This window comes from Puia sp. P3 (assembly GCF_050632245.1).
Lineage (GTDB): Bacteria > Bacteroidota > Bacteroidia > Chitinophagales > Chitinophagaceae > Puia.
In genome coordinates, this window is the sequence record NZ_CP192583.1 from 6019814 (window position 1) to 6074438 (window position 54625).

The 54625-nt window shown below is 55.3% G+C and carries 55 protein-coding genes, 1 tRNA gene and 9 pseudogenes (2 of these 65 cut by a window edge); 33 read left to right on the forward strand and 32 right to left on the reverse strand.

Annotated features, from left to right (window positions below; translation table 11 throughout):
• A protein-coding gene (locus tag ACQ86N_RS38005) for an FtsX-like permease family protein (RefSeq protein ID WP_431211571.1) crosses the window boundary here: on the forward strand, positions 1-1369 show its 3' portion. Its footprint begins 281 nt before the window's first position; the window shows 1369 of its 1650 coding nt (coding positions 282-1650); its start codon lies off the left edge, out of view; its stop codon occupies positions 1367-1369.
• Positions 1370-1438: 69 nt separating this feature from the next.
• Here ACQ86N_RS38005 and ACQ86N_RS38010 read toward each other — a convergent pair whose 3' ends face one another.
• On the reverse strand, positions 1439-1816 hold the full coding sequence (locus ACQ86N_RS38010; RefSeq protein WP_431211572.1) for a hypothetical protein: 378 nt from the start codon (positions 1814-1816) through the stop codon (positions 1439-1441).
• 118 nt (positions 1817-1934) lie between these two features.
• Here ACQ86N_RS38010 and ACQ86N_RS38015 point away from each other — a divergent pair, with 118 nt between their 5' ends.
• The 3 genes from ACQ86N_RS38015 to ACQ86N_RS38025 all read left to right on the forward strand — a co-directional run bounded on the left by ACQ86N_RS38015 (position 1935) and on the right by ACQ86N_RS38025 (position 4031).
• Positions 1935-2507, forward strand: coding sequence for a Crp/Fnr family transcriptional regulator (locus tag ACQ86N_RS38015; RefSeq protein WP_431211573.1), 573 nt, complete (start codon positions 1935-1937; stop codon positions 2505-2507).
• Positions 2508-2667: 160 nt separating this feature from the next.
• Complete coding sequence (locus ACQ86N_RS38020) at positions 2668-3432, forward strand: helix-turn-helix domain-containing protein (protein ID WP_431211574.1); 765 nt, start codon at positions 2668-2670, stop codon at positions 3430-3432.
• 44 nt (positions 3433-3476) lie between these two features.
• Complete coding sequence (locus ACQ86N_RS38025) at positions 3477-4031, forward strand: cupin domain-containing protein (RefSeq protein WP_431211575.1); 555 nt, start codon at positions 3477-3479, stop codon at positions 4029-4031.
• 688 nt (positions 4032-4719) lie between these two features.
• On the opposite strand, the gene ACQ86N_RS38030 is transcribed toward ACQ86N_RS38025, so the two are convergent.
• Both ACQ86N_RS38030 and ACQ86N_RS38035 read right to left on the reverse strand, forming a co-directional pair.
• Positions 4720-5337 (reverse strand): hypothetical protein, encoded by a 618-nt coding sequence (locus ACQ86N_RS38030; protein WP_431211576.1) that lies wholly within the window; start codon positions 5335-5337, stop codon positions 4720-4722.
• Positions 5338-5405: 68 nt separating this feature from the next.
• Positions 5406-6419 carry a carboxypeptidase regulatory-like domain-containing protein gene (locus ACQ86N_RS38035; protein ID WP_431211577.1) on the reverse strand — a complete coding sequence of 338 codons (1014 nt, stop codon included), beginning with the start codon at positions 6417-6419 and terminating at the stop codon, positions 5406-5408.
• Between the two features lie 367 nt (positions 6420-6786).
• Here ACQ86N_RS38035 and ACQ86N_RS38040 point away from each other — a divergent pair, with 367 nt between their 5' ends.
• The gene (locus tag ACQ86N_RS38040) at positions 6787-7836 is read left to right on the forward strand and encodes a sensor histidine kinase (protein ID WP_431211578.1); all 1050 of its coding nucleotides are present in this window, start codon (positions 6787-6789) and stop codon (positions 7834-7836) included.
• Between the two features lie 50 nt (positions 7837-7886).
• The gene (locus ACQ86N_RS38045) at positions 7887-8645 is read left to right on the forward strand and encodes a LytR/AlgR family response regulator transcription factor (protein WP_431211579.1); all 759 of its coding nucleotides are present in this window, start codon (positions 7887-7889) and stop codon (positions 8643-8645) included.
• A gap of 33 nt (positions 8646-8678) precedes the next feature.
• On the opposite strand, the gene ACQ86N_RS38050 is transcribed toward ACQ86N_RS38045, so the two are convergent.
• From ACQ86N_RS38050 to ACQ86N_RS38090, 9 genes and pseudogenes are all read right to left on the reverse strand, one after another.
• The gene (locus tag ACQ86N_RS38050) at positions 8679-8873 is read right to left on the reverse strand and encodes a hypothetical protein (RefSeq protein ID WP_431211580.1); all 195 of its coding nucleotides are present in this window, start codon (positions 8871-8873) and stop codon (positions 8679-8681) included.
• A 66-nt stretch (positions 8874-8939) separates the two neighbouring features.
• Positions 8940-9371 carry an RrF2 family transcriptional regulator gene (locus tag ACQ86N_RS38055; RefSeq protein ID WP_431211581.1) on the reverse strand — a complete coding sequence of 144 codons (432 nt, stop codon included), beginning with the start codon at positions 9369-9371 and terminating at the stop codon, positions 8940-8942.
• A 186-nt stretch (positions 9372-9557) separates the two neighbouring features.
• Positions 9558-11777, reverse strand: a complete 2220-nt coding sequence (locus ACQ86N_RS38060) for a glycosyl hydrolase family 28-related protein (protein ID WP_431211582.1) — start codon at positions 11775-11777, stop codon at positions 9558-9560.
• Between the two features lie 21 nt (positions 11778-11798).
• Positions 11799-12101 carry a hypothetical protein gene (locus tag ACQ86N_RS38065; protein WP_431211583.1) on the reverse strand — a complete coding sequence of 101 codons (303 nt, stop codon included), beginning with the start codon at positions 12099-12101 and terminating at the stop codon, positions 11799-11801.
• Between the two features lie 89 nt (positions 12102-12190).
• Positions 12191-12463 (reverse strand): annotated as a pseudogene (locus ACQ86N_RS38070) (glycosyl hydrolase family 28-related protein); the annotation flags it as partial.
• Between the two features lie 163 nt (positions 12464-12626).
• Positions 12627-12770, reverse strand: a complete 144-nt coding sequence (locus ACQ86N_RS38075; RefSeq protein WP_431211584.1) for a hypothetical protein — start codon at positions 12768-12770, stop codon at positions 12627-12629.
• A 292-nt stretch (positions 12771-13062) separates the two neighbouring features.
• Positions 13063-13277, reverse strand: a pseudogene (locus ACQ86N_RS38080) (glycoside hydrolase domain-containing protein); the annotation flags it as partial.
• A gap of 34 nt (positions 13278-13311) precedes the next feature.
• A pseudogene (locus ACQ86N_RS38085) lies at positions 13312-14801 on the reverse strand (GH92 family glycosyl hydrolase); the annotation flags it as partial.
• A 67-nt stretch (positions 14802-14868) separates the two neighbouring features.
• Positions 14869-15192, reverse strand: a pseudogene (locus ACQ86N_RS38090) (glycoside hydrolase family 92 protein); the annotation flags it as partial.
• 137 nt (positions 15193-15329) lie between these two features.
• On the opposite strand from ACQ86N_RS38090, the gene ACQ86N_RS38095 reads away from it, so the two are divergent.
• Positions 15330-15797, forward strand: coding sequence for a M48 family metalloprotease (locus ACQ86N_RS38095; RefSeq protein WP_431211585.1), 468 nt, complete (start codon positions 15330-15332; stop codon positions 15795-15797).
• A gap of 153 nt (positions 15798-15950) precedes the next feature.
• Positions 15951-16247, forward strand: coding sequence for a M48 family metalloprotease (locus tag ACQ86N_RS38100; protein WP_431211586.1), 297 nt, complete (start codon positions 15951-15953; stop codon positions 16245-16247).
• Here the strand turns inward: ACQ86N_RS38100 and ACQ86N_RS38105 are convergent.
• Together ACQ86N_RS38105 and ACQ86N_RS38110 are read right to left on the reverse strand one after the other, a co-directional pair.
• On the reverse strand, positions 16211-16897 hold the full coding sequence (locus tag ACQ86N_RS38105; RefSeq protein WP_431211587.1) for a response regulator transcription factor: 687 nt from the start codon (positions 16895-16897) through the stop codon (positions 16211-16213). The genes ACQ86N_RS38100 and ACQ86N_RS38105 overlap by 37 nt on opposite strands.
• Positions 16884-18203, reverse strand: coding sequence for a sensor histidine kinase (locus tag ACQ86N_RS38110; RefSeq protein WP_431211588.1), 1320 nt, complete (start codon positions 18201-18203; stop codon positions 16884-16886). The genes ACQ86N_RS38105 and ACQ86N_RS38110 overlap by 14 nt, the downstream gene beginning before the upstream one ends.
• 431 nt (positions 18204-18634) lie before the next feature.
• Here ACQ86N_RS38110 and ACQ86N_RS38115 point away from each other — a divergent pair.
• From ACQ86N_RS38115 to ACQ86N_RS38140, 6 genes and pseudogenes are all read left to right on the forward strand, one after another.
• Positions 18635-19243: pseudogene (locus ACQ86N_RS38115) on the forward strand (GH92 family glycosyl hydrolase); the annotation flags it as partial.
• Positions 19244-19412: 169 nt separating this feature from the next.
• Positions 19413-20528, forward strand: coding sequence for a GH92 family glycosyl hydrolase (locus ACQ86N_RS38120; RefSeq protein WP_431211589.1), 1116 nt, complete (start codon positions 19413-19415; stop codon positions 20526-20528).
• Positions 20529-20531: 3 nt separating this feature from the next.
• Positions 20532-20837 carry a glycoside hydrolase domain-containing protein gene (locus ACQ86N_RS38125; protein ID WP_431211590.1) on the forward strand — a complete coding sequence of 102 codons (306 nt, stop codon included), beginning with the start codon at positions 20532-20534 and terminating at the stop codon, positions 20835-20837.
• A gap of 14 nt (positions 20838-20851) precedes the next feature.
• Entirely contained in the window at positions 20852-21310 is a 459-nt protein-coding gene (locus tag ACQ86N_RS38130) for a basic secretory protein-like protein (RefSeq protein ID WP_431211591.1), read from the forward strand.
• Positions 21291-21560 (forward strand): basic secretory protein-like protein, encoded by a 270-nt coding sequence (locus tag ACQ86N_RS38135; RefSeq protein WP_431211592.1) that lies wholly within the window; start codon positions 21291-21293, stop codon positions 21558-21560. The genes ACQ86N_RS38130 and ACQ86N_RS38135 overlap by 20 nt, the downstream gene beginning before the upstream one ends.
• Before the next feature lie 15 nt (positions 21561-21575).
• Positions 21576-22721: an alpha-L-fucosidase gene (locus ACQ86N_RS38140; RefSeq protein ID WP_431211593.1), complete on the forward strand. Its 1146-nt coding sequence runs from the start codon at positions 21576-21578 to the stop codon at positions 22719-22721.
• 63 nt (positions 22722-22784) lie between these two features.
• On the opposite strand, the gene ACQ86N_RS38145 is transcribed toward ACQ86N_RS38140, so the two are convergent.
• Positions 22785-23849 (reverse strand): hypothetical protein, encoded by a 1065-nt coding sequence (locus ACQ86N_RS38145; RefSeq protein WP_431211594.1) that lies wholly within the window; start codon positions 23847-23849, stop codon positions 22785-22787.
• A 76-nt stretch (positions 23850-23925) separates the two neighbouring features.
• Here ACQ86N_RS38145 and ACQ86N_RS38150 point away from each other — a divergent pair.
• Positions 23926-23996 (forward strand) — tRNA-Gln (locus ACQ86N_RS38150).
• A gap of 491 nt (positions 23997-24487) precedes the next feature.
• On the opposite strand, the gene ACQ86N_RS38155 is transcribed toward ACQ86N_RS38150, so the two are convergent.
• From ACQ86N_RS38155 to ACQ86N_RS38200, 10 genes and pseudogenes are all read right to left on the reverse strand, one after another.
• Positions 24488-26239 (reverse strand): M28 family peptidase, encoded by a 1752-nt coding sequence (locus ACQ86N_RS38155; protein WP_431211595.1) that lies wholly within the window; start codon positions 26237-26239, stop codon positions 24488-24490.
• Positions 26240-26466: 227 nt separating this feature from the next.
• Entirely contained in the window at positions 26467-28155 is a 1689-nt protein-coding gene (locus tag ACQ86N_RS38160; RefSeq protein WP_431211596.1) for a hypothetical protein, read from the reverse strand.
• Positions 28156-29494: 1339 nt separating this feature from the next.
• A pseudogene (rfbD, locus tag ACQ86N_RS38165) lies at positions 29495-30243 on the reverse strand (dTDP-4-dehydrorhamnose reductase).
• A 224-nt stretch (positions 30244-30467) separates the two neighbouring features.
• On the reverse strand, positions 30468-30923 hold the full coding sequence (gene rfbC, locus ACQ86N_RS38170) for a dTDP-4-dehydrorhamnose 3,5-epimerase (protein ID WP_431211597.1): 456 nt from the start codon (positions 30921-30923) through the stop codon (positions 30468-30470).
• 45 nt (positions 30924-30968) lie between these two features.
• On the reverse strand, positions 30969-31970 hold the full coding sequence (rfbB, locus tag ACQ86N_RS38175) for a dTDP-glucose 4,6-dehydratase (RefSeq protein WP_431211598.1): 1002 nt from the start codon (positions 31968-31970) through the stop codon (positions 30969-30971).
• Between the two features lie 25 nt (positions 31971-31995).
• A pseudogene (locus tag ACQ86N_RS38180) lies at positions 31996-33293 on the reverse strand (nucleotide sugar dehydrogenase).
• Positions 33294-33308: 15 nt separating this feature from the next.
• Complete coding sequence (locus ACQ86N_RS38185) at positions 33309-33929, reverse strand: GDP-mannose 4,6-dehydratase (RefSeq protein ID WP_431217763.1); 621 nt, start codon at positions 33927-33929, stop codon at positions 33309-33311.
• A 1-nt stretch (position 33930) separates the two neighbouring features.
• The gene (locus ACQ86N_RS38190; RefSeq protein WP_431211599.1) at positions 33931-34299 is read right to left on the reverse strand and encodes an NAD-dependent epimerase/dehydratase family protein; all 369 of its coding nucleotides are present in this window, start codon (positions 34297-34299) and stop codon (positions 33931-33933) included.
• Between the two features lie 19 nt (positions 34300-34318).
• Positions 34319-35641, reverse strand: coding sequence for a UDP-glucose dehydrogenase family protein (locus tag ACQ86N_RS38195; RefSeq protein WP_431211600.1), 1323 nt, complete (start codon positions 35639-35641; stop codon positions 34319-34321).
• Between the two features lie 71 nt (positions 35642-35712).
• Positions 35713-36844, reverse strand: a pseudogene (locus tag ACQ86N_RS38200) (DegT/DnrJ/EryC1/StrS family aminotransferase).
• 340 nt (positions 36845-37184) lie between these two features.
• On the opposite strand from ACQ86N_RS38200, the gene ACQ86N_RS38205 reads away from it, so the two are divergent.
• Together ACQ86N_RS38205 and ACQ86N_RS38210 are read left to right on the forward strand one after the other, a co-directional pair.
• On the forward strand, positions 37185-37934 hold the full coding sequence (locus tag ACQ86N_RS38205; protein WP_431211601.1) for a 3-deoxy-D-manno-octulosonic acid transferase: 750 nt from the start codon (positions 37185-37187) through the stop codon (positions 37932-37934).
• 31 nt (positions 37935-37965) lie between these two features.
• Positions 37966-38307, forward strand: a complete 342-nt coding sequence (locus tag ACQ86N_RS38210; protein ID WP_431211602.1) for a 3-deoxy-D-manno-octulosonic acid transferase — start codon at positions 37966-37968, stop codon at positions 38305-38307.
• Here ACQ86N_RS38210 and ACQ86N_RS38215 read toward each other — a convergent pair.
• A complete protein-coding gene (locus ACQ86N_RS38215) occupies positions 38280-39206 on the reverse strand; it encodes a hypothetical protein (RefSeq protein ID WP_431211603.1) in 927 nt (308 codons plus the stop codon). The two genes, ACQ86N_RS38210 and ACQ86N_RS38215, sit on opposite strands and share 28 nt — an antisense overlap.
• A gap of 108 nt (positions 39207-39314) precedes the next feature.
• On the opposite strand from ACQ86N_RS38215, the gene ACQ86N_RS38220 reads away from it, so the two are divergent.
• The 9 genes and pseudogenes from ACQ86N_RS38220 (at position 39315) to ACQ86N_RS38260 (ending at position 43809) form a co-directional block, all read left to right on the forward strand.
• Positions 39315-39884: a thymidine kinase gene (locus tag ACQ86N_RS38220; protein WP_431211604.1), complete on the forward strand. Its 570-nt coding sequence runs from the start codon at positions 39315-39317 to the stop codon at positions 39882-39884.
• 145 nt (positions 39885-40029) lie between these two features.
• Positions 40030-40530, forward strand: a complete 501-nt coding sequence (locus ACQ86N_RS38225) for a heme exporter protein CcmB (protein WP_431211605.1) — start codon at positions 40030-40032, stop codon at positions 40528-40530.
• A 295-nt stretch (positions 40531-40825) separates the two neighbouring features.
• Positions 40826-41395 (forward strand): cytochrome c biogenesis protein CcsA, encoded by a 570-nt coding sequence (gene ccsA / locus ACQ86N_RS38230; protein ID WP_431211606.1) that lies wholly within the window; start codon positions 40826-40828, stop codon positions 41393-41395.
• Positions 41388-41624, forward strand: a complete 237-nt coding sequence (locus tag ACQ86N_RS38235) for a CcmD family protein (protein WP_431211607.1) — start codon at positions 41388-41390, stop codon at positions 41622-41624. Before ccsA ends, ACQ86N_RS38235 begins: the two co-directional genes overlap by 8 nt.
• Before the next feature lie 74 nt (positions 41625-41698).
• Positions 41699-42181, forward strand: coding sequence for a Glu/Leu/Phe/Val dehydrogenase dimerization domain-containing protein (locus ACQ86N_RS38240; RefSeq protein WP_431211608.1), 483 nt, complete (start codon positions 41699-41701; stop codon positions 42179-42181).
• Positions 42118-42800: pseudogene (locus ACQ86N_RS38245) on the forward strand (Glu/Leu/Phe/Val family dehydrogenase); the annotation flags it as partial. The gene ACQ86N_RS38240 and the pseudogene ACQ86N_RS38245, both read left to right, overlap by 64 nt.
• A gap of 42 nt (positions 42801-42842) precedes the next feature.
• Positions 42843-43103 (forward strand): hypothetical protein, encoded by a 261-nt coding sequence (locus ACQ86N_RS38250; RefSeq protein ID WP_431218038.1) that lies wholly within the window; start codon positions 42843-42845, stop codon positions 43101-43103.
• A 62-nt stretch (positions 43104-43165) separates the two neighbouring features.
• Positions 43166-43465 (forward strand): class I SAM-dependent methyltransferase, encoded by a 300-nt coding sequence (locus tag ACQ86N_RS38255; protein WP_431211609.1) that lies wholly within the window; start codon positions 43166-43168, stop codon positions 43463-43465.
• Positions 43384-43809: a class I SAM-dependent methyltransferase gene (locus ACQ86N_RS38260; protein WP_431217764.1), complete on the forward strand. Its 426-nt coding sequence runs from the start codon at positions 43384-43386 to the stop codon at positions 43807-43809. The genes ACQ86N_RS38255 and ACQ86N_RS38260 overlap by 82 nt, the downstream gene beginning before the upstream one ends.
• Positions 43810-43996: 187 nt before the next feature.
• Here the strand turns inward: ACQ86N_RS38260 and ACQ86N_RS38265 are convergent, their stop codons facing one another.
• Positions 43997-44440, reverse strand: coding sequence for a type I restriction enzyme HsdR N-terminal domain-containing protein (locus tag ACQ86N_RS38265; protein ID WP_431211610.1), 444 nt, complete (start codon positions 44438-44440; stop codon positions 43997-43999).
• A gap of 28 nt (positions 44441-44468) precedes the next feature.
• Between ACQ86N_RS38265 and ACQ86N_RS38270 the strand changes: the two genes are divergently transcribed.
• From ACQ86N_RS38270 to ACQ86N_RS38285, 4 genes are read left to right on the forward strand one after another with little or no spacing between them, the layout of a single operon-like run.
• Complete coding sequence (locus tag ACQ86N_RS38270; RefSeq protein WP_431211611.1) at positions 44469-45239, forward strand: AMP nucleosidase; 771 nt, start codon at positions 44469-44471, stop codon at positions 45237-45239.
• Positions 45240-45254: 15 nt separating this feature from the next.
• Complete coding sequence (locus ACQ86N_RS38275) at positions 45255-45935, forward strand: ATP-binding cassette domain-containing protein (protein WP_431211612.1); 681 nt, start codon at positions 45255-45257, stop codon at positions 45933-45935.
• Positions 45910-46194: an oligopeptide/dipeptide ABC transporter ATP-binding protein gene (locus ACQ86N_RS38280; RefSeq protein WP_431211613.1), complete on the forward strand. Its 285-nt coding sequence runs from the start codon at positions 45910-45912 to the stop codon at positions 46192-46194. Before ACQ86N_RS38275 ends, ACQ86N_RS38280 begins: the two co-directional genes overlap by 26 nt.
• A complete protein-coding gene (locus ACQ86N_RS38285; RefSeq protein WP_431211614.1) occupies positions 46191-47090 on the forward strand; it encodes an ABC transporter ATP-binding protein in 900 nt (299 codons plus the stop codon). Before ACQ86N_RS38280 ends, ACQ86N_RS38285 begins: the two co-directional genes overlap by 4 nt.
• 1077 nt (positions 47091-48167) lie before the next feature.
• On the opposite strand, the gene ACQ86N_RS38290 is transcribed toward ACQ86N_RS38285, so the two are convergent.
• The 3 genes from ACQ86N_RS38290 to ACQ86N_RS38300 are packed head-to-tail and all read right to left on the reverse strand — an operon-like array spanning position 48168 to position 51092.
• Positions 48168-49631 carry a hypothetical protein gene (locus ACQ86N_RS38290; RefSeq protein WP_431211615.1) on the reverse strand — a complete coding sequence of 488 codons (1464 nt, stop codon included), beginning with the start codon at positions 49629-49631 and terminating at the stop codon, positions 48168-48170.
• Positions 49556-50494, reverse strand: coding sequence for a TraB/GumN family protein (locus ACQ86N_RS38295; protein WP_431211616.1), 939 nt, complete (start codon positions 50492-50494; stop codon positions 49556-49558). The genes ACQ86N_RS38290 and ACQ86N_RS38295 overlap by 76 nt, the downstream gene beginning before the upstream one ends.
• Before the next feature lie 16 nt (positions 50495-50510).
• The gene (locus ACQ86N_RS38300; protein WP_431217765.1) at positions 50511-51092 is read right to left on the reverse strand and encodes a TraB/GumN family protein; all 582 of its coding nucleotides are present in this window, start codon (positions 51090-51092) and stop codon (positions 50511-50513) included.
• A 521-nt stretch (positions 51093-51613) separates the two neighbouring features.
• Between ACQ86N_RS38300 and queA the strand changes: the two genes are divergently transcribed.
• The 3 genes from queA to ACQ86N_RS38315 are packed head-to-tail and all read left to right on the forward strand — an operon-like array spanning position 51614 to position 53520.
• A complete protein-coding gene (queA, locus tag ACQ86N_RS38305) occupies positions 51614-52582 on the forward strand; it encodes a tRNA preQ1(34) S-adenosylmethionine ribosyltransferase-isomerase QueA (protein WP_431211617.1) in 969 nt (322 codons plus the stop codon).
• Between the two features lie 48 nt (positions 52583-52630).
• Positions 52631-52885 carry a hypothetical protein gene (locus ACQ86N_RS38310; protein ID WP_431211618.1) on the forward strand — a complete coding sequence of 85 codons (255 nt, stop codon included), beginning with the start codon at positions 52631-52633 and terminating at the stop codon, positions 52883-52885.
• Positions 52861-53520 carry an alpha/beta hydrolase gene (locus ACQ86N_RS38315; protein ID WP_431211619.1) on the forward strand — a complete coding sequence of 220 codons (660 nt, stop codon included), beginning with the start codon at positions 52861-52863 and terminating at the stop codon, positions 53518-53520. The genes ACQ86N_RS38310 and ACQ86N_RS38315 overlap by 25 nt, the downstream gene beginning before the upstream one ends.
• A 17-nt stretch (positions 53521-53537) precedes the next feature.
• Here the strand turns inward: ACQ86N_RS38315 and ACQ86N_RS38320 are convergent, their stop codons facing one another.
• Complete coding sequence (locus ACQ86N_RS38320; RefSeq protein ID WP_431211620.1) at positions 53538-54551, reverse strand: Ldh family oxidoreductase; 1014 nt, start codon at positions 54549-54551, stop codon at positions 53538-53540.
• A gap of 49 nt (positions 54552-54600) precedes the next feature.
• Positions 54601-54625: the end of a hypothetical protein gene (locus tag ACQ86N_RS38325; protein WP_431211621.1), read on the reverse strand. Its footprint extends 101 nt past the window's final position; 25 of the gene's 126 nt are visible here — the last part of the coding sequence; its start codon lies beyond the right edge, outside the window — the gene reads right to left on this strand; the stop codon is at positions 54601-54603.

Consider the following 54625-nt stretch of genomic DNA (forward strand, 5'->3'; position numbering starts at 1 on the left):
ATTTATCGGAGAGGCGGTGCTTATGACCTTGTTGTCCGTGCTACTCGCGCTGTTCGTTGTGGTCCTGCTGTTGCCGTGGTTTAATCAGATAACGGGCAAGCATCTGGTCCTTCCGGTGGCTGTTCCCTTGTTCTGGATGGAGATTGCGGCTCTTGTTCTGGTGACGGGGTTTGTATCGGGCAGTTATCCCGCCTTTTATTTATCGGCCTTTAGTCCGATTCGCGTGCTGAAGGCGGCTCTTCCGTCGGGCAGCCGGGGGGATGCCCGCTTCCGGAAGGGGTTGGTGGTGTTTCAGTTCGTGCTGTCGATCGTATTGATCCTCTCTACCCTGCTGATCTCCCGGCAGATCAATTATCTGCAAACTGCGAGGCTGGGGTATGACCGGGAAAATTTAGTCTACGTGCCGATGGACGGGGATCTGCGGTCGAAGCAGGATGTGTTTATGGCGCGGGTTCGGGGGATGGCGGGTGTACAGCGCCTCAGCCTCATGTCCGAGAATCCGACGACGATGAACAGCGGCACGCTGTCTATCCGCTGGCCGGGGAAGGACCCGAACGAGAGTACCCGATTCATACACGCCGGGATCGGGCCGGATTTCATGAAGACAATGCGATTGCAGATGGCTTCCGGGCGGGACTTTTCTGAGGAATTTCCTACCGACTCTTCGGCCGTTATCATCAACGAGACAGCGGCCGCGCTGATTGGATTTAAGGGCGATCCTATCGGAAAGACGATCTTCAACGGGGATTATCCGCTGCATATCGTCGGGGTGGTAAAGGATTTTCATTTTCAGTCGCTGCACGAGACTATCCTGCCGCTTGTGTTGTCTCAGCAGAAAAAGAATTTCTCTATGGCGGTGATACGGATCTTGCCTGGCAGGACGTCTAATGTGCTGGCGGGTCTGGAAGGGCTTTGCAAGAAATTGAATCCGGCCTTTCCCTTTACCTATTTATTTTCCGATCAGGAATATGCGAAATTATATACCGGTGAAGCTGTCATCGGCAAGCTCTCGGTGATCTTTGCGGGCCTCGCGATATTTATTTCCTGTTTGGGGCTGCTGGGTTTGTCGATGTTTACTGCCGAGCAACGTACGAGGGAGATCGGGATCCGGAAGGTGCTGGGGGCGAGTGTTCCATCGCTGTTTGCGCTGCTCTCGCGAAGTTTTTTAGGGCTTGTGGTGATCGCGTTTGTGATTGCGGCACCGCTTGGATGGTGGGCGATGAGTTCCTGGCTAAGGGGATATGCGTATAGGACGGATATCCCGTGGTGGACGTTTGTGGCCGCCGGGGTATTGGCGGGGGTGATTGCGCTGGCGACTGTTTTTGGCAGTCGATGGCGGCGGCGAGGGCTAATCCGATCCGAAGTTTGAGATCGGAGTGAGGGGGGCCCGGAGTGCCTGCTGGTTCCGTGGCTCAGCGGAAATCGTAGTTGACGATCTTCAGGCGCTGGCCGGGGGCGCAGGTGTCCGAGGAACCGAGGACTCTCCGACGTCTTTTATATCATAGACGAATCCGACGACGAGGGTGTCCTTGTCGAAGCCCGGCGGGACGAGCTTTTGAAAGACGAGCTGGTGGGCCTTGTTGGGGACGTCCCTGATGAGCATCGGGGCCAGAGCGGAGTCGAACACGACGTTGTTTCTCCCGTGTATCGTAAGGCGGAAGGTAATGGTATGCTGATCGGTGGAAAAATCCTGGTCGGTATACAACTGGTATTGTATGGTCCTCGGAGGCGGAGGATTGTAGTGATCTTTTTTGCAGGCCGCGAATGGCAGGGCGACGAGGGCCGCTCCGCAGAGGAGCCGGACAGACTGGTTCATTTTTGAGTATTTTTCAGGTTGCGTGTAAAACTATATAATTTATCGGGGGTTGGATAGGGAGACTGTACCAACGGTAGATATCGGCTTCCGAATTGAGGGTTTTGATATCTTTACTGTAATGAACAATACGGTTACGGACTATCTGCAGCAATTCCGGCCCATTCCGGCGGGGGACAGGGACACCATCCTCTCGTACTTTACGACCGAGAAGGTGGAAGAAGGCCGATTCGTGTTGAAGGAGGGAAAGGTCTGTTCGCATCTGTATTATATCTGCAGCGGCATCCTTCGTATCGTATCCACCAGTGAGAAGGGTACGGACAGGACACATTATTTCTACAGGGAGAACCAGATATGTACTATATTAAAGAGTTTTGACGAAGGGGTGGCGGCGGACGCGGGTATACAGGCGGCGTGTGACGCTGAATTGCTCGTTATTTCAAAGAAGCGGCTGGAGGAGTTGTTTGGGGCCCTGCCCTGGATGAAGGATGTAATAGACAACGTATTCCAGCGCCAGCTGCTGGAGAAGGTGGAGACGCGGAACGCGTATCTGGGGGTTGACGCCGAGACGCAGTATAGGATCTTTGTTGAACGCCAGCCGGATATCGCGCTGCGGGTTCCAATGAAGGATATTGCGTCCTATCTCGGAATCACGCCGCAGTCGCTGAGCCGGATAAGGAGAAAGAGCCGGTGATCAGGGGCGCGGAGAGGATCCGGTGATCCGGTGGCCGTTCCCGGGGAAGAAACATTGAAATGTCTGTGCAGCATAATATATCGATTCCCGATAGGCTCAGGCCTTTTGTGCGCGAGGTCCTGATACTGGATTCGAGTCAACTTTCGTTCTACGCGGATGGATGCCCGGGGATTATTTTTCAGCAGACGGAGAGTGGAGGGGAAGCGGTCGCAGGGATAGCGGGCTCATCCTCAATGGAGACAAACAGCTCTCGCCTGTATTTTTGTATGGCCAGACGGTGGAGCCTATCCGCATGGCGACGATGGGCAGCCTGAAGATGGTCGTGGTCTGTCTGCACCCGCATGCAGTACACCCGATATTCCGGCTGAGTGCAAAGGAAATTACGGACGACTGTCTCGACCTGAGTCTGCTGTCGGCGGCGCCGGGGATTGACATCACGGAACGGTTGCGGAATGAGGTGGGGGTGGAAGAACAGGTGCGCGTTTTGTTCGACTATATAGAACAGGTGGTTACCCGCAATGGGTCGACTGTCGACGCCGGTATGGCATACGCGGCCACGCATATCTGGCAGGCCGGCCGTGGATTGTCGCTGAAAAAGTTACAGCAGACGCTGAACCTGAGCGAACGCAGTCTTCAGCGAAAATTCGTACAATATGTCGGCATATCGCCCAGGCTATTTTCGAAGATATCCCAGTTCCAGGCCGCTCTGGCCCAGCTGACGAGCAGAAAATTCTTCAAGTTATCGGATATTGCCTACGACAATGGATATGCGGACCAGTCTCATTTTATCCGGGGATTTAAAAAGTTCACCGGTCTTTCGCCCAACGCGTATATCGAAAAAACCGTTTCGCGGGGTGGATCGGATATCGAAAAAACCCTTACTCCGGGCGGATCGGACGAGATGCCTGTCGGCAAAAAGCAGTAACTTTGCTGCGCCGCAGGTTTCACTCTCACTAAAAACGATTGGCTATGGCCTACAAAAACAAGACGATCAGGAATCCTATCACCGGTCAGCAGATCCGGTTCATTCAGACGAGCAAAGACACCAACGGACAGGTACTGGAAATGGAAGCGACTTATAACGCGACGTCCAAAGAACCACCTTCTCACTATCACCCTTATCAGGACGAAAATTTTACCGTTATTTCCGGCGAGCTCCGGGTCCGGCTGGACGGCGAAGAAACGCACACGCTGCAGGCCGGCGACACGCTTCAGATACCGCGCGGTCAGGTGCACTCCATGTGGAATGCCTCCAAACATAAAGCCGTCGTCAACTGGCAGGTCCGCCCCGCCATGAATACGGAAGAGCTGCTGGAGACTTTCATGGGGCTGGCCACAGACGGAAAATGCAACAGGCAGGGCATGCCCGGCCTGCTGCAAATAGCGCTGACCTCGGGTAAATATAACCGGGAGACGAGACTGGTATCTCCTCCTCTTTTGATTCAGCGGGTGTTCTTCTCCGTGCTTACGCCGTTTGCGCGGATGGCGGGGTACAAAGCGGTGTATCCTCAATATCTGGACTGAGGGCCGCGGATCAGAATTGGATCCGGTAGAGAATATCGGGAAGAAGCGGATCTGGTAGATAGGCGCCGCGATCCCTTTCGCCTGATTGTACTGCATCAGAAAGATATTTTTCCGGTTCGTTACGTTTTGAAGGTCGAGATAAAATGTCTCGCTCATCCTGTGTCTGGGGCTGTTCATTCGAAAGCCGAATTTGGTATCCAGCCGTAAATAAGAATCCAGCTGTTGTGAATTGTAGTGCAGGGTATCGAGGATCTCATAACCCGCACTGAGAGAGGCCGCCACGTTGATAGGCGTGGTATAGCGTCCACCAATAGTTGACACCCGGAGGTCCAGTGTGAAGGCGTTGTTCTCCGAGACCCTCCATTCCTTACCGGCAAGCGCATTTAAAACGTATTTATAGTTGAATGCGGTATTCCGTTGTACGCCATCGCTGCCTTTATATTTGGAGTCGAATACCGAAGCCGTCAGCAGCAGATAGTATCCCCTGTTGAGAAACCGCTCGACCGTCCATTCCATTCCCTTATTGGCGCCGGATCCTTTGTCGACCAGGCCGACCTTGTCGGGAAACCCGAAATCGGCACCCGCATTGAGCATGGAGAAGCCGCTCGGCTGCCGCTCGACGGGCACGTCGAAGAGATACTGGAAATAGAACTCGGCTTTCAGGCGCCACTCGGGCTGGAAGCGCCACTCATAGCCGAGGACGAAGCTGGTGTGCGCGGGTCAGGCCGAGGTTCCGGTTGGACGGGTCGCGCTGCCCTGTCTCTTCGTCGACAGTCTTGAAATATACCGGCAGCGGCTGCAGCTGACTGTGCAGGCCATAGCTGAGATAGACGGTCTGCGCCGCAGGCAGCTGATAGGAAAAAGAGATACGGGGTTCGACGGCGTTGCTGCCGTTGAGATTGAAATAAGTGCCGTGCAGTCCGCCGACGATGCTGAACCGTTCGCTGGCGCGGTATTTAAACTGTCCGAAGTACTGCCACAGGAACGGCGAGCCCTTGTAGTCGCTCACGGTATCGAAGGGGGCGGAAGCAGGACGCGCCGTCTTGTCGAGGATCAGGAGGTCCAGCCCCATGCTCTCTCCGGTGAAACCGATCCTGTACGAAAGACGGCTGTTGACCTTTTGGTTGATATAAGACGAGAAGCGCCAGGTGTTGGTCTTGTTGTTATTGGTAAAATTCATCCAGCGATTGGCGTAGGGCGGCACGGGATCGGGATACCGGTACTGGTCGTATTTGTCGAGCGTATTGGCAAAGGAGACGACGGTCCGCAGATAGGTGCGGGTGCCGATGTCGAGGTTGTGTTTCACGCCGAGGAAATAAAAATTACTCTTGTCGTAGGCGTCCTGGTCGGACTGCGCATAGAAATCCGTGGAGTCTACGTCCTTGCCGATGAAGTCGATGGTGCTGGTTCCCCCATTCCAAAGAAAGAGAACTTGCCCGCGCGCGACGCGCCGGATGTGATGTTGAAGGCCCAGTCCTGATATTTCGGTACAGCTTTTGTGCCGATGTTGATGCCGAGGGATTGCGCGACCTGCGCAAAAGAATAGCGGTAGCTGGCGAGGTAGGCGGCGCCGTTGTTCTTATTGTTAAGTGGCCCTTCGACCGTTGCCTCAAATCCACTGAATGCATTCAGCTGCAGCGTCTGCTCGTGTCTGCTGCTGTTGCCGCTGCGCAGCGAGATATCGAATACGGCCGCCGTGGCATTGCCGAATTCCGCGGGGAAGGCCCCGGTGAGGAAATCGGAGGTTTTGAGAACATTGGTGTTGAGCGCGCTGACCGGCCCCCCGCTGGTCCCGAGTGTCGCAAAATGGTTGGGACTTGGCGAAGGGCTGCCATCTATCTTCCATAGAACACCCGCGGGAGAGTTACCCCTCACGACGATATCGTTGCGGGCGTCGCTGTTGGCTGCGACACCTGCAAAATTGCTGACGAGTTTGCTCGGGTCGTTGCGGCCGCCGGCATAGCGCGTGACGTCTTCCACGCTGAACGACCGGGAGCTGCCGGCGGTGAATTCGTTGGTTGCTGCGCCCCTTTTTGCTTTTGCCGCTGTGACGGTCAGGGTCTTCAGGGTCACGAGGCGCTGTTCGAGGGAGACGTCGAGGATGACCTCCTTCCCCGCTGTTACGAGGACGGAAGCTACGGAAGCCGGGTAGTAGCCGGTACTGCCATAGTTCAACTGCTGGCGGCCGAGCGGCACCGCCGGCAGGACATAGCGTCCGAGAGAATCCGAGACGGCGCCGATATCGAGGCCGGCGACGGTGATGGTAACGCCGGCGAGTGGTTTTTCAGAAATGCGGTCGGTAATGATGCCGTGGATGGCTTGTGTCTTTTGCGCTGAGGCGGTGGCGGCCACTGTGCAAAGGATGATCGTTGTGATTAGCTGTTTCATTTGACGGGCTTGAGCGTGTGTGCCGCGGGATCGTAGAGGAAATAGTCGTTGAGGCGTCCTTCGGTGTCGTTGACCATGCCGGCCGGAGTTCCCGGCCGGGGTGGAAGTGTTTGGGGGGATCAGGGGGTTGGGTTTGGGCTGCGACGTGGGTTTGGGATTGGGCCGCGACTTGGGTTTGGGTTTGGGCTGCCCAAAGCGCGGAGGATAGAATAAGCGCGGCGAAGATGTTCATAACAGCAGATTTTGGGGCCAAACATACATGGACGGCCAGGGGGCGGCAATCGAAAAGGAGTGAGCTGCCGAAATATCGGTGTGAACCGTAGCCGGAGGGTTTTCAAATCCTGGGGACTTGTCGTACTTTTAACCCATGCGCTGGTCGACGGATAAAATAGGTTTTGACGACCGCCTGGTCGTTGTGCTGGGCATCCTGGGGTTCTCTGTCATGGTCCCCGTGGTGTTCTTCAACTGGCATATCTGGGAACCACCCTATCTTCCGTGGCAGACCTTCTGGCCCTGTCTGCTGATCACCGCGACCATCTGGATCGGCTGCAGGTATATCATGGTGTGGTCGCGCAACCGCTACCCCAGATTTAGGGACGTCAGACACCGGCTGTGGGTCCAGAATTCGCTGATCCTGTTGTATTCGTTGCTGGTGAACAACGGAATAGGAACGCTGACGGACGGGATCTGCGACCCGCTGTTCGGACAACGCCCGCACCATCATTCGACGACGGATATCCTGATCGGATCGAATGCCGCGGCCATATTGTGTACGCTGCTGGTGGTGGCCATTTACGAAAGCAATTACTTTATCAACGAACTGAGAAAGTCTGTTATCGAAAAAGAACAGCTCAAGCGGGATACGCTGCAGGCTCAGCTGAATGCTCTGCGCATACAGGTGAACCCGCATTTTTTGTTCAACAACCTGAATACGCTGAGCGCTGTCATCCCGGACAACCCCACACAGGCCGTGGACTTTGTTCAGCAGCTGTCGAAGGTGTACCGCCATATTCTCGAAGTAAAGGACGAGCAGAGCATCCTGCTGAAGGAAGAACTGGAAGTGCTGGAATCCTATGCCTTTCTGATGAAGACGAGGTTTGGAGAGAACCTCGATATTTCCATTCGGGTCGCCGAAGAGAAGATGCAGCAGCGAATCGTTCCTCTTTCCCTGCAGATACTGATGGAGAACGCCATCAAACATAATATCGTCTCTTCGGCGAAGCCCCTGCATATCGATATCAGTACGGAGGAGGGAAGGCTGATCGTAAGAAATACCCTGCAGAAGAAAAATCAGTCGATGGAATCGACCGGGATTGGATTGGAAAATATCCGGAACCGGTACAGGCTTCTCGGGGACAGATTGGTGGAGGTGCTGGAGGGCCCGGGGAGTTTTACGGTGGCTATACCGTTGATGTGAGGACTTTGCAGGTGCTGGACCATCGATGTGATGACTTTACGGTGACGAGTATGCGAGTAGTAATTATAGAAGACGAGACTCCGGCGGCCATGAGGCTGGCGCGGATGCTGCAGGGGGTGGACCCGGGTATCGAGGTCGTCCGCAAGCTGGACAGCGTCGAGTCCTCGGTGAAATATCTGGAGACGTCGGAGCGGCCGGACCTGATCTTTATGGATATCCAGCTGGCCGACGGTCTCAGCTTCTCCATCTTCGAGCAGGTGCAGCTGACTACACCCGTCATATTCACGACGGCATTCGATAATTTTGTCCTGAAAGCATTTAAGGTCAACAGCATCGACTATTTGCTCAAGCCCATCGACGAAAAAGAGCTGGGGCAGGCGGTGCAGAAATATAAACAGCTGTATGCCCGGAGCGGCAACGGCCAGGCCGGGAAGATCGGGAGACTGGTGCAGGAGATGAATCCCGCGAAATACAAACAGCGGCTGCTGATCCGCCGGGGACAGCAGCTACAATCCATAAAGACTTCGGACATCGCCTACTGTCATGCGGACGGAAAGCTGTGTTTCGCAACGGATCATAGCGGTAACAGCTATCTTTTGGACCAGACGCTGGCTCAGCTGGAAAGTTGTCTTGAGCCGCGCCAGTTCTTCCGGATGAACCGGCAGTTGCTCGTCAATATCGAAAGTATCAGGAAAGTGCATACGTGGCTGGGTGGCCGGCTAAAGGTGGAGTTGGCTCCTTCGACAGCTATCGACACTGTGGTGAGCAGGGAGAGGGTAAATGGTTTTAAGGAGTGGCTGGGGAACTAGGCCCGGGTGAGGTTGACGGTGGAAGCGGTGATCTCATAGCAGAGCGTCCGGGCCACGAAGAAAATCAGCAGGACATAGATCCAGTATGCTCCGGGGCGTTTCGCTGCCGGTGATGAGGAAGCTCTTCTGGTCGCCCTTGCCAAAGGCGTTGATCATGAGGTGCAGGACGTCGTCGACGATGGCGTCTTCGCGAAGTCCTTCGACCGCAATGGCGGGGCCGTTGCGCACTTCGAACGGAATGATGCGGATGCCTTCCCTGCAGGAGGAGGAGAGGTAGTACGGATTAAAAGGATTTTACCTTTTCAAGAATAGTTTACTTTTTCGAGTTGCTGATTGAATTCGCCCAGCGTGGCTGACTGCAGCATATGCGAGATGTCGTCGCGGATCTTTTTGAACTCGCTGTGCAGCGGGCAGGGTTTGACCTCGCTGCATTGTTTTAGTCCCAGTGGCACACCCGGAGAAGATGCTGTCGCCGTCGACGGCGCGAACGACATCGGCCAGAGTGGCGTTGAGGGACGATTCATCGAGATAAAATCCGCCCGACGGACCTTTTTGGGACTGGACGAGTCCCTTTCGGCTAAGGCCCTGCAGGATCTTGGCGATAAAGTGTTCGGGGGAATCGATGCCTTTTGCGATCTCCCTGATCCCGACCTTTGAGCCGTTGCAGGTCTTTTGTGCGATGAACAGCAGGGCGCGGATGGCATATTCACAAGCCTTTGAAAACATGTGGTCTCTTTAGAGGACGAAAGTAAGGCATTTGCCGAATAAAAGATTTTTTTGTCTTTATTGGATCTTGGTGTCGGCTGGGTGGCGTCTTCGAGGATGGCCTGTCCGGGGCCGCCTTTTGTGTGCAAACGAATTGCTTTCATGCTGTTTTTTATGCAATGCTAAAGCCAGAGGAAATGCGCAGTGTCAGGGCAGGGCCACTTCATAGAAACCATGGTGACCGGTGACGTACATCATTTTCTGATCTGGGCTGAGGGTCATCCCTGTTGGACGCTCGGGTGTCCTGATCAGCAGATGCTGTCTGCCCTGGGGATCGTAGCGGTACAACTGCCCGTCGGCAATATAGACGTTGCCGGCCTTGTCGGGGATGGAAACAAATTCTCCCCTTTCGGCAAAATGGGTCAGACCCGACAGATAGCCTTCCGGGCTGACGCTGAGCCGAACGGTGCGTTTGTCATATTCGTCTGTTGCGTAGAAGGGCTGGCCGGGGTAGGCCGCGGTAAGCGCGGTGCTTCGGGCGAGGTCATAGACGTCGGGAATGACGGTTGCTCCGTCGGGGGCGACGTAACACCATCCCGGCCTGTTGACGATGACGGTATTGAAGTCGTGGAAGTCCCGCCAGCGGTGCGCGGGGTAAAGCACTTTAAACGGGTGGGCGACAGTGCCCATCGGCGAGCGGGGTAGCAGCGTGATCGTTTCGTCGGGGTTTCCCGGATCGATGGAATAGACCCATGTAGCGAAGCCGGAATTGCCCCAGCCGCTAAACGAGGTGCCTGCGGCGTCGGGGGATTGGAAAAGTTTCCTGGCGGCCATCGACCATCCAGCCTTGTTTTGGAACGTACTTGAAGACGACGAGCAAGTTGTCTTTCTGGTCGCAGGCGAGTGACAGCGGCTCCCGGGGATAGTCGGCGATGAGGGTGAGGCTTCGGGCGGACGGCGACCAGCGGTAGATGCGGCGCATCCGGGACTCGCAGAAGTAGACGTTGCCGCGGCTGTCGGTGACGGCGCTCTGCGCGAACTCGAAGCCGGTGACGAGGGGGACGAACCGGCCGGACTGGAGGCGGCCGCCGCGGGGGCTCCCGGGGTGGGTGGATTCGTGGGGGTTCCCGCTGGTATCATCAGCCGCGCGAATTCCCAGGGGCGAACCTCCGTATTGCTGTTCACGTCGTAAAGCGCCGAGGTAGTCGTGTATTTGATCTGGCTGAAATTATGGACGTTGAGAAACTCCATCGCCGAGCAGCCCCAGAGCCGGACGGAATAAGGATAGGGTTTGATGACGCGGATCACCCGGAACATATACAGATTGGCAAAGGTCATGTTGTGGCAGTCCTGGATCTCCATTGGCTGACATTCCGAGCTCTCGCGGCTCTCCTCTTCCAGCTGCAGCGCATATACCTTCCAGTTGGATACTTTGTTGAACCGGATCTCGTTCCGAACGTGGTGTTCGACGGACATGGCATAGATCCGTCCGGGGGTAGACGTGTTGGAGATATACGCGCCCGAGGTGCAGTAGGTGCTGGCGCTCCAGATGTCCTTGAAGGTACCCCCTCCCCCATCGGTGATCCACAGACTCCAATATTGTGAATCCCAGTCCTTGTCCTGCTGCTGATATATGGTTGTACGAGGGGTCCCCGGACGGTTCAGGCCGCCGTGGCCTCCGATGAATTTGACGTCGTTGAGATAGGAACCCCCGCCCGCCATCCATTTACAACCGACCGCCCTCGGGTTGCTCGCTCCGGTGCTTAGCCCGATGCCGCTGACGATATTGTTCCCTCCGCGGGAGGTCTCCAGCAGAGGGACGGGGGAGCCGAAACCGCCGAAGGCCTGGGTATTGTCGGCCAGTTGCAGCTGTGTCGCGACCGGATTTAGCCCGATAATTACGGTATTGGGTTTCAGCCGCAGTGTATTGCTGATGCGATACCAGCCCTGTGGTACATAGATGACGGGGTATTTGTCGATGGCGTCCTGGATCGCCTTTGTATCGTCGGTTTCTCCGTCGCCTTTTGCGCCGAGCTGAAGCAGGTTGGCCCAGGTGTCCATTGAAGGGAATGCCGGGATATCGCTTGTGGAGGCGGCGGGAAAGGAGTTAAGCGGCTGGAGGTCTTTTGTTGTTGAGTATGTGGGATCGGCGGACCAGTCGTCGATCTGGAGACCGGCCGTGAGACTACGGGCTTCGTAGATGGAGGTGGGACCCTGGACCTGGCGGCCGTTGGCGATGTTTGCGGTCAGGACGGGAACGTTGCGGCAGACGACGTGGCGGAGGTTGATCTGAACCGATGCGTTCTCTTCGTTGCTGATGCGGATGGCGGGACCGCGGACGCCGTCGAAGCGACAGTCTTCCATAAACAGCTTTTCGCAATAGTTGGAGTCGATATCGATGACGATGGGTGTGTTCTTAGCTGTCATCCGGACGATCGCCGGCCGGCCTCACGGGTTCGGATGGCTGCCTTGCGCTGCCCCTCGAACCGAGGTATCCACCATCATAAAGGGCCAGCCGGGAGAAGGCTTGGTGGTATAGATGCCGTAGTCGCCGCCAAAGAAGCGGACGTCCTCCATTTCATTCCCGACGTCGTAAAGGCCGGCCTTGCCGTTGCCGATGAAAATGTCGACGTGGGAGATATAGCTGTGCTGGGCAAAATGGGTACGCGAGCGCCACCGCGGCGGGATTGCCGTCTTCGATTCGCAGGTCGATATTGGACATGGCGCTGTAAAAGGTGGAAGCGCCCGCATCCGGGACTTTCTTTCCCTCTTCCGGTAAGGCGCTTGTAAACCCAAAACATATACCGCGCCAGACCCTTGTCGGAGGAATCGGCCGACTGAAAGCCCGGCGACGACTTGCCAAGAATAAAGACCGGCCGGTTCCTGCCGTATCCTATCAACCGGATCGCTGTTGGGACGTATATGGTTTTTGTGATTAAGTATTTGCCTTCGGGGATGAAGAGGACCCCGAAATTGTGTTTGGACTTTATGTCGCGAATGGCTTGTTGCAGGGCGTCCGGAGACGTCGGTTTTGGCCATCGGCCGTGATATGAAATGCTTCGGGGGTAAAATAGGTGGCCGAGGGATCGTCTGGTCTTTGCGTGAAAACGGATCGTGAAGGTTCACGGGCTTCAACGGACAAAAAGAAAACAACGCAAAGCGCGGAAAGGAGAAAGCTGCCTTTTTCACGTGATCAGATTTATTATTAAGAAAGATAACAAATCTAATCCGTCGGGGTTAACAGGCGTAATGGGGCGCCCCTTCATTACTACTGCATCAACGATAAAGTCGAGCTGAACGGGCTAGAGCCAGATGGCAAAAATAGAGCAGGCCTGTGAAAACACCAAGCAAGAAGGAGAATAAGAGACCGGCAGGGGTGACACTGTCCTGGGTGGACAGGGTGAGGATGAGTTGTTTCATAGTAGTACGTTTGTTCCCTGAAAGGCAAGGGACATGCCATCCGCAAATAATTGATTATCAATGGTGGTTTATACCCGACTGGTCCCGAAAAGGGAATGGGGCCGGGGTTTGGGAAAACCTGCCAGACAGGGAAGGGCTTTAGCGGACTGCTACTGCGGCAGGGACATGGGGCGGTCGGCGGGGGCTCGGCCGAAGACCGGGTTGGGTTTATCTGCCCATGTACAGGCGGAGGGGTCGACCCGGCCTTTATGTCCTGAAATCCAATATAAGACTTGCGGTAGGGCACGCCGTTGAGGGTAGCCCGCTGGATGTAGATATTTTTCGGGCTCCAGTTGGCGGCATCGACCGTAAAGACCTTTCCGCCGCCTACCTCGAGACGGGCGTTCTGCACCAGGGGGTACTGAACACAAAGATCCCGTTGGCAGGATTGACCGGATAGAGACCGACTGCGGTCATCACGTACCAGGCGCTCATCTGGCCAGGCATCGTCATTGCCACAGAGCCCATCGTTCTTATTGGTATAGAAAGAGTCGGTGATCTTTTTGATCTGGACCGCTGTTTTCCAGGGCGCTCCGGCGAGAGGCATAGAGATAGGGGATATGGTGATTGGGTTCGTTGCCCTGGGCGTACATGCCCAGCAAACCGGAGATATCCGGAGAGGCTCCTGGCTGCCCATGCTCTTGCTGACCACGAAGAGACTGTCCAGTTTGCTGATAAAGGCCTTGTCGCCGCCGATCATCCGGACCAGCGACTCCGGGTCCTGCGGAACGAGCCAGTGTACTGCCAGGCGTTGCCTTCGGTATAGTCGCCCCATTCGTGGATCGACTGGAAGGGGTCGAAGGGTTCCCTGAACGAACCGCTCGCCAGCACCGGCCGCATGAAATGGGTGACGGTATCGAAATAGCGCGTATAATAGTGCGCTCGTTTTGCATAGTACTGCTCGTCGTCCTTTTTGCCGAGCCTGGCCGCGACGCGCGAGATGCACCAGTCGTCGATCGCGTACTCCAGTGCCTTGCTGACCGACTCCCTCTCCTTGTCGGCGGGAATATAGCCCTCTTCTTTCAGGTATTTCATCCCATAGTCGTCGCGTGTGGACGAGGCCTTCATCGCGTCCAGCGCAAGCGCGGGGTCAAAACCCCTGAAGCCTTTCAGGTAGGCGTCGGCGATGACGGGCACGGCGCTGTAGCCGACCATACAATCGGTCTCGCGCCCCTGCAGGTGCCAGATGGGCAGCTTGCCCTGCTGCTGGTAGATGGACAGCATCGAATTAACGATGTCACTCACCCGCTCGGGGTGAATGACGGTCATCAGCGGATTGAGGGTACGGTAAGTATCCCAGAGCGAAAAAATGGTATAGTTGTTAAACGGCGCTTTTTCTATGACGTTGCCGTCGGTGCCGCGGTAGCTGCTGTCGTGGTCGTTGTAGAGAGCCGGGGCTTCCATCGTATGATAGAGGGCCGTATAAAACACGGTGCGTCGCGAAGCATCGGGTATCGTTGCCTGGATCTTGCCCAGCGCCTTTGTCCACTTCGCATTGCCTTCCCGAACGACGCCGCCAAAATTCCACCCGGGGATCTCGGCGGCGATATTCGCCAGCGCCTTTTCTCCGCTGATATTGGATACGCCGACTTTCAGCATGACCACATGCGGTGTGTGTTGGAAAGAGATCAGCCCCTTGACGGTATCTGCCTCGAGCGTGAGCTCCTGGATGGGGCGATCGCCGTCGATCAGCGTGAAGTCCTTCAGGGGTGAGCTGGTGCGAATGGCGAAATAGATACGTCTGTCCTTTGCCCACTGCGAGGAATTGCGCCAGCCGATGAGCGTAGAGTCGTTGAGCTTCAGCAGGTGTGCCTTTACGCGCGGGTGCTGCCAGCCGGCGTCAAAATTTCCCTGAAGCAGGTCTATGATAATATGACCCGGACGATCCGACGGGAAAGTATATCGGTGGAACGCCACCCGTTCGGTCGCGGTCAGCTCGACCCTGACGTGGTGGTCTTTGAGCCACACGGAATAATAGCTGGGGCGTGCGATCTCCTGTGCGTGCGAATAGTGGGAGGAATAGCCCGAGCCGGGATTGGCCCGGCTGCCTCGTCTCCGTCCGCACCGCGCCTGTAAAGGGCATGATCAGGATATCGCCAAGATCGGGAATGCCCGTGCCGTTGAGATGGTTCTGCGAGAAACCTTTTACAATGCTGTCGGAATAATTATATCCGGAACACCAGTCCCAGCCTTTATTGATGTTGTTGGGGCCGACCTGCACCGCCCCGAAGGGAACGCTCGCGCCGAGAAAGACGTGGCCGTGGCCGCCGGTTCCGATGTAGGGATCGACATATTTCAGAATGCCGGTGGTTTGGGCGTCGGGGGATTGAGCAAAGAGTGTGACAGTACAGCAAACAGCAAAAAAGGTTAGAGCGCGTTTCATGGGCTAAAGATACGAAGGTGCAGAATTCGCGCGGCCTGTTGGAACGCTAAAGTTTGCTAACAGTTTTTGATGACATAGATCAATTGCAGGCTCCGATGGATTTCATTGTTTTGGGAATCATCAAAACCTTTTTTTCTATGAGCAGGTATTTCAAATTTGGGTTAGTATTCCTTTATATTCTTTTGACGATCCTCTGTCTGTTGCTGTTGCTGGTATTGTCGGGTGTATATATCTCCGCTCTGACCGGATGGCTGATCGTCGCGGGGTGGACGGTATATTGCTTTAGCTCGGCGTGGCTGTTTGCCGGACTGTATCTTTATTTTTCTCCGATACGCCTGCCGATAAGGAGCGAGGAAGAACGGCTGGTCTCCGCCTTCACGACCGTGAGAAAAAATGCCGGATATCAGGGGAGCATCGATCTCCGCGTCATCGAATCCGACGAATGGAATGCCTGTGCTATTGGTGTACGTACCATCGCGGTGTCAAAAGCGATGCTTCGGGATCTGGAGCCCCATGAACTTGAAGGCGTAATTGCCCACGAGCTGGGCCATATTATCAGTTATGATACGGTGTTGGCCGCGGCTTATGCGCGGCGCGGCTGCTGACCTCGTGGGTGTCCATGCTGTTCAGGTGGGTCGCCGGCTTTTTGAGTCTCGGGTTCAGGAGGCGTCGGGCGAGGTTGTCCCGTGGCCTTGTGTGGATGATCGTTGTGGTCATATTGCTGTACTATCTCGCATCTGCTGCGCGGGCTCGTTCCGTTGGCGGCGTTCGTCATCGTATTCGCGGTGCTTAACCGGATCTTCCGTCTGTTCGATCTGCTGCTGTCCCGGCTGACGGAGTACAGGCAGGACGCGTTCGCGCATCGTCTGGGTTTTGGGAGGGAGCTTCGCGACGCGCTGGAACGGCTGGCTCTGCAGCGGGAGCAGCCCGTAAGCCCTTATTTTATAGTCTTCCGCAGCACGCATCCCATCCTTTACAACCGGATCAGGCGGCTGGAGCAGCTGGAAGACGCGGAGGATCATCGCCGGACGCTAAACACAAACCCAACGCCGTAGACGTTGTCGATACTGATATGGCTGGACGCGCTGAGGTGCTTTCTGAGACGGGATATGAACACGTCCAGGCTCCTGCCGAGGAAGTAGTCGTTCTCACCCCATAGCTGGCTCAGGATCTCCTCGCGTTTGAGGATCCTGTTCTCGTTGCGAAAGAGGAAGTCGAGCAGCTCGGCCTCGCGCGGGGTGAGGCTGACGTCCCTTTTCCCGCTGATCGAAAGCCGCAGCGCCTCCTTTGAGAAAGTCACGTCTTTGTGATGAATAGCGGGGGACGCGGCAGCCGGCTGAGAACCCGTGCTGCGTTTGATAATATTCTTTATCCGGAGGACCAGCTCGTCGATATCGAACGGCTTGCTGATATAGTCGTCCGCGCCCAGCCGAAGGCCGTGCAGCCGGTCCTGTTTTTCGTTGCGGGCGGTCAAAAACAGAAAGGGAAGTCTAAGGCCCAGCTGAACGATGCGGTCGGCCAGCTGGAATCCGTCCATCTCGGGCATGGCGATGTCGATCAGCGCCAGCTGGTATTCGTTGCCGACCGCGCGCAGCCTGTCAAAGGCCTGACGGCCGTCGGTGGCCCAGTCGACGTCAAATTCGGAGATCTCGAGGTACTGCCGGACGACATTACCCAGATCGATCTCGTCCTCAACTAGCAGCAAGCGTGGTTTTTTCATGCAGTATGATTATATTAAAGCGGGATGCTGATGATAAAAGTGCTTCCCCTCCCTCTTCGCTGACGATGTCGATGGCCCAGCCGTGCGCTTCGACGGCCTGCTTGACGTAGAAAAGTCCAAGGCCCAGGCCCTTGACGGTATTCGTAACGCCGTTGGGACCGATATGCCGGTAGAACTTGTCGAACACGTGCCGCTGAATATCCGGGGTCATCCCGATGCCGTTGTCGCGTATGCTGATATGAATGCCCTTTTTATCGTCGAAGGTGGTAACGGCCAGCTCTTTCTCCTCCCTCTTGTTATACTTGATCGCGTTGTCGAAAATGTTCTGCAGGATGGTAGTAAACCAGAACCGGTCGAGCGAGACGGTATCCCTGACCGAATCCTTCTGAAGACAGAACCGGACATGGCTCCCCGACAGCTTGAGCCGATAGTCGAGCAGGATCTCGTCCAGCAGGCCGTTGAGCGAATGTTCTTCCTTGTTCAGCGAGATCTTGTTCAGGGTCGTAATGTCCAGCACCTGACTGATCAGCACCTGCAGGCGGAGGGCCTGCCGCTGCACGACCTCGAGGAGGGGCCGGAGGTTTTCGGGACTCGCGAGGATCTTTTCCTTTTGCATGGTTTTGTTGGCCACGATGATCGCGGTCAACGGCGTATGAAACTCGTGGGTGATGCTGTTGATGAAATCGGATTTCATCTCGGAAAGTTTCTTCTGGTGCATCCAGTTCCTAAAAGTGACAAAGAATAGAAAGACTACCGACAGTATGGAGAAAAGCGCCAGCAGGAAGGTCGGCATCATGAGCCGGAGGATGGCAGCGCGCCGGTTGCGGATATCGACGTAAAGACCAAAACTCACCCTGTTGGAATAGGCCTGGGCGTTGAATACGGCGATGGCGATGACCTTGTTCCTCGGCAGCGGCACCTCGAGCGTCCCGCCGATGCGGATGCCGAATTTGGTCTGGATGGCCGTATCGATCAGCGGATACCGGCTTTTGCTGCTGTAGAGGTTGACGTATTTGAGGTCGCTGAACATGACCGAGATGTCGTCGATCAGCAGCATGTATTCGAGATTGCGCTGGAAATGGTGGCTCCGGATGATCCGGCGGAGGACGCTGTCCGCCGTATTCACCTCTTTCAGTGTGATGAATATACTATCGCAAATCTTTTGCTTCAGGACCTCGAATGCCGGGCGGTCGGACCGGTACAACTGCTCCAGCTGGCGGGTGTGGGGGATCAGGAAGCTGTCGATGATATGCTGTCCGCCGGGCATTACCTTGTCGTTGCGGATGGCCACGGCATATTCCGAGTTCAGGACGGAACGCTCTTCCAGATAGAAATGGTCGTTCTTCAGCTTCGTAGGTATTGTACAGGAGAAAGAACTGCACCGACGACAGGACCAGGAAGCTGAAGATGGCGATGATGATATGGGTTGTGCTTGAATACCTCAATTAAAAAGTTTAGCAGTCAGTAAAAGAAACGACCAGCGAATTTATCCTATATCTGCAATACCTTTGGTGCTCTTTAATTTCCGTTAACAATCTGTTTGAAGTCCATTGACAACATGTCGTTGACTCCAATAATACCTTTAAATTCAGTCATTAATAAGCAGTTTAAGAAATGCGCAGAATCCCATTGCTTCTTGGCGCGGCGCTGTTATTCCAGCTCGGCGCGTCCGGTCAGTTCGTAGACAAGGTAACCGACCCTGTAGATCTTGTAAATCCCCTGATGGGCACTCAGTCGACCGGGGGCCTTTCCAGCGGTAATACCTACCCTTCCATCGCCCTGCCCTGGGGCATGAATTTCTGGACGCCGCAGACGGGTAAGATGGGAGATGGCTGGCAGTATACATATACGGCCGATAAGATAAAGGGCTTCAAGCAAACCCACCAGCCCTCCCCGTGGATGAATGACTATGGCGAGTTCAGCATCATGCCGGAGACCGGAACCCTGCGCTATACGGAAGACAGCCGGGCCTCGTGGTTCTCGCACAAGTCGGAGGTCGTAAAGCCTTACTATTACAGCGTATACCTGGCCGATGCCGACGTCACGACCGAGATCACGCCGACGGAACGCGCGGCGCAGTTCAGATTCACCTTTCCCCGGACGGACAGCACGTATATCGTGGTGGATGCGTATGACAGGGGTTCCTATATAAAAGTAATACCCGGCGAGAATAAGGTGGTGGGTTATTCCACGCGTAATAGCGGCGGGGTTCCGGCTAATTTCAGGAACTATTTCGTTGTAGTGTTTGACAAGCCTATTGCCAATACGCATACCTGGAGGGATAAAGAGCTGACGGATGCGCTGGAGCAGACGAGCAAGCACACGGGTGCGGTCATCGGATTTGGTTCGATGCAGCGGGGTGCGGTGGTACATGCGCGGGTAGCGTCTTCCTTTATCAGCATCGAGCAGGCGGAGGAGAATCTGAAAGAGCTGGGCAACGACAGTTTCGAGATCGATTGCTCAGAAAGGCCGCGAGATCTGGAACAAGACCCTGGGCAGGGTGGAAGTGGAAGGCGGTACGATCGACCAGATGAGAACTTTTTATTCCTGTCTTTACCGGATGTTGTTCTTCCCGCTGAAATTATACGAGAAGGACAAGTCGGGCAAGATCGTTCACTACAGCGTTTATAACGGCAAGGTGGAGGACGGTTATCTGTTTGCGGGAACCGGATTTTGGGATACGTTCCGCGCCCTCTACCCTTTCCTCAACCTGGTATATCCTTCGATCAATAAAGAAATGCAGCAGGGGCTGGTCAATGACTATAAAGAGGGCGGATGGCTGCCCGAGTGGTCGAGTCCCGGCTATCGGAGCGTAATGGTCGGCAATAACTCCGCTTCGATAGTGGCGGACGCCTGGCTGAAGGGGATCAGGGGCTATGATATCCATACCCTGTACGAGGCCCTGAAAAAGGACGCCAACAATATGGGACCCATCGAAGCGGTCGGACGTACGGGAGTAGAATACTATAATACGCTCGGCTATGTGCCCTATGACGTCAAGATCAACGAGAACGCGGCCCGGACGCTCGAATATGCATTCGATGACTTCAGCATCTACCGACTGGCGAAGGCGCTTGGAAAGCCGGCTGCCGATCTGAAGCTGTATGCCGGAAGGGCCATGAACTACAAGAATCTCTACGACCCCGAACACAAGCTGATGAGAGGAAAGAACAAGGACGGAAAATTCCAGTCCCCATTCAATCCCTTCAAATGGGGTGATGCCTTTACGGAAGGCAATAGCTGGCACTACAGCTGGAGTGTCTTCCACGATATCCAGGGTCTGATCGACCTGATGGGCGGAAAGAAGGAATTCGTAACGATGCTGGATTCGATCTTTATCATGCCTCCGATCTTCGACGACAGCTACTACGGCGGCGTCATCCACGAGATCAGGGAAATGCAGATCGCGGGTATGGGTCAGTACGCGCACGGCAACCAGCCCATCCAGCATATGCTCTATTTGTATAACTACGCGGGCGAGCCGTGGAAGACCCAGTACTGGGTGAGGCAGGCCATGGGCCGTCTCTATCAGGCTACCCCGGACGGATACTGCGGCGATGAGGATAATGGGCAGACCTCGGCTCTGGTATGTGTTCTCGGCGCTGGGTTTTTATAGCGTGTGCCCGGGCACCGACCAGTATGTGCTGGGAACGCCGCTGTTCAAAAAGCGACGATCCATTTGGAGAACGGGAAGGATTTCGTCATCAGCGCACCGGCGAACAGCGCAACCAATCTTTACGTACAGGGCGCGACCTTACAGGGACAGCCCTATGGAAGGAACTGGATCTCCCATACGGATATCCAGCAGGGCGGCGAGTTCCAGCTGAATATGGGCGCGACCCCGAACAAGTCGAAGGGCACCGGCGAAGGTGATTTTCCTTATTCATTCTCTACCGACAAGGACAATCCGCTGAAGAAGAAATAAACCATCGACCATACATGAAACAACAACTGGCGGGGCTACTTGCACTCGCAATGACTTTGGGCGCCTCTGCAATGACTTTTGGCGCCTATGCGCAGGACTTTGTAACGCGTGATTCGATCAGCAAAGGCAGGTACACCCTGATCTTTGTAAACAGGGACCAGGGCTTTAGTCAGGAGACGAAGAAAGAGATGATCGATGCATTTTTTACAGTGTATCCGCGCGAAGCGAAGCGCTTTAACAAGCATACGCTGCGGACGGTGACTTTTCTGATCGATCCGGGCTATAAGGGCGTAGCGGAGACGGACAATGGCCGCGCCAGATATAACCCCGAATGGCTGAGGAAGAATCCCGAGGACATCGACGTCGTGACCCATGAAGTGATGCATATCGTGCAGGACTACCGGCACGCCAATCCCGGATGGCTGACGGAGGGGATCGCGGACTATGTGCGGTATGTCTCATGGCGTCAATAATGTCAGAAGCAGATGGACCCTACCGGACTATAAGCCGACGCAGAAGTATGAGAATGCCTATCGCGTGACGGCGAGGTTTTTGTTATGGGTGGAAAAGACGAAGAATAGGAAGGTCGTTGATAAGCTGGATGCGGCTCTTCGGGATGGGACGTATCAGCCGGAGATGTGGGTTAAGCTGACTGGCCTGACTGTGGATCAGTTGTGGAAGGAGTATGGGGACGATCCGGCGCTGGCGTTGACGTATAAATAATGCTATTTTTGGGGCATGAGAAAAATAAGTTTTTTAGGGCTGGGAGTTTTGATGCTGTTGGGGGTGGCGGAGGCGCAGGGTCCGCGCGATCAGCGCGATTTGCATGAGCTGCAGCAAAAGTTTGTCGATTTACGATTTGGGATGTTTATCCATTTCAACATCCCGACGTTTATGAATCAGGACTGGGCGGATCCCGAGGCGTCGCCTGCGCTTTTTAATCCGGGGAAGCTGGACTGCGCGCAGTGGGCGCGGGCGGCGAAATCCGCGCATATGTCCTACGGGTGTCTGACGACAAAGCATCACAGCGGATTTTGTATCTGGGATACGAAGACGACCGACTACAACGTGATGCATAGCCCGCTGCGGCGGGACGTTGTCCGCGAATATGTAGACGCCTTCCGGGCGCAGGGCCTGAAGACCTGTCTTTACTATTCGATACTCGACACGCACCACAAGCTGCGGCCCGGCTTTATTACGCGGCAGCATATCGAAATGATAAAGGCGCAGCTGACGGAGCTGCTCACGAATTACGGTGAGATCACCGCGCTGATCATCGACGGATGGGATGCTCCCTGGTCGCGGATCTCGTACGACGACGTGCCTTTTGAAGATATTTATTGCCTTATAAAATCCTTGCAGCCGAACTGCGTGGTGATGGACCTCAATTCCGCCAAGTATCCGCCGGAGGCGCTTTTCTATACGGATATCAAATCTTACGAGCAAGGTGCCGGTCAGAAGATCTCGACGGCTACGAACCGGCTGCCGGCGCTGTCCTGTCTGCCATTGAATTCGGCGTGGTTCTGGAAAACAGATTTTCCGGCGACCCCGGTGAAAGACCCGAAGATGCTGGTGTCGGACGATATCGTTCCGTACAACAAGATCTATGACAACTTTATATTAAATGTGGCGCCGAACCGGGACGGACTGATCGACGATAATGCCCTGGCCGCGCTCGCGGAGATCGGACGGATCTGGAAGAACGACGGTTCTGTCGCTGAGCTACCGCCGACGGAAGCGCCGATCATTTCTCCGAATATCGCTAAGCATCAGCCCGCCAATGCTAGTTGGAGCGATGATATGAATATCATGGATTTTGGGAACGATGACAATTTCCATACGGCGTGGCAGTCAGAATATGACGGTGAAGCAGCCCTGGTATGAGGTGGAGCTGGGTGGTGAGAAGGCATTTAATGCTGTGGTTATTACGGAGGAGAATGTCGGTCATTATAGACTTCCGAGTACCGGACGCATGGTCAGTGGAAGGTGTTGTTTGATGGGGAAAAGAAGGGGCGGGTGAAGATCAACAGGTTTGACCGGGTTTGGGGAGATAGGGTGAGGGTTGTGATGGAGGGGGTTGGGGGGCAGCCGGCGATAGTGGAGTTTGGGGTTTATGATGAGAGGAGGTAAACCGGGGGTGGGGGTCCGGCCGCGGGTGCGGCGACGGGTGGCGGAGGCCGGTCGACGCGTCAGTGAATGAATCCGGTCAGGTCGAGGTTGGCCTGACTTACTCCTTCCTTCACGTCCTGATAGGTAATGCGAAGAAATGTTCGGCCTCCTTCGGTGGGTGTGCCCAGATCCAGCTTCCGACACGCGGGCGGTGATCTTGTAGCTCTGTAATGAATTGTTCACGTCTACTTTGCGAAATTTCCAGCTATAGCCCCGGGTGAGTTGAAATGATGCCAGCTGGCTGTGGTGGTCATGGGGCCGATGAACGGGAGGGTGTCTCCGGCAAAAATGATCCGTTGTTGCCGGAGGTCGACTTCGAGATAGGCCGGGATCCTGGCTTTCGCCGTCGCCTTTGAAATGCAGCACGTTCTTGTCGCGGGTTGTGGTTATGGTTGTTTGGGCGAGGGTTACGAGGTGGGGAGGTTGTTTTTCGAGTTGCTGAAGGCGGGTGTATTCTTCGGGGGTGATGCCGAAGCGTTCGTTGTATGGGAGGGGTTGGCTCGCGGAGGTGGATTGGTTAGTGGATGTAAATTTGTTGCGGTACCCGTCGAACCATTTTTTGTTGGCTGTGACGGCGCTGTCGAACCGGGTGAGGATGTCCTTTATTTCCTGCGGGATATCGGGTCCGGTGACGTCGTAGGTCAGTGTGGGGTGGCTGAGGGCGGAATCGACGAAGCGGAATGCGCGCACGAGGCGCGCGGCGCTGGTGTCGTCGGGGACCTGAGTGGTGGTGGATGGGGTTTGCCCGGTGGTGGACCGAAGCTGAGAGGTGGCGGACGGGGACTGACCCCTGGTGACTCCTGCGATGCCTGCCAAAACGACCAGCAGATATAGTTTTTTCATGCTACAAACACTATGTTCAATAATTTGGCAAATAACGTTAAAAATCCGTAGCTTTGCACCCCGTTCTACGGACTATTGCCCAATAGTATAATGGTAGTACAAAAGATTCTGGATCTTTCTGTCTTGGTTCGAATCCAGGTTGGGCAACTTTGGTAAACCGCTGCTCGTCAGCGGTTTTTCTATTTATTCCCTTGCAAAAAACGACACGCTCCCGCCGCGAAAAACTACCACTAGTTGTATTGATCCTGACGGGAGGGCGCGGTACCTTTGCAAGACCTAACAGAACCATAGGGTACGACTCCAAACATAAAACTACGGACGGTTTTACAGTGAAGAACAGAAAGGCCGGGCACGCTGAAAGCGAAGCCCGGCTTTTTGTTTTGCGGCCCCGGAAGGGGACGTGGGGCGGGGTGATCCTGGGGGGCGGAGCCGCGGGCCAGATGCCCTTAAAGCCGAGTCGCCAGCCGGGGGAACCGGTGGCGACTTGCGGCATAGAGCGCGTGGTAACAGGACAGGTTATAGGTTGGGCGGCCAACTGCAAAAAAATTGGTTGCCGGCGGGACGGGTGAATGCCGGCGGGACGGGTCAGCGCCCGGCGCGGAAGAGCATTTTGGTGCTCTGGGCCGGGAGGCCGTCGATCAGCAAAGAACATATATAGGTGCCGGGGACGGCAAAGCCGTGATTGAGCAGCACCTGGTTGAGCCCCTTTTTAGTTGGACCTGCATACGGTTGATGACGCGACCGTCGAGGGAAGTGAACTGGAGCCAGGTGCGGTCGGCGAAAATGTCGGTACCCGAACTGATCGCTATCATGGTGGACTCGTCGAAAGGGTTGGGACGGTTGGGCAATAGTTGGATACCATAGTAGCCCAGGCCGGCGGATGTGCCGGGGCCGTTACCGGGAGGTGGGAGGTTTAAAACGTACTGTTTCGTCGACAGGGTGAACTCCGTCGCGAACTGGCTCTCGGTGTTGCTGGCGTCCATGGCCGCGGCGCTGATATAGAAACTGGTGTTCATCGGATAGGGTACCGTAATGGTATCGACGAGGTTGGTGACTGTGTAGACGGAGTCCCAGTCGTTGGAGTTGGACCGGATCGCCACGCGGTAGCCCGCATTGGTGACGCCGGAAGCCGGGTTGAACCTGACCCTCACCAGATTGGCCGAGACGACGGTCGGGGTAAAATTGACTGTATCGGGTCCCAGCGCTACCATCGCCATTGCATTGCCGTTGATAAGGGTATTGCGGGACAGATAGTCGACGTCGACATAGAGGGAATCGACGTTGCCGTCCCCGTTGAGGTCCCGTCCAAGACTGTCCCGGACCGTGTGCTGGCGGTCGGTATATCCACTGCCGTTGCTGGCGTTCCCGTCTTCATTTGCCTGTGTAAACCTTACGGCGGTATAGCCAATCTTACTGAAAGCCTGGTGGTCCCCACCCCGGCCGGACCGGTCTTCGTTCTGCATGATATTGATGTCCATCGGGACATTGACCTGATTGATCAGTTGCTCCTTATATTCCAGTTTGATATAACGCGCCCACTGCTTGTATGCGGAATTAATGGTACCCAGCGAGAAGATCCGGATTTCGGTGCTGTCGATATTGCCGTAAAAGGGACAGCCGGGCGCCGAGGCGGTATGTCCGCAGAATACGCCGCCGGAGACGTCGTTGTTGTTGACTGCCTTGATGGGCACGTTCTTGCTGTCGAGATAGTTGGCCAGCGCTGTCGATCCGATAAGACCCTGTTCTTCACCTGTGAGCACGACAAATACCAGCGTGCTGCGAAAAGTGTATTTGCTCAGGACGCGCGCGAGTTCCATCACCAGCGCTGCGCCGGTGGCGTTGTCCCCGATGCCGGGGGCGCTGCCCGTGACGTCGCAGTTGTCGTCGTTGCGGCTGTCCATATGACCTTCGACGATGATCAGCGAAGGATTGTCCGTCTGACTGCCCGGCAGCACAGCCATGGTGTTGGCGTGTCTCGTGATGGAACCCAAACAGCCTGCGGATGACGGGGAGTAGTCGAACCAGAGATAGGCGGGCTTCAGCCTCCCTTCATTCGCGTTGCTGTATTGGAGGAATTTGCTGTATACCCAGCGTCTTGCGGCGCCGATGCCCCTCGTCGACGAGCTGGTATCCGAGAAGGTATTTCTGTTCTTAAAAGCGGCGAGGGCAAACAGGTCGGCCCTGAGCGAATCGGTCGAGATCTGGCTGAGCAGACCGGCCGAGATGGAGGCAGGGTCGGTGATGACCACCGAAGCCTGGTAGTTCAGAGGATTGTAAGTCCCCAACAGGATCTTGTTCACTTCTGCCGAAGAAACAGTCTGGTTGGTTTGCGCGAAGGTGCATTCCCCCCACGTAATCGTGAGCAGGACGGCAGGCAACAGGATTTTCATGCCGGCTTGGATTTACGGTTAAAGCACGGTCGTCGGGTAAAGGGGAAGGGAGCTTCCGGGGAAGCTCCCTTATGCGTTACTGATTGAAAACCTTTTTCACGAACATCTGATCAGCGAGTACGATCTGGACAAAGTAGACAGAAGAAGGCAGCGAAGAGAGGTCGTTGATCACAAAGGAATTAACGCCTTTCGCGCCCTGGTAACGCGCCTGCTTAAGCGCGACACCTTTACTGTCGACCAGCCGGATAGCGACGCGCTCGGCGCTGGCCGAGGTTCAGGCGTACGGTCAGCTGTGACCTGAATGGGTTCGGCGAAACGTCGAGGACGCTTGTGCCGGCGGTGGCGGCGATCGTCACCACATTGCTGTAGGCGACGGTGCCACTGCCGTCCGTCCATTTGAGACGGTAATAAGTAGCGGTATTAGGGGTAGGACTCTTGTCCGTGTAAACGTGATTGACGTCGGTGCCGTTGCCGGTGCCGGCGACGGCGCCGATCGGCGCATATCCGATGCCGTCACTACTGCGCTCGATGGTGAACTGTACAGCCGGCGTCTCGTTGTAGGAGGTCCAGCTAAGCACGTTGCCATAGTCCGAGGCGCGGCCCGTGAAGGTACCGAGCGTACTGGCGAGCGCGATCGACATATTGATGGTATAGGTAGCCGGAGTCGGGTCCTGCTTGCCGGCCGCGTCGATATAGGCATAGGTAAAGGAGGTGAAGATGACGGTGTTGACGGTCGTGAACTTCATCTGCAGCAGCGCCGGATTGTAGTTGGTGATCTTGAAGCCGTTGGTCACCAGGGTGCCGCCATAGTATAGCTGTTCGTTGGCCGGAACGGAAGTAATAACGACGTCCTTACCCGTGCCGAGCGTGCCGTCCTCGGGGTCCGAGCCTGTCAGCGGTCCGGGACTTGCCACGGTACTCACACCGTTGAGGGTGAGCAGCGAGTTCTGCGCCGGCATGGCGATGGTATAGTTCTGGTCATAGGAATTGGGCAGCTGTTCGATGCCGAAATCCTGACCGGTGATAGAATAGTTCGACGAATTGAACGTACGCATCAGCGGAGACGTATTCGTCCAGTAACCCGGTACGGAAGGAGTGGGCACCGGACTGCCGACGACCCCCTGTGTGGTCGTGATGGCGATCTCCATTCCGCTGGCGTTGACGGGACAGTTGAGAAGGGTGAAGGTGCCGTCCGATGCGACCGGCGTAGAGTACAACACGTTGTTGGTGATCGGGTCCACCAGGTTGGCGTACAGCGTGCCACCGGCATTGACCCCGGCTTCGCCGTTGGTGCGAATATGGGTGGTGTCGCCGTTGGCGCTGCCGTCGGCGTCGTCCCATACGGTACCGCTGACTGTGATACAGCTGAGGGTGACCGATTGGGTCGAGCTATCGATGATCCCCCAGGTCCATGTATTCAGCAGGCGCGCGTTGCCATAGTCGTTACACTGTACGTTGTCGGCGTCGTTATAGGTGCTACCGTACTTGACGTTCGGAGCGGGTATGACGTTGGTGGGGTTGCCATTACCATTCCAGGCGCGTCCCATCGTCGCGGAAGGCGTGACCCCTACGACGGAATTGTTATAGCCCGTGCCCGTATAGTTGTTGTTGTTGTCCGAACAGTCGCCGCCCCTGTTGTATATCTGTGTATCGTCCCAGAATAATGGGTTGTTGTTTTGCAGCAGCGGGGCTACTCCACCCACGGTGAAGCCGTTGATGTTGAGCTCGGCGTCGTAGATGGGAATATTGATACGACCTTCCCGGAAGGAAAAGATGATATTAAAGCTGGTGTTGGCGGGCACGACGTTGCCGAGTCCGTCCTTTCCGTCCCAGACATAGGTGACCACGCCGGCACTCTGCGCCGGGAGCTCGACAAAGCGGTCGGCCGAATTGTTCTGGAAGCCAGGGGACGCCATTCAGGTCAAAGAGCATATAGTAGTCTCCGTCCTGGGGAGCAAAGAACCGGACGTTGTAGGGACCGGGCGGACATCCCGCAATGACGGGAGCGAGCAGCACGGGATTACTTGGGACGGCGGCGGGTGGATATACGGCAGGGTCCGGCGCCATCAGGAAGACGGGATAGCCGCCCCGCAGATAAGGAGCCACCAGCTTGGGCAGCACAATGGATTTGCGGTCGACCAGCCAGTTGCCGTTGTTGGCAACGCCAAAATCGTTAAACGCCACGATAAAGGACAGGGGCTGAAAGCCACCGGTCGTAGGGAACTGGACGCTGACTGAAACGTGGTCGGTTGTATAGGCGATGAACTGCGAGCAGGCCGAAACGGTAGGATCCTGCCAGTCATTGCTGATATTGTAAACTGAAAATGCCCACTCGTTACAGTGGACGCGACCGTTGGCCTTCGTATTAAAAGCGGTGTTGACGATGGTCATGTCGAACCATTTGGACAGCATCGACTCGCCCGCGTCGGTAGCGCCGCCGTCGTTGCTCTGGTAGAAGGAGACATAGTAGTCACCGTTCATCGATGGTTTGAAGATCAGCGGCTTGTATCCAGGTCCGCCGGAGATGGAAGGGCCGGCGTTGGCGAGACCATAGGTCGTCAGCCAGCCGTTGCCGGTAGTCGGCATAAGAATAGGACTGCCGACCTGCGCTCCGGTAGGGTCATAGATCCGCATATAGACGTTGGAATAGACGCTGATCGTCCCGCTGGGGGCAAGGGTCTCCCAGTGGAAACCATAGTCGAGCTGCTCGTTCTGCCAGTCCTTTATATAAAAGTATACGCGCTGGTCGACGGGTGCGCCGAGATAGCTACCAACATTACCGAGCGGAAAAGATGAGGTGGTGGAAACAATGAGACCCGTACCCTGGGTGCTGTTTGGCATTACCTGGTGAGTGCCTTCCGCCATCAAATGCGGGGGCCGAGCAGGCAGCTCATGTTGGCCAGGGATAAGGAGGGCCACCATATTCCTGATGCGCGAGAAACGCAAGGACGAACCAGGAACCCTGAACGTGTAGACAGGTTTCATAAGTATGGATTAAGTTGGGCGATCACCAGACGTAGACAGGCGTCAAAATGATCTTTCAGGGTGCAAGCTATAAAACTTTGACTGATCCGGCAATCCTCAATAAGTAACGATAGTTATTAGAAAGGACAAGTGGTCGAAAGTGCAGGGGGTTAGGTCGGCTGTGTACGTTTTTATGCATGATTATAATCACCCATATGTTAACGGACCAAGTAGTTTTAGTTTTCCACATTAAGGGAAATATTTATGTGTGGAAGGTCTTGCAGGGGATATTTACTTGCCGGTAAGGAGGAGATGAGAGATGCAGGTATCGAGGCTCTCGGGCCAGGTGGGTATGGAGAGACCGTAGGTCTTTTTTATCAGGTCTTTGTCCAGCAGGGAATAGTGGGGGCGGCGGGCGGGTGTGGGATAGTTGGAGCTTGGAATGGGACTGACCCGGCAGTTGCTCCCGATGAGTCCGTGGATGGCCTGAGCAAAGTCGTACCAGCTGGTTTCCCCTTCATTGCTGTAATTATAAATACCGGGAACCCAGCGGTCGCCGGAGACGATCCGGAGGATGGCTGCCGCGAGATCGGCGGCGTAGGTGGGGAGCCTATCTGGTCGTCGACCACGCTGATGGCGGGTCTTTCGGTCATCAGGCGGATCATGGTCCTGACGAAGTTGTTGCCAAATTCGGAATAGACCCAGGAGGTTCGGATGACAATGGTGCCTTCGGGGTATTCGCGAAGGGCGTTCTCTTCGCCCTTTAGCTTCGAAGCGCCGTATGTATTGATCGGTGCGGTTTTGTCCTCTTCTTTCAGGGGAGTGGACGAGCTGCCATCGAAGACATAGTCGGTGGATATGTGAATCAACCGGGCTCCGGCGCTGCGGCAGGCCGCGGCCAGCCAGCCGGGGGCGTCGCCATTGATGCGGAAGGCGGCTTCTTTTTCGGTCTCGGCTTTGTCGACGGCGGTATAGGCGGCGCAGTTGATGCAGTAGTCGGGAGGGTTCTCCTGAAAAAGAAGTGATGCGCGCGGGATCATCGACGGGCAGCAGGTCGCGGCCGGCAAATACAAAGCTGAAGGAAGGGAAAGCTGGGGCGAGAACCTGCAGCTCCCGGCCCAGCTGGCCGCCAGCACCGGTGACGAGGATCCTTTTTTTCATAATCCTTTATATTGAAAATTGTTGCGGCAGTCGGCGAAAAGGGGTAGTCCCACGTCTTTTGCCGAAACGATGGCTTTCGCGGCGGGTACTTTCCAGTCGATATTCAGGGCAGGGTCGTCGTAGCGAATCCCCCTTCGCTGTCCTTGTGATAGAAGCCGTCGCATTTGTACGACACTTCCGCCGACTCGCTGAGGACGGAGAACCCGTGGGCAAAACCGGCCGGGATAAAGAACTGTTTTTTGTTGTCCTCGGACAGTTCGACGGCCAGATGTTTGCCATATGTCGGAGAGCCCTGACGAAGGTCGAGGGCGACGTCGAGGATACGGCCGGAAAGTACCCGGATCAGCTTTGCCTGGGGGTAGGGTTCCAGCTGGTAGTGGAGTCCGCGGATCACGCCGTATTTGGAAAAGGACTGGTTGTCCTGGACAAACCGAATGGACAGGCCCTGTTTAGTCCAGGCCTGTTCGTTATAAGATTCGAAAAAGTAGCCGCGGTCGTCCTGGTGTATGACGGGATCAAATACGAGCAGTCCCGGAAACTCGGTAGTAGTAAAAGGCATTTCAATTATCTTTTGATATACTGCTCCGCATAGTATTTCTGATAGTCACCGGAAGTGACGGCTATAACCCAGTCCTGATGGCTGAGGTACCAGTCTACCGTCTTTTCCAGTGCCTTCCTCGAACTGGAGGGAAGGTTTCCAGCCCAACTCTTTGTTGAGTTTGGTCGCATCGATGGCATAGCGGAGGTCGTGCCCCGGGCGGTCCTTTACGAAGGTGATCAGTTTAGCCGATTCGCCCGCGGGACGATTCAATTTCCTGTCCATAACATTACAGAGGAGGTGGACGATATCGATGTTCTTCCATTCATTGAAGCCGCCGATATTGTACTTCTCTCCCACCCTGCCGTTGTGAAAGATGGTGTCGATGGCGTCGGCGTGGTCTTCCACGTAGAGCCAGTCGCGGACATTCTCTCCCTTGCCATAGACCGGCAGTGGTTTGTTATGGAGAATATTGTTGATCATCAGTGGGATCAGCTTCTCCGGGAAATGATTGGAACCGTAATTATTGGAGCAATTGGATAAGATGACCGGCATACCATAGGTGTGGTGCCAGGCCATTACGAAATGGTCGGAAGCGGCCTTGGAGGCGGAATAGGGCGACCGGGGATCGTAGGGGGTCTCTTCTGTGAAGAACCCTTCGGCGCCCAGTGACCCGTATACTTCGTCGGTCGAAATGTGGTAGAAAAGTTTGCCTTCCGGCTGGTTCTTCCAGAAGGACAGGCTGACGTTGAGCAGATTGGCCGTACCCAGTACGTTGGTGCGTACGAAGGCGAGCGGGTCCATGATGCTGCGGTCGACGTGGCTTTCCGCGGCGAGATGGATGACGGCGTCGAACGCGTATTTAGCAAACAATTCCGTCATCCGCGATTCGTCGACGATATCTCCTTTTTCGAAGGTATAGTTGGGCGCGTCTTTGACGTCGTCCAGATTCGCCAGGTTTCCGGCATAGGTAAGAGCGTCCAGACAGACAATCCGATAGTCCGGATATTTTCGTACGAACAAACGTACGACGTGCGACCCGATGAATCCGGCGCCGCCTGTGATCATGATCGTTTTCCTGTACCTGGTCAATTTATAAGCTCCAGTATTTTCGCTTTGCGATTTTATTTTTATAGGTTCCTTTCAGGTCGGCGATGATAGCGCCTTCACGGGTAATGGATGCAAAATAGGCGTCATCCAGGTCCTTGTACTGAACGTGCGGGACTGTGATGATGACGGCATCGTAGTTGCCGGTGATTTTCCGCGAAAGGTGCAGTCCGTATTCTTCGTGGACTTCTTCTTCTACCGCATAGGGGTCTTCGACGTCCACGTGAATATTGAAGGCCAGCAGTTCCTTTACCGTGTCGACGATACGTGAGTTGCGGATATCGCTGACGTTCTCCTTGAAGGTCACGCCCATGATCAAGACCTTCGGGTCGTTGGATATACGCAGCACGTGGGTGATGATCTTGCGGGCAACGTAGACGGCCATATCGTCGTTGATATACCGTGATGAAGCGATGACCTTGGACTCATAGCCCAGCGCCGCCGCCTTGTAGGTCAGATAATAGGGATCGATGCCGATACAGTGACCGCCGACGAGGCCTGGCTGGAACTTGAGGAAGTTCCACTTGGTGCCGGCCGCTTCGATGACGTCATAGGTATTGATGCCCATGCGGTCGAAGATAAGGGACAGTTCGTTCATCAGGGCGATGTTGAGGTCGCGCTGGGTGTTCTCGATTATCTTGGAAGCTTCGGCGACCTTGATGGAAGGGGCGCGGTGCACGCCGGCGTCCACGACCAGTTCGTAGGTCTTCGCGACTTCATTCAGAGAAAGGTCGGTATTGCCGCTGACAACCTTTACGACGGTCCGCAGTGTGTGCTTTTTGTCACCGGGGTTGATGCGTTCGGGGGAATAGCCCAGGCTGAAGTCGCCGTTGGCGAGCCGGAGGTCGGAGTGCTTCTCGAGAACGGGAAGGCAGTCTTCTTCGGTACAGCCGGGATATGTGGTGGATTCGTAAACGACGTAGTCTCCTTTTTCAGCACTTTTCCGACGGTATTTGACGCGCCGATGAGGGGTTTGAGGTCGGGGACGTTGTATTTATCTACGGGTGTGGGCACGGCTACGATGAAGAACCTTGCCTCCCTAAGAACCTCCAGATCATCCGTAAATACGATGTCACGGTCCTTAAACTCCGCTGTGTCGACTTCTTTGCTGGGATCGAGACCGGCGCGCATCATCTGAATGCGGCGGGCGTTGATGTCAAACCCGATGACGGAGATCTTCCGTGCAAATTCCAGGGCGATAGGCAGTCCTACATACCCCAGTCCTATTACGGCCAGTTTGGCCTTTTTCGAGAGGAGGTCATCGTAGATCTTTGCTTCATTCATAAAAAATATTAAGGTTTAGGTTCTGCTGGTAAATTCCTTCGGCTGTTTGGCCCATTCTTCCGGGGGCAGGGATTTGAAGTATTCGTAGGTAGCCTTGAGGCCGTCTTTACGGTCGACTTTCGGCTCCCATCCAAGGATCTTCTTTGCCTTGGAGATATCGGGGCGACGCTGTTTGGGGTCGTCGACCGGTAGCGGCTTGTAGACGATCTTCTGTTTTGTCCCTGTGAGTGCGATGACTTCTTCGGCGAACTGTTTCAGGGTTATCTCGGAAGGGTTGCCGATGTTGACGGGCTGGGGATAGTCGCTCATCAGGAGGCGGTAGATGCCTTCTACGAGGTCGTCGACGTAGCAGAACGAGCGGGTCTGGCTGCCGTCGCCGAAGACGGTGAGGTCTTCGCCGCGCAGGGCCTGGCCGATGAAGGCGGGCAGGGCGCGGCCGTCGTTGAGGCGCATTCTCGGTCCGTAGGTGTTGAAGATGCGTACGATGCGCGTCTCCAGGCCGTGGAAATTATGATAGGCCATTGTCATGGCTTCCTGGAAGCGTTTGGCTTCGTCGTATACGCCGCGGGGGCCGACGGGGTTGACGTTGCCCCAGTACTCCTCGGTTTGAGGGTGAACGAGGGGGTCGCCGTAGATCTCAGAAGCTGGAGGCGACGAGTATGCGTGCCTTTTTCGATTTGGCCAGGCCCAGGCAGTTGTGGGTGCCGAGCGAGCCGACCTTCAGCGTCTGGATGGGTATTTTGAGATAGTCGATCGGGCTGGCCGGCGAAGCAAAGTGGAGGATATATTTCAGGTCCCCCGGCACGTGAATGAATTTGCTTACGTCGTGGTGATAGAATTCGAATTGCTCCAGCTTGAACAGATGCTCGATGTTCCGGAGGTCTCCGGTGATGAGGTTGTCCATCCCGATGACGTGGTAACCTTCTTTGATGAAACGGTCGCAAAGATGGGAGCCAAGAAAACCAGCGGCTCCCGTGATCAAAACGCGTTCGTTGCTTGTGCTCATTTGTGTTCTCTTGTTTTGGTTATTTTTTATCTGCGGGGTTGGCGGGTGCGCGGCCGATGCTTTCGTAGTAGAATCCGAGTTCGCGGATAGCTGCTATGTCGAAAAGGTTGCGGCCGTCGAATATGACTTTATTTTTCAGGGTGGTAACGATCTTCAGGAAGTTGGGAGTGCGGAACTCGTTCCATTCGGTCGCGATGATCAGTGCGTCGGCGCCATCGAGTGCTTCGTACTGGCTCTCGGCGTAGACGACCTTGTTGCCGACGACTGAGCGAACGTTATTCATCGCTTCGGGATCGAATACGGTGACGGTGGCGCCTTCCTGGACGAGGGCGTCGATCATGTACAGGGACGGTGCTTCGCGGATATCGTCGGTGTTAGGCTTGAAAGCCAGGCCCCACAATGCGAAGTGTTTGCCCTTGAGGTCGCCGAAATATTTTTTGATCTTGGGCATCAGGTGGAGTTTCTGCTTTTCGTTGACGTCCATAACGGCGTTGAGAATACGAAAATCATAGCTCACTTCCTGAGAGGATTTTACGAGGGCCTGTACGTCCTTGGGGAAGCAGCTGCCGCCGTATCCGATGCCGGGGAAGAGAAAGCGTTTGCCGATGCGTTCGTCGCTGCCGATGCCTCTTCTTACCATGTCCACGTCGGCGCCGAGGCGTTCACAGAGCAGGGCTACTTCGTTCATAAAGGTGATCTTGGTAGCCAGGAAGGAGTTAGCGGCGTATTTGGTGAGTTCGGCGGAGCGTTCGTCCATGTAGATGACGGGGTTGCCCTGGCGAACGAAGGGGGCGTAGAGTTCGCCCATGGTCTTGCGGGCGCGCTCCGAGCTTGCGCCAATGACGACGCGGTCGGGCTTCATAAAGTCGTCAACTGCGACGCCTTCCCGGAGGAATTCGGGGTTGGAGACGACGTCAAACTCGCCTTTGTAATTCTTTGCGATCGCGGTCCGTACTTTTTCGGCAGTGCCTACGGGTACGGTGCTCTTGTCGACGATGACCTTGTAGTCTTTGAGGATCTTTCCGAGCTGGTCGGAGACGCCGAGGATATATTTAAGATCGGCGGACCCGTCTTCGCCGGGAGGGGTTGGCAGCGCAAGAAATACGATCTGCGCATCCCTGATGCCGTCTTCGAGATTGGTAGTGAATTTCAGACGCTCTTCCTTGAGGTTGCGGAGGAAGAGTTTTTCAAGGCCGGGTTCGTAGATGGTGATCTGACCGTTGGAGAGTTTTTGAACTTTGTTGGTGTCGATGTCCACGCACATAACGTCATTACCTGTTTCGGCGAAACAGGTGCCCGTAACGAGTCCTACATAGCCGGTTCCGATTACAGCGATTTTCATAAAAAAAACCTTTTTTTAATTTTTAGTCAGTTGTTGTTAGTCAGAATCATGCCAAAAATTGTCAGACCGGCTTATGGCCGGTTAATGAATTCCAAAACTGCTGTTGTTATGGTTTCCAGTTGTTCTCCGTCCAGCTCGGTATGCATCGGAAGGGAGATGACCCTTTCGGTGAGCCAGTCTGTGGTCTCGAGGTGAAAATCTCCGCCACCAAGGGATGCAAACATCTGCTGACGATGGGCGGGTACGGGATAGTAGATCATCGAGGGTATATTCTTCCCCATCAGGAATGCGTTGAGACCATCCCGGTCCACACCTTCCAGAAGAAGCGTATACTGATGAAATACGTGGTGGCTATAGGATGCCCGGTAGGGCGTTGTGATTTTAGGATGAGCTTTAAAAGCATTATCGTAATAGTCGGCGACGGCGCGTCTGGCGGCGATATAGTCGTCCAGGCGTTTCAGCTTCACATTCAGGACAGCTGCCTGGATGGTATCCAGACGGCTGTTGCAGCCTACAAGATCGTGATAATAGCGTCGGCTCTGCCCATGGTTCGCAATCATTTTCAACCGGCTAGCTAACGTATCATCGTCTGTAAATATTGCCCCCCGTCTCCATAACAGCCCAAATTTTTGGACGGGAAGAAGGAGGTAGTCCCGATCGTACCTATGGAGCCTGCCTTCTTTTTGGTGCCGTCGGCGAAGATATAATTACTTCCGATAGCCTGCGCATTATCTTCTATGATGTAAAGATTAAACTTTTTAGCAATCCGTAGCAGCTCTTCCATCGGGGCGGCCTGACCGTAGAGGTGTACGGGGACGATGGCCTTTGTTTTTGGAGTAATGGCTTTTTCCACGGCAGCGGGATCGATACAGAAGGTCTTCGGATCGACCTCGACGAATACCGGCTTGAGTTGGAGGAGTGCTATGACCTCGGTGGTTGCTATATAGGTAAAAGAGGGGTGATGACTTCGTCGCCGGGCTGGAGGTCCAGGGCCATCATTGCGATCTGGAGGGCGTCGGTGCCGTTGGCGCAGGGGATGACGTGTTTCGAACCGATGTAAGCCGCGAGGGCTGTGGTAAAATCTGCGACGGCTTTTCCGTTGATAAATGCCGTAGTATCCAATACCTCCTGGATGGCTGAGTCAACTTCACTCTTTATATTTGTATATTGCCGTTTAAGATCTACCATTTGGATGGGCCGCATAATCTGTTCGTTTAGTTAAAATTTTGTGGTGGTGTACATTCCCTTGGGGGCACAAACCTACTGCAAAAATGTGGTTTATCCAATGCTGTAGGACCCGGAAGCAGTGACTGCGGACAAGAGTCAGTAACTATTCAAACTATAAATCGGAGACGTTGAGCATTCTTTTCTATCACATTTTTTTATGGCTGTATAAGATAGGTATCCGGCTGATTGCGCCCTGGAACCGGAAGGCCCAGCTGTGGCTGGAAGGGAGGAAGGATTTGTTTGATAAAATCAGGGGGCTCTGCGTGGTGAGGCGGGTGCGGGTGCTGGTGGTGACACGCAGGGGCAAACGATCTGGATGCACTGTTCGTCACTGGGAGAGTTCGAGCAGGGGCGTCCGGTCCTCGAGATGCTGCGTCAGCGTACGCCGGGATGCCGTATTATCCTCAGCTTCTTCTCCCCCAGCGGATATGAGACCAGGGAAGGACTATCCCGGAGCGGACCATATTTTTATCTGCCGCTGGACAGTCCCGGCAATGCGAGGCAGTTCGTCGATCTGATAAAGCCTGATCTGGTGTTGTGGGTCAAGTACGACTATTGGTATTATTTTCTGGTGGAGCTGAAAAAGAGGAATATTCCGACGCTGCTGATATCCGGTGTATTCCGGCCCGACCAGCCTTTTTTTCATTGGTATGGCCGCCTGCACCGGTATATGCTCGAGTGTTTCACGCATCTTTTTGTACAGACGGATACTTCAAAGACCCTGCTGGGGAGGCTGAGGCTGACCGACCAGGTGAGTGTCAGCGGAGATACGCGTTTCGACCGGGTCATCGAGATCGCGGAGGGCGGAGCGCCGCTGCCGCAGATAGAGGCCTTTGCGGCGCCCAGCCGGTGGTCGTCGCGGGCAGCACCGGGAGGAGGACGAAGAGGAGCTGGACCACTATGCCAATACGCATCAGGAGATCCGGTTCATCATCGCGCCGCACGAGATCGGCGAGGACCGGCTGCGCGAAACCGAACGGCTGTTCCGCCATGCGGTACGTTATTCTGTATGGGAGAAGAATGGCCGGGCAGGTACCGGGTCGCCGTCGCCCGCGGGATGGCCTGAACCCAATGTCCTGATCATCGACAACATAGGCATGTTATCGCGGCTATACCGTTATGCTACAATTACTTATATTGGAGGTGGGTTTGGAGACGACGGGGTGCATAATGTGCTGGAGGCGGCGGTATACGGGAAGCCGGTGGTGTTTGGGCCGGTGATCGACAAATATATCGAGGCTGTCGAGTTGAATGAGTGCGGCGGGGGGCTGATCATTGACAGCGCACTGGAGGCGGAGAAAGTCTTTAACAGGCTTTTACAAAATCCGCGGGAGCTGCGTGAGACGGGTGAAGCGTCGCGCAGCTATGTACATTCGAAAAAGGGAGCTACTGCTAAGATCGTCCAGTATATTTATGAGAAGCGTCTTTTGACGAGCTGATAGAAATGGCGGGTGGTTTCGCGGTTCTCGTCCCAGCCCAGCTTGACCTTCAGTTCGCGTTCCATCCAGTATTCGGCTTCTGGGAGGATCCGGAAGCCATTGATGGTCTTGAGGCTTCGCTCGTACATCACTTCGTCTCCTCTAAACAACTGATTGATAAATACATATCTGTCATTTACGCCGATGGCCTTTTTGAGGTCGCGGACGGGGGAATCGTTGAGGGTGGATTTGAGGTCTGCCACGTCGGAGCGGAGGCGGTCGTTGAGGGATGAGTTGCCGATACCTATTACGTCATTGATCTCCTTGGACTTCTGGGATAGAGTGAACCGGTCGGTGGGTTTTTCCGCGAGCGGGTCGAAGGGCCACTGGCCGCGTTCGGGGGCGCGGACGCCGGCGCCGTTGGCGATGCCGGTTACTGTGGCTGCGCTGGTGGCGGTGGCTACGCTGGTAGCTGTGGTTGGGCCGGTTGCGGTGGCTGGGCCGGTTGCGGTGGCTGGGCCGGTTGCGGTGGCGGGTGGTGCGGTAGCGACGCCGGTTGCGGCGGTGGATGTGACGCTGGCCGGGTTTGCGACGGGCGGTGCGGCTACGCTGGTTGCGGCGGGGGCGGCGATGGATGAGGTTGAGACGACCCCGTTGTTGCTGTTGCCGTTGACGGAGCTGCCACTGGTGACGCCGGCGGGCGCCGCGGCTGCCTCCATGGAAACCAGAGGTTTTTTCGCGGAGGATGGCATCATAACTGCTATCTTCGTCGGCATTACCTTCGCGGGAGCGGGCTGCTGACTGGCCATAAGACGGAGTTCTGCTTCCAGGAGCCGGGTAATCTCGAGGAGCTGGGCAGGTTCGGCCTGATGGTCAAACTGCTCTTTCAGTCGGGTAATCAGTTCTTTAAGTCGTTCCATAGCACTGTTTAAGAGCACTTTTGGGTTAGAAAGTGTAGTGAAATCAGTAAAAAGGTCAAGTGTCCTATAAAGTTATAACAAATTCCGAACCTAATTTATAAGTAGTCTATGTTCATTGAACCCCATATCAAGGGTGAAAAGCGCGGTTGGATCGAAGTCATTTGCGGATCGATGTTCTCCGGGAAAACAGAAGAACTGATCAGAAGGCTAAAACGTGCTAAAATTGCCAATCTTAAAGTAGAAATTTTTAAGCCGGCCATGGATACCCGCTACCACGAGCAGCAGATCGTATCACATGACGAAAATGCTATCCAATCAACGCCTATCGATAATTCGCAAACCATTTTGTTAATGGCGGGCGAGGTCGATGTGATCGGCATCGACGAGGCTCAGTTCTTTGACGATCAGCTGCCTGAGGTCTGCGACCAGCTGGCTGCCCGGGGCGCCCGGGTCATCGTTGCGGGTCTGGACATGGATTATTCGGCCAAACCCTTCGGACAGATGCCTCATCTGCTTGCCAAAGCTGAATATATAACCAAGTTACATGCCATTTGTGTAAAATGTGGAAATATTGCGAACTATTCCTTTCGTAAAAAGGCGCAGGCCGGACAGATATTATTGGGCGAGAAAGAGAGCTACGAACCACGTTGCCGGCATTGTTATTATAATTTGCCATAGTCAAATTTTAACGATTCTTTAGAATTAATCACACCCTACATTTGTGGGCCAAAATTTTTGATCGATCAACTCGTCAAAACACATATTAACACTTTTTAAAAAGGATCTTTTACTGGAGATACGTCAGCAGTATACCTTTTACGGAGTGCTCTTATACGTTGCATCCACCATTTTTGTCCTGTATTTATCCATGGGAGAGCCGGAAAGTACGGTTTGGAAGGGACTTTTCTGGATGATGCAGTTGTTCATCTGCGTCAATGCGGTGGCCAAGAGTTTTCTTCAGGAAGGGAAGGGACGCCTCTTATATTTTTATACTATCGCCGGGCCCCGGGACTTTATCCTGTCCAAGCTGCTGTTCAATGCGCTGCTGATGATCGTGATGGCGCTGGTGAGTCTCGGTCTGTTTGTACTAATGCTCGGCAACCCGATGCCCAATCCCTTATCCTTTGTTGCGATCAGCTGTCTCGGAGGGATGAGCCTCAGTCTTGTCTTTACTTTTCTGGCGGCCATCGCGGCGCGCGCCCAGCAAAACGCGGCTCTGATGGCCATTCTGGGGTTTCCGCTGATCATCCCTCAACTGCTGCTGCTGAGCAAGATATCGAATATTGCCTTCGAGGACGTTTTACAGGGGGGCTGGCGACGATGAGCGCGGTGCTCGGCGGACTTGACGTCATGATCGTAGCGCTGTCGCTGATTCTTTTTCCTTTTTTATGGAAGGACTGAGGTTTTTCCTATTAACTTTGCGCGGAGTTCGCACACCGGATGCCGCGAAACTCGCAAACTGATACAAATCAAGAAAGTCGTATGATTCGTCAGAAATGGTGGAAAATATTATGCGGGGTATTATTGATCTACACCTTCATAGCAGGGTTTCTCGGGGGAGTTCCGGCGAAGCCCATTCTAAATGAAACGATCCGAAATCTTTATTTCCATGTAGCGATGTGGTTTGCCATGATGGTACTCTTTACCGTCTCGGTGATCTACTCGGTTCGCTATCTCCGGACCAACAATCACAAGTACGATATCTATGCGCTCGAATATACCAAGGGGGGATTGTCTTCGGCGTACTCGGATTTACAACCGGCTCGATCTGGGCGCGGTGGACCTGGGGAGCGTTCTGGAGCAGCGACCCCAAGCAGCTGGGCGCGGTGATCGCCCTGCTGATCTATCTGGCCTATCTGGTGCTTCGCAATTCGATGACGGATATGGATAAACGCGCGCGCATCGGCGCCGTCTACAACATTTTCGCGTATGCGATGTTGTTGCCAACCATATGGATCATCCCCCGTCTGCTGGAAAGTCTTCATCCGGGCGGTATGGGCAACCCCGCGCTGGATACCCACGATATCGACTCGAGGATGCGGGTGGTGTTCTGGCCCGGTGCAGTTCCCGGCTGGACGCTTCTGGGTGTCTGGATCACGACCCTGAGAATAAGGCTGGCCATTCTGACGGAAAAGAAAGAAGGTCTGCTTCCCTCCCCCAACCAAGCAAGAAAACTTCGTAATGCATAAGAAAATTTACAAACCGTTATTTACGTTACTGGCCTGTCTGGTGACCGTCACTCTCCGGGCACAACCCGCCGGAGACACGTCGAAGGTCGAAATGGCCGATCAGTTCAGGGCCAGCGGAAAGATATATGTAGTCATCGCCGTACTGGTGACGATACTGCTCGGGCTGTTCGTTTACGTAATCCGCCTCGACAAAAAGATTTCGCGACTGGAAAAAGATTTTAATAAATAAAGTTCGGAGCAGGTGGGCGCCCAAAAAAATAACGATTGCTTCCACTTCCGATGTCACACATTAAACCAAGCCAAATGGAATACAAGTTTTTCGAAGCCGTAGAAAAGAGTTTCGACAAGGCGGCCAAGCACACGAGCTGGGACCCCGGTATCCTCGAACAGATCAAACAGTGTAATGCCGTGTACCGCATGTTCTTCCCGGTAAAGATCGGGGACAAGATCGAGGTCATTAAGGCGTACCGGGTACAGCACTCCCACCACAAGACGCCGTGTAAAGGCGGGATCCGATTTGCTCCCTCTGTAAACCTCGACGAGGTGATGGCGCTGGCCGCGCTGATGACTTTCAAGTGCGCCATCGTCAACGTACCCTTCGGCGGAGCGAAGGGCGGGATCAGCATCGACCCGAAAAAATACACGCCGTACGAGCTGGAGAAGATCACCCGGCGGTATACCTCCGAGCTGATCAAAAGAATTTTATCGGACCCGGTACCGATGTGCCAGCTCCTGACTACGGCACGGGCGAGCGCGAAATGGCCTGGATACTCGATACCTATATGAGTATGCGCCCCGGCGAAATAGACGCGCTGGGCTGCGTCACCGGGAAACCGGTCTCGCAGGGCGGTGTCCGCGGCCGCCGCGAAGCGACCGGACTTGGCGTTTTCTACGGCATCCGCGAGGTCTGCAATATGACCGATATCATGAGCCGTCTGAAAATGAAAACCGGTATCGAAGGCAAGACGGTCATCGTTCAGGGCATGGGCAACGTGGGATACCACGCCGCAAAATTCTTCCGCGAAGGCGGCGCCAAGGTGATCGCGCTGGCGGAATTCGAAGGAGCTATCACGAACCCGAACGGTCTCAACGAAGAAGAGGTCTTCCAGCATCGGAAAAAGACGGGTAGCATTCTCAATTTCCCCGGCGCTACCAATATCGCCAACTCGGGAGACGCTCTCGAACTCGAATGTGATATCCTGATCCCGGCTGCACTGGAGAACGTGATCAACGGCACCAACGCGCCGAACGTAAAGGCGAAGATCATCGGTGAGGCCGCCAACGGCCCGCTGACTCCTGAAGCCGACGAGGTATTTGTAAAAAAGGAATACTGGTCGTCCCGGATATGTATCTCAACGCCGGCGGTGTCACGGTGTCCTATTTCGAATGGCTCAAGAATCTCAGCCATGTCCGTTATGGCCGTATGGAAAAGCGCTTCACCGAAAACATGAACTCGCATATCCTCAGCCAGATAGAAGGGCTCACGGGTAAGAAGGTCAGCCAGAACGAAAAAGAATTCATCATGCACGGCGCCGACGAGGTCGACCTGGTATACAGCGGTCTGGAAGAGACGATGATCGCAGCGACCCGCGAGATCATGGAAGCCTGGAAGGCCAACCCGAGCATCCCCGATATGCGCACGGCGGCCTATGTCGTAGCCATCAACAAGGTGGGTACGTCTTATGCCGAGCTGGGGATCTTCCCATAGTAGGTGGATTTTAATAAATTCAGGCCCGCCATCCGGCGGGCTTTTTCGTAATTTGAGGTATTATGGACAGCACCGAACGTTTTAGCGACCGGGTTGAAGACTATGTCAGGTACCGGCCGACCTATCCCGTGGCCATTTTATCTATCCTGCAGGTCGGCACCGACCGGATAGTGGCGGATATCGGCTCGGGCACCGGTATATCCACGGAGCTGTTCCTTCGCAATAACAACCGGGTCTATGCGGTAGAGCCCAACGCGGCGATGCGAAAAAAGCGGAAGAGCTGCTCGGTCAGTACCCCGGATTTGTTTCCGTCGATGGGACGGCGGAGGCGACGGGGCTTCCCGATTCCTCCATCGACCTGATCGTGGCGGGCCGGGCCTTTCACTGGTTCGACCGCGCCCCGACGCGAAAGGAGTTCGTCCGCATCAGCCGGCCCGGGGCAACGGTGGCGCTCATCTGGAATGAGCGGCTGATGGAAACGCCGTTCGAGCGGGAATATGAAGAGCTGATCCTGCGTTATGCAGGGGACTATAAGACGGTTAACCATAAGAATATCGCGGATCTGCAGGTGGGGGACTTTTTAAGCCGCAGCCCTTTGTGCTGGATCAATTTGATAACTTTCAGGAGTTCGATCTTCCAGGATTGCAGGGGAGACTGCTGTCGTCGTCGTATATTCCGAAGGCCGGGGAACGGCATGCGGAAATGATCGGTGCGCTTGCGCGCCTATTTGAGAAGTATGCTATGGATGGGAAGGTGACTTTGAGGTATGATACAAAAATGTATAGTGGGGTGGTGAGGCCTTAGGGGCCTATTTCTTTGGGGGGCCTGGGTTTTCGGGGGCCTGGGTTTTCGCGGGCCTGGGTTTTCGCGCGGGCCTGGGTTTTCGCGGGGGCCTATTCGTTGTAGGCCGGGAGGGCGGCGAGGTCTTCGAAATCTTTTTCGCCGCGGATGAAGGCGTGGCATTCCTCGCCGTTGGTGATAACGATGTATTTAACGGGTATGGCCATATTATAACGGAGGACCTGCCAGAGAACGCGGCTGTCCAGGCGCTCGGTCATGGCCTTGCATTCGACGAGCATCCAGGGCTGGGCGGCTTTGTCGAAGATGAGGAGGTCGAAGCGCTTGTTGAGTTCACCCAGCCGCATCTTCCGCTCGACCGCCATATAGGAAGCGGGGTAGTTCTTTACGACCAGCAGGTATTGAACAAAGTTCTGCCGGACCCACTCTTCGGGAGTGAGCCGGACCCATTGTTTGCGCAGTTCATCCCAGATCTCCTCTTTTTTCCGTTCGGGCTCTCTGATCTTAAAGGGATAGGGTGGATAGTAGATTTTGATCATTAGCAAAAACTATTTGGTAAATTTACGAATGAAAAGCAAAGAAGAAATAGTAAGCAACTGGCTTCCCCGCTATACGGGGGAAAAACTCGAAAATTTCGGCAAATATATCCTGCTGACCAATTTTTACAACTATGTACACCTTTTTGCCGAGTGGCATAAGGTGGAAGTCATAGGAGAGCATAAAGCCATGCAGTGCGCCACGTCCGGCGACATCACTATCATCAACTTTGGTATGGGCAGCCCCGGCGCCGCCACGATCATGGACCTGCTGACGGCGATAAGTCCCGATGCGGTTCTCTTTCTGGGAAAGTGCGGTGGGCTGAAGAAAAGAAATAAGCTTGGTGACCTGATCCTTCCGATCGCGGCTATACGGGGAGAGGGGACGTCGAACGACTATTTTCCGCCGGAGGTACCGGCGCTACCCGCTTTTGCGCTGCAGAAGGCGATTTCGACGACGATAAGGGATTATGGCGTGGACTACTGGACGGGAACGGTCTATACGACGAACCGCCGGGTTTGGGAGCATGACGAACATTTCAAGGAGTACCTGCAGAAGATAAGGGCTTACGCTATCGATATGGAGACGGCTACGATATTCTCCGTTGGCTTTTTTAACAAGATCCCGACGGGGGCGCTGCTGCTGGTCAGCGACCAGCCGATGGTGCCGGAGGGTGTGAAGACGGCGGAAAGTGACCTGAAGGTGACGAATGACTATGTGGAAAATCATATCAAGATAGGGATTGATTCGCTGAAACAACTGATCAATAATGGACTTACCGTCAGGCATCTGCGGTTTTAGACCTACACTACTACTATGTCCCAGCTATTATCGATTCAGGATCTCGGTATCTCGTTCTCTACGGACAACGGTCTCGTGCCCGGGGTGGAACGCGTGAACCTTGACGTCAGGAGAGGAGAGATTGTGGCGCTTGTGGGGGAGTCCGGGTCCGGCAAATCTATAACGTCGTTGTCTATATTGCAGCTGCTGCCGCAGCCGCCGACGCGGTATGTTTCGGGGAGTATACTATTTACGGGAAGGGATGGGCGGACTATTGACCTGTTGAAGCAGACGCCAAGGCAGTTGCAGGATATCCGCGGAACGGAGATAGCTATGATCTTTCAGGAGCCGATGACTTCATTGAATCCGGTGTTTACGTGCGGGGACCAGGTGGCGGAGGCTATCAGGGCTCACCGCCGGGGGGGTGTGGTTGGCGAGGCGGTGTCGGCGGAGGAGGCGAAGAAGGAGGCCATTGCGCTTTTTGAAAAGGTGCAGCTTCCGGATCCCGAGAATATTTATAACAGGTGGCCGCATCAGCTGAGCGGGGGACAGAAGCAGCGTGTGATGATCGCCATGGCGATGAGCAGCCGCCCTTCGCTGCTGATCTGTGACGAGCCGACGACCGCACTCGACGTGACGGTACAGAAGACCATCCTCCGGCTGATCCGTCAGCTGCAGGAGACGGGAAGATATGGGGGTGATCTTTATTACGCATGATTTGGGGGTTGTGGCGGAGATCGCCGACCGGGCGCTTGTGCTGTACAGGGGTAAAGTAGTTGAGGAGGGGACGGTCGATCAGCTGTTCAGGAATCCCCGTCATCCCTATACGAAGGGCTTGCTCGCGTGCAGGCCCGCGCTGCATAAGAGGGGGGAACGGCTGCCGATGGTTAGTGATTTTTTGGATGGGGATGGGACCCTGGAGGGGGTGAAGGCGACGGGTGGACTGGGGGCGGGGCTGACGCCAGAGGGGAGGTGACGGCTGCAGTTGGGGCGACGACGGCGGGGGGTGGCGCGATCGCGGAAGAGCGGCGTTCAGGCCATCCGGTGATACAGGTGCGGAATCTGCGGGTATGGTATCCCAAACGCAAGACGCTACTCGGGAAAGTGCTGGAATATACGAAGGCGGTGGATGACGTGAGTTTTGATGTTTTTGAAGGAGAGACCCTTGGCCTGGTGGGAGAGTCGGGATGCGGCAAGACTACGCTGGGCAGGGCGCTGATGCGGCTTGCTATGCCGACCAGCGGCAGCATTTTGTTCGAAGGAAAGGATATGGCTGAGCTGAAGGCCGGGGACCTGAAAAAGCTCCGCTCGCGGATACAGCTGATCTTTCAGGACCCTTACTCTTCGCTGAACCCGCGGTTGACGGTGGGGTCGGCGATCGCCGAAGTGCTTAGGGTCCATGGGATGGGGGTGGTGGGACAGGAGGGGATGAAAGGGGGCCGGGTGACGGATGATGGGATGGGACTTCGGCAGCAGGTGACGGAGCTCCTGGAGAAGGTGGGATTGAAGGCGGAGCATTTCGACCGGTATCCGCACGAGTTTTCGGGGGGGCAACGGCAACGGATAGTGATAGCAAGGGCGCTGGCGCTGCGCCCAAGTTTTATTGTCTGCGACGAGTCGGTGTCCGCGCTGGACGTCAGTGTGCAGGCGCAGGTGCTGAACCTACTCAACGACCTGAAAAAGGAATTTGGTTTTACGGTGGTGTTTATCTCGCATGATCTGGGAGTGATACGATATATCAGCGACAGGATCATGGTTATGAATAAGGGACGTATTGAAGAGATCGGCGCGGCGGAGGAAGTTTATAATCATCCGGCAAGCGGGTACACGAAGAGGTTGATCGACGCCATCCCGAAGGGGATCGAGGTGTGATAGGGGGAGGCCTAGCGGGGTGTATGAGGAGGCCTATCGGGGTGTAGGCGGAGGCCTATCGGGGTGTAGGAGGAGGCCTAGCGGGGGTGGAGGGGACATCACGGGTGGCAGGGGAATGGAGTTGTGGTTGGCCGGGGGAGAAAAGGCAGACTAGTATAGCTGGACGATCTCGACGCGGCGGTTGGCGGCGCGGCCTTCGGGAGTAGAGTTGGAAGCGACGGGGAGGGTACTGCCGTAGCCGGAAGCCTGCATTCTGAGAGACGGCTGTTGAACTCTTCAAAACCGCCGTTGGCCAGAAGATTTTGGGAAAAAGATGGCCCAGGGAAAAATGAAAAATAGAGAGAGAGGACCGATGCGGCAAGCGTAAAATGTTCAGTCCTCATCGGGCCGTCCTCCGTAAAATTCTCCGTCCGAAAAAAATTAGCGGCGCTGCGGCGGCGGGAAAATAAGAGACGCTGCCACTGCTGGTCGAACTGGTTGAGTGCCGGGGAATCGGCCCGGAGACGTTTGCCAGTGAGGGACACGAATGCCGGATCGGTGGAAACGTCCTTGTGCGTCAGGGGCTGGAAGCCGCTGAGGCCGATCATCCATTCGTCGTCGCGGTTGATCTTATATCTGAAATAGTAGACATACCCCTTGTTGCTCTTATACTGGGCGGGGCGTTTGTCGATCAGCTGGACGTCGGCAAAATCGCTGCTGCCGTGGCTGGCGACGAGCAGGCTGCGCGCGATGGCCTCCTGGGTCCGGCTGCCCTTCGGAAAGCGTTCGTCTTTGTGGATGACGATAAGGTTTCGCAGGAGGCGGCTGCGCGACGCGTCGCTGGCCGCCAGCGCCTGGATGATGGAATCCGCCACGGGCCGGTTGTGGCGCAGCAGGAGAACGGCGGTGTTCAGCCGCAGTCCCGCGTCCTTACTCCGCAGCAGCCGGTCGAAGAAATGGGGGACGGTAGGGTTCTTGTCGTAGAAGGGTTCCAGCAGCACCGCATAGTCGTCAAGGTCGTTGGCCCCGTTGTCGTCGCCATCGGAATCGCCGTCGTCGTCTTTGTCGTCGTCCTTTTTTTGCAGCCTTCTTTCGTCCTTACCCTCCTGCTTCTTCCACTGGATCTTCGCGTCGAAATAGACCTGACTGAAATAGGAGGCATAATCCGACGCGTGCAGGTATCCGCTGTCGACCAGACTGGCCAGCAGGGACTGGATATTGGACTTGTAGTCGTCCACTGTCGCCAGCTGCAGCAGGTCGGGGAAAAGCGTACGGGCCAGGGGAAGGGAGTCGCCGATGTCCTGGAAGAGGTAATTGTAGTCGGAGGTATTGTCGAAGACGGGCGGGTCCTGAACGATCAGCTGCTTCAGCAGCGCATGAGGCATCGTTCGTCTTGTGGTGCGCAAGCGCCTTGAGCACGGCGTTCTGAAAGGTGCTCGTGTCCCCTACCCGATCGTAAATGTTCTTCAGTCCGTCGACGACGCGGCGGACAACCGCGGAATCGTTGATATAGCCCAGCTCGTTGATGAATTTGGTCTTTGTCTCGAAATAGTCCTTCCCGTTATACGGAAGAGTATTGATCGCCGTCAGCAGGGCGCTGAGGCCCCCCGGCCCGAAATAGACGTTGGGGATCGCCGTCCTGGCGTGTCTGGCGGCAATGGAATCCTTGCTGTAGAAGTCGCTGAAGAAGAGGTCGAGCTTCGACGCGAATACAGAAAAGCCCGAGGACCTGTTGATTGGGCGAAAGCTGCCGTAGAACCTGTTGATAAATTCACTCCCACCCTGCAGGGAATCGCCGAGTGAAACGATACGAAACAGCATATTGTCCTTTAGAAATACGCTCATCCGGATACGCCTGAGCGTATTGGTGTCGGAAAGGACGAGGCGGTAGCCCGCCACCACGGGCGTGGGACGATAGGCCGGCGTAGAGGATGTTTCGCCGGGGGCACTGAGCAGGCTGTCGGTAGAGTAAATGGGCCGCTTTTCCGCAATCAGCATGTCGCGCCGCAGCCTCTTCTCTCCTATCTCTTCCACCCAGAAAGAAGCGGTGTCTTTGGGAAAATAGTATTTGGGGAAGGGCTCCGCCGAAACAAAAACGGCCTCGCCGGTGGAGTCGTCCTGAAACAGCGCGGTCTTGGGCCGCGGCCAGTAGTTGTCGTAGTCCGGTATGGAGTTGAGAAATTCTTCGCTTGTCGCCCGCTCGAGAATGCCCCGCATGCCGGCGTCCACGTCCGGGACCATCGGCGTGGTGACGCTGATCTTTATGAAGGTATCGACATAGGTTCGATAGCTGGGATAACGGTAAGGGGCAAAGGAAAAGGAATCGAAAAAGCCGGGGAATGCCTTGTCTTTTGTTGTAGTGCGCGCGGCCAGCAGGTAGTAGTCCGGTCCGCGGATGACGAAACGGGCCCTGACGAAGGCGCCGTCCTTCCCCTGATACGAGGCGTCCAGACAGGGATAGCCGTTGCAGGAGCCTGTGCGGCGGCTCAGGGGTTTGTCGATCCAGTCGGACACACTAAAGCTTTTTTCCATGAGCGCCAGGTCGGCGGTATCTTCTTCCATGAACCGGTAGTTCTGGACGGTCTTTTCCAGAGCAGAAAGGCGTCTCCGTTGGTCGTATCGGTACACTCGTATTCCCACCGGGTTACGCCATCCCCGGTAGCGGTGTTCTTATTCTGTTCGGGCGCACCGGGCCAGCGGATGGTAAAACCGCCCCTTTCCGGGGTAAAGGGCGTCCATCCCGACGGAGCGTTTTTCCGGATATGGATGGAATTAAAGAACTGGTCCGCCTCCGGGCCGTCGACGTATCCGTTGGTGCCGCTGATCTTGAATACCCAAACTTCGTAGGGAGTGATCAGGATATTATACCGTTGGATATCCCCGCGGCGGGTGCGACCGGTGACGTCGAAGCCCTTGTAACCGCTGCGTGTGATGGCCGTTTTTTTGAGGATCTTCCCGGGAATGTTCTCATAGAGGAGACTGTCCACCTTTCTCTGGACCACGGCCTCCCGCTGTCCAAAAAAGCCGCCGTGTGTTTTCACGCGGCTGATCAGGTAGTAGGCGCCGTTGCTCATATCGGCGTATTGCCAGGCTTCGTCGGTCCTGCTGTCTGCCCGGCGGTAGAGCTTGCCTGGCAGCTGGACGGAAAAGTCGCCGTCGGGGGACGAGAAATTTGAAAAGCTGACGGGGACCCTGATCTTGTCGATATCGTCGCGGCGCTGGGCGTCGCGGTCGAGCATGACCACGGGACGGAGGGTATACCCTTTTTGCCGCAGCAGCTCGATCACTCCCCTTTTTCCGGGGAGGTGGGCGGCGCCTACCCCGACGAACAGGGAATGCTTTTTTACGATGCTGTCGATGGACGCGGCCTGGATCTCGTTGCGGCGGTAGAGGAATTTCTCCATATAGGCCTCGGAAGGCTCCATGAGCTTCTCGAGGGAGTCAAGCAGGTCGAGGTCGCCCTTGCGGTAGGCTTCCCTGGGTCTTGCGTTCGACGTCGAAGGAGGACTCGCCGTCCATATCGGGCGCCTTTTTCTTCCTGTCTTTCAGCATGTCCTGGGCGGCCTCCATGATGAGGCGCTCGGTCTGGAAGAAGTTCTCGACGCCGGTAGCCTGCTTGCCGAGCTTTTTGCCGGTCTGGTAGATATAGAGGTCGAGATAGGTATCTTCTTCGAAGTCCGCCCGGTTGCGGTAGGTGCGGTAGAGCAGACCATTGATGATGGTGGGCTCGTTGGAGAGTGCGGACTTCAGGCGGTCGTCGTATTTTTCGGGCTGGAAGGACTTTTCGTTGATGAAGTCCGCCGGCGCGCCCTGGGTGAAATACCGGAGGTTGGACTGGAGGTTCTCATAGCGGAACATCTGGTCCTGCCACAGCTGCGGGTCGAGCTCGAGGGCCACAACGTCGGCGTTTTTGATGTCGATGTAAAAGGAATCGCTGAGGTGGAAGACCAGCTTGCTGCTGACGTGCATGGTCCCGAAGAGATAGGATGGTTTTTGAAGGCCGTTGCCTGTGATCTCCCACAGAAGGGCGGGATATTTTTTGTCGGGAACACTGACCGGTACTGGTCTGGCCGCCGGCGGGGACTAACCTTCCGTCTTTGAGCCGCCAACGATAAACCCCGGGGAAGCAAGAACAGGAGAACCACTGGCCGGGCATATTTCATCGGGGTCCAACTCATTATTAAGTAGAATTAAAGCGCTTCACATGAAGATGCATAAAAGACGGGAATTCCTGAAAATTATTATTGGGGCGGGGCAAAAATCATTTTTGCGGGGACGCGTTTTTATTTGTACCTTCGCCCGCTTAGAAAAATCATGCCGTAACATGATATCAAATCGGGTGCCGTAAGACCTGGTTTGTACCGGATAATCTCCGATATCTTCATTACCACCTCGCTGGTATCATGTGCGATAGTCATCGGCGGCCGCTGGGTCCCGGTAAAAACTACAAAAATACAATAGCACATGAAGCTTTCACAGTTCAAGTTTGACCTTCCTCTGAATCTCATTGCCCAACACCCTGCGAAAAAAGAGAGGACAGCCGGATGATGGTGGTCCACCGCAAGACTGGTCTGATCGAAAACAAGCATTTCCGGGATATTCTCGAGTACTTCGACGACAAGGATGTATTCGTCGTCAATAACACCAAGGTGTTCCCCGCGCGCATGTATGGCCGTAAAGAGAAAACGGGCGCCAAGATCGAAGTTTTCCTCCTCCGCGAACTGAACAAGCCTAACCGCCTCTGGGATGTGATCGTTGATCCCGCAAGAAAGATCAGGGTCGGTAACAAGTTATATTTTGGTGACAATGACGAGCTGGTAGCTGAAGTTATCGACAACACGACCAGCCGGGGAAGGACCATCCGTTTCCTGTGGGATGGCAGCGACGACGAGTTCCGTCAGCAGCTGGAATTTTTGGGTGAAACGCCCCTGCCGAAGTATATCAAGAGGAAGCCTGATGAAGAGGACAAGGAACGCTACCAAACTGTATACGCCAAACACGAGGGTGCAGTAGCAGCGCCGACCGCCGGTCTCCACTTCAGTAAAGAACTGATCAAGCGCCTGGAGATAAAGGGGGTTCGGTTTGCCGAGATCACCCTCCACACCGGTCTCGGAACTTTCCGCCCGATCGAAGTGGAAGACCTCAGCAAGCACAAGATGGACGCCGAATACTACCGCATCGAGGACGACGCCTGCAAGATCGTCAACAAGGCGCGGGTGGGCAATCACCGCATCATCTCCATCGGTACGACCACCATGCGCGCGCTGGAATCGTCCTTTACCGCCGAGAAGCTGCTGAAGCCCTCCGAAGGATGGACCAATACTTTTATTCACCCGCCTTATCAGTTCAACATCGCCGACGCCCTTGTGACCAATTTCCATCTGCCCAAGACGAGCCTGCTCATCATGGTATGTGCATTTGCGGGTTACGATCTGGCAATGGAAGCGTATCGAAAGGCTATCAAGGACAAGTACAGATTTTTCAGCTACGGCGACGCCATGCTGGTTTTATGATGATCCACATATGAAAAAATTATTTTCCTCACCCTTGCACTGTTACCCATGCTTATGGCGACGGCACAGCAGGAACTGCCCCTTTATGGGACCGGGGCTATCCCTAATTCCAAACCTGGCCCGGACCAGGAGGTAAGAACTCCCGGTTCCCGCGGCTCGTGGGACTACGGTCTCTCCAAAACGAGCCGACCTACGCTGACGGTCTTTCTCCCGGGAAAAGGAAAGGCTACCGGGATGGGCATCGTGGTATGTCCCGGCGGCGGGTATTCGCACTCGCCATGGGACATGAAGGTCTGGAGATAGCGCATATGCTGAACGAAGCGGGTATTGCGGCCTTTGTGCTCAAGTATCGCCTGCCCAGCGATGAGACCATGGCCGACAAGACCATCGGTCCTCTGCAGGACGCACAGCGGGCTATCCAACTGGTCCGCCAGCAGGCAAAAGAATGGGGCGTCGACACGGCAAGGGTGGGGATTATGGGTTTTTCCGCGGGCGGACACCTGGCGTCGACGGCCGGCACCCATTTTGAAAAGGCTGTCATTCCCAATGACGGGCATGTCTCGCTGAGGCCTGATTTTATGGTCCTGCTGTATCCGGTGATCAGTTTTTCGGACAGCATCGGGCACCGGGGATCGCGCGACGCCCTTATCGGGGAAAATCCTTCTTCTTCACTTATCACGGAATACTCCAACGAACTGCAGGTGGGGCCATTGACGCCTCCGGCCTTCCTGGTCCACTCGGAAGACGACAAGACGGTTCCGGTGGCCAACAGTATCCATTTTTACGAATCGTTGCTGCATAACAAGGTGCCCGCAGAATTGCATCTGTATCCTGGTGGTGGACACGGATATGGGTTGCACAACCCAACCACGAAGGATCAGTGGAGTGAAAGACTGCTGAACTGGCTGGCGGGACTACCCGGGAAAAGCAACTCCTAATTTGAGGGCGAGGGCTTTCACGGGTCTTCTACAACCGCAGGCAGCAGCGGAATGCCGGCTGCGAGGCGTTCGGCTTCCATTTCCCTTTCGGGGTCTCCGGGGATCAATACTTTATCATGACCGGGCGCGGGTTTCGCGCCGCGAAAGCGGCGGATCCATTTGTCCATGTGTAGCCGGAACTCGTCCGCGGGGCGGAAGGCGTCGACGCGCATGGCTCCGAGGAAATGGCCGATCCCTTTGCCGGGCATGTCCACGGGCATTGGCACATAAGCGGGAAACGGCGGCACCCAGGGGCCGTAGTTGGCGCCGCTGAGGACGGCGGAAAGAATATCGACGACGGCGCCGAGCGCATAGCCCTTATGGCTGCCGTGGTCGCGGTCTCCGCCGAGGGGGAGCAGGGCACCCCATGACTTTAGTTCATGGGGATCGACTGAAGGATTGCCTTCCTTGTCCTGGATCCATCCAGATGGCGCTTCTTCATTTTTTCGCTGCAGAATCTCCAGCTTGCCGTTCGCCGCGGTAGTTGTCGCCAGATCGGCGACAAAAGGAGGTTCTTCGCCGGCGGGTATCGCAAAACAGATCGGATTGGTGCCGAGCAGCCGCTCGACGGAGAATGTGGGGGCGACGAGCGCGCTGGCGTTGGTCATGGCGACGCCGATCATATCCTTTTTGACGGCCTGGAGCGCGTGGTATCCGGCGATGCCGAAGTGATTGGAGTTCTGGACGCTGACCCATCCGGTGCCGACCTTTTCCGCCTTTTCAATCGCAACCTGCATGGCAAAGGGTGCAACGACGAGGCCGAGGCCGCTGTCGCCGTCGACGACGGCGGTGGAAGGCGTTTCGTGGATGACGCGGATGTTGGGTTTGGGGTTGGCTCTTCCGGCCTCCTGCAGCCGGACATAGCCGATCAGACGGGCTACGCCGTGGGGAATCGATACCGCGGAGGTCGGCGCTGAGCAGGGTGATGGCGGCGGTATGCGCGTCTTTTTCGGGGCATCCGATCTGGCGGAAGATAGCAATCGTAAACTCAAGTAATTCGGTATAGGGTATTGTCATAGGGGGTAAAGGTACGACAGCGGGCTAGATTTTCGAATCCGTGATCCTC

What these genes read in the sequence shown, in the direction of transcription:
- ACQ86N_RS38010 (WP_431211572.1), bottom strand. Translation starts at nt 1,816, where the DNA reads ATGAACCAGTCTGTCCGGCTCCTCTGCGGAGCGGCCCTCGTCGCCCTG.
- ACQ86N_RS38015 (WP_431211573.1), top strand. Translation starts at nt 1,935, where the DNA reads ATGAACAATACGGTTACGGACTATCTGCAGCAATTCCGGCCCATTCCG.
- ACQ86N_RS38020 (WP_431211574.1), top strand. Translation starts at nt 2,668, where the DNA reads ATGCCCGGGGATTATTTTTCAGCAGACGGAGAGTGGAGGGGAAGCGGT.
- ACQ86N_RS38025 (WP_431211575.1), top strand. Translation starts at nt 3,477, where the DNA reads ATGGCCTACAAAAACAAGACGATCAGGAATCCTATCACCGGTCAGCAG.
- ACQ86N_RS38035 (WP_431211577.1), bottom strand. Translation starts at nt 6,419, where the DNA reads ATGAAACAGCTAATCACAACGATCATCCTTTGCACAGTGGCCGCCACC.
- ACQ86N_RS38040 (WP_431211578.1), top strand. Translation starts at nt 6,787, where the DNA reads ATGCGCTGGTCGACGGATAAAATAGGTTTTGACGACCGCCTGGTCGTT.
- ACQ86N_RS38045 (WP_431211579.1), top strand. Translation starts at nt 7,887, where the DNA reads ATGCGAGTAGTAATTATAGAAGACGAGACTCCGGCGGCCATGAGGCTG.
- ACQ86N_RS38055 (WP_431211581.1), bottom strand. Translation starts at nt 9,371, where the DNA reads ATGTTTTCAAAGGCTTGTGAATATGCCATCCGCGCCCTGCTGTTCATC.
- ACQ86N_RS38060 (WP_431211582.1), bottom strand. Translation starts at nt 11,777, where the DNA reads ATGACAGCTAAGAACACACCCATCGTCATCGATATCGACTCCAACTAT.
- ACQ86N_RS38065 (WP_431211583.1), bottom strand. Translation starts at nt 12,101, where the DNA reads ATGCGGGCGCTTCCACCTTTTACAGCGCCATGTCCAATATCGACCTGC.
- ACQ86N_RS38075 (WP_431211584.1), bottom strand. Translation starts at nt 12,770, where the DNA reads ATGAAACAACTCATCCTCACCCTGTCCACCCAGGACAGTGTCACCCCT.
- ACQ86N_RS38095 (WP_431211585.1), top strand. Translation starts at nt 15,330, where the DNA reads ATGAGCAGGTATTTCAAATTTGGGTTAGTATTCCTTTATATTCTTTTG.
- ACQ86N_RS38130 (WP_431211591.1), top strand. Translation starts at nt 20,852, where the DNA reads ATGAAACAACAACTGGCGGGGCTACTTGCACTCGCAATGACTTTGGGC.
- ACQ86N_RS38135 (WP_431211592.1), top strand. Translation starts at nt 21,291, where the DNA reads ATGTCTCATGGCGTCAATAATGTCAGAAGCAGATGGACCCTACCGGAC.
- ACQ86N_RS38140 (WP_431211593.1), top strand. Translation starts at nt 21,576, where the DNA reads ATGAGAAAAATAAGTTTTTTAGGGCTGGGAGTTTTGATGCTGTTGGGG.
- ACQ86N_RS38145 (WP_431211594.1), bottom strand. Translation starts at nt 23,849, where the DNA reads ATGAAAAAACTATATCTGCTGGTCGTTTTGGCAGGCATCGCAGGAGTC.
- ACQ86N_RS38155 (WP_431211595.1), bottom strand. Translation starts at nt 26,239, where the DNA reads ATGAAAATCCTGTTGCCTGCCGTCCTGCTCACGATTACGTGGGGGGAA.
- ACQ86N_RS38160 (WP_431211596.1), bottom strand. Translation starts at nt 28,155, where the DNA reads ATGGCGTCCCCTGGCTTCCAGAACAATTCGGCCGACCGCTTTGTCGAG.
- rfbC (WP_431211597.1), bottom strand. Translation starts at nt 30,923, where the DNA reads ATGCCTTTTACTACTACCGAGTTTCCGGGACTGCTCGTATTTGATCCC.
- rfbB (WP_431211598.1), bottom strand. Translation starts at nt 31,970, where the DNA reads ATGATCACAGGCGGCGCCGGATTCATCGGGTCGCACGTCGTACGTTTG.
- ACQ86N_RS38190 (WP_431211599.1), bottom strand. Translation starts at nt 34,299, where the DNA reads ATGAGCACAAGCAACGAACGCGTTTTGATCACGGGAGCCGCTGGTTTT.
- ACQ86N_RS38195 (WP_431211600.1), bottom strand. Translation starts at nt 35,641, where the DNA reads ATGAAAATCGCTGTAATCGGAACCGGCTATGTAGGACTCGTTACGGGC.
- ACQ86N_RS38205 (WP_431211601.1), top strand. Translation starts at nt 37,185, where the DNA reads ATGCACTGTTCGTCACTGGGAGAGTTCGAGCAGGGGCGTCCGGTCCTC.
- ACQ86N_RS38210 (WP_431211602.1), top strand. Translation starts at nt 37,966, where the DNA reads ATGTTATCGCGGCTATACCGTTATGCTACAATTACTTATATTGGAGGT.
- ACQ86N_RS38215 (WP_431211603.1), bottom strand. Translation starts at nt 39,206, where the DNA reads ATGGAACGACTTAAAGAACTGATTACCCGACTGAAAGAGCAGTTTGAC.
- ACQ86N_RS38220 (WP_431211604.1), top strand. Translation starts at nt 39,315, where the DNA reads ATGTTCATTGAACCCCATATCAAGGGTGAAAAGCGCGGTTGGATCGAA.
- ACQ86N_RS38235 (WP_431211607.1), top strand. Translation starts at nt 41,388, where the DNA reads ATGCATAAGAAAATTTACAAACCGTTATTTACGTTACTGGCCTGTCTG.
- ACQ86N_RS38240 (WP_431211608.1), top strand. Translation starts at nt 41,699, where the DNA reads ATGGAATACAAGTTTTTCGAAGCCGTAGAAAAGAGTTTCGACAAGGCG.
- ACQ86N_RS38250 (WP_431218038.1), top strand. Translation starts at nt 42,843, where the DNA reads ATGAACTCGCATATCCTCAGCCAGATAGAAGGGCTCACGGGTAAGAAG.
- ACQ86N_RS38255 (WP_431211609.1), top strand. Translation starts at nt 43,166, where the DNA reads ATGGACAGCACCGAACGTTTTAGCGACCGGGTTGAAGACTATGTCAGG.
- ACQ86N_RS38265 (WP_431211610.1), bottom strand. Translation starts at nt 44,440, where the DNA reads ATGATCAAAATCTACTATCCACCCTATCCCTTTAAGATCAGAGAGCCC.
- ACQ86N_RS38270 (WP_431211611.1), top strand. Translation starts at nt 44,469, where the DNA reads ATGAAAAGCAAAGAAGAAATAGTAAGCAACTGGCTTCCCCGCTATACG.
- ACQ86N_RS38275 (WP_431211612.1), top strand. Translation starts at nt 45,255, where the DNA reads ATGTCCCAGCTATTATCGATTCAGGATCTCGGTATCTCGTTCTCTACG.
- ACQ86N_RS38280 (WP_431211613.1), top strand. Translation starts at nt 45,910, where the DNA reads ATGGGGGTGATCTTTATTACGCATGATTTGGGGGTTGTGGCGGAGATC.
- ACQ86N_RS38290 (WP_431211615.1), bottom strand. Translation starts at nt 49,631, where the DNA reads ATGGAAGAAGATACCGCCGACCTGGCGCTCATGGAAAAAAGCTTTAGT.
- ACQ86N_RS38295 (WP_431211616.1), bottom strand. Translation starts at nt 50,494, where the DNA reads ATGGAGCCTTCCGAGGCCTATATGGAGAAATTCCTCTACCGCCGCAAC.
- queA (WP_431211617.1), top strand. Translation starts at nt 51,614, where the DNA reads ATGATGGTGGTCCACCGCAAGACTGGTCTGATCGAAAACAAGCATTTC.
- ACQ86N_RS38310 (WP_431211618.1), top strand. Translation starts at nt 52,631, where the DNA reads ATGCTTATGGCGACGGCACAGCAGGAACTGCCCCTTTATGGGACCGGG.
- ACQ86N_RS38315 (WP_431211619.1), top strand. Translation starts at nt 52,861, where the DNA reads ATGGGACATGAAGGTCTGGAGATAGCGCATATGCTGAACGAAGCGGGT.